General features: G+C 66.0%; 47 protein-coding genes, 3 tRNA genes and 1 other RNA gene (2 of these 51 running past the window's edge). 21 read left to right on the plus strand and 30 right to left on the minus strand.

The window, feature by feature from the left end; translation table 11 throughout:
- Positions 1 to 510: the 3' end of a SurA N-terminal domain-containing protein gene (locus BTJ49_RS06775; RefSeq protein ID WP_113064646.1), read on the plus strand. Its footprint begins 1,401 nt before the window's first position; only the last 510 of its 1,911 coding nucleotides appear in the window; its start codon lies beyond the left edge, outside the window; its stop codon occupies positions 508 to 510.
- Between the two features lie 110 nt (positions 511 to 620).
- Here BTJ49_RS06775 and BTJ49_RS06780 read toward each other — a convergent pair whose 3' ends face one another.
- The 3 genes from BTJ49_RS06780 to gloB form a co-directional block, all read right to left on the minus strand.
- Positions 621 to 1,403 carry an enoyl-ACP reductase gene (locus BTJ49_RS06780; protein WP_113064647.1) on the minus strand — a complete coding sequence of 261 codons (783 nt, stop codon included), beginning with the start codon at positions 1,401 to 1,403 and terminating at the stop codon, positions 621 to 623.
- Positions 1,404 to 1,494: 91 nt separating this feature from the next.
- The gene (locus tag BTJ49_RS06785; protein ID WP_240601761.1) at positions 1,495 to 2,628 is read right to left on the minus strand and encodes a LysM peptidoglycan-binding domain-containing protein; all 1,134 of its coding nucleotides are present in this window, start codon (positions 2,626 to 2,628) and stop codon (positions 1,495 to 1,497) included.
- Entirely contained in the window at positions 2,625 to 3,389 is a 765-nt protein-coding gene (gloB, locus tag BTJ49_RS06795; protein ID WP_113065072.1) for a hydroxyacylglutathione hydrolase, read from the minus strand. The genes BTJ49_RS06785 and gloB overlap by 4 nt, the downstream gene beginning before the upstream one ends.
- A gap of 125 nt (positions 3,390 to 3,514) precedes the next feature.
- On the opposite strand from gloB, the gene BTJ49_RS06800 reads away from it, so the two are divergent.
- From BTJ49_RS06800 to dnaQ, 3 genes are read left to right on the plus strand one after another with little or no spacing between them, the layout of a single operon-like run.
- Positions 3,515 to 4,201, plus strand: a complete 687-nt coding sequence (locus tag BTJ49_RS06800) for a methyltransferase domain-containing protein (RefSeq protein ID WP_113064649.1) — start codon at positions 3,515 to 3,517, stop codon at positions 4,199 to 4,201.
- Positions 4,198 to 4,656, plus strand: coding sequence for a ribonuclease HI (rnhA, locus tag BTJ49_RS06805; protein ID WP_113064650.1), 459 nt, complete (start codon positions 4,198 to 4,200; stop codon positions 4,654 to 4,656). Before BTJ49_RS06800 ends, rnhA begins: the two co-directional genes overlap by 4 nt.
- Before the next feature lie 10 nt (positions 4,657 to 4,666).
- Entirely contained in the window at positions 4,667 to 5,368 is a 702-nt protein-coding gene (dnaQ, locus tag BTJ49_RS06810; RefSeq protein WP_113064651.1) for a DNA polymerase III subunit epsilon, read from the plus strand.
- A 98-nt stretch (positions 5,369 to 5,466) separates the two neighbouring features.
- Here dnaQ and BTJ49_RS06815 read toward each other — a convergent pair whose 3' ends face one another.
- From BTJ49_RS06815 to BTJ49_RS06835, 5 genes are all read right to left on the minus strand, one after another.
- Positions 5,467 to 6,177, minus strand: a complete 711-nt coding sequence (locus BTJ49_RS06815) for a protein phosphatase 2C domain-containing protein (protein ID WP_113064652.1) — start codon at positions 6,175 to 6,177, stop codon at positions 5,467 to 5,469.
- A 136-nt stretch (positions 6,178 to 6,313) separates the two neighbouring features.
- The gene (locus BTJ49_RS06820) at positions 6,314 to 6,541 is read right to left on the minus strand and encodes a hypothetical protein (RefSeq protein ID WP_113064653.1); all 228 of its coding nucleotides are present in this window, start codon (positions 6,539 to 6,541) and stop codon (positions 6,314 to 6,316) included.
- Between the two features lie 261 nt (positions 6,542 to 6,802).
- Positions 6,803 to 6,895: transfer RNA gene (locus BTJ49_RS06825), tRNA-Ser, on the minus strand.
- 86 nt (positions 6,896 to 6,981) lie between these two features.
- Positions 6,982 to 7,740: an MBL fold metallo-hydrolase gene (locus BTJ49_RS06830; RefSeq protein ID WP_113064654.1), complete on the minus strand. Its 759-nt coding sequence runs from the start codon at positions 7,738 to 7,740 to the stop codon at positions 6,982 to 6,984.
- Positions 7,737 to 8,477 carry a 3-deoxy-D-manno-octulosonic acid kinase gene (locus BTJ49_RS06835; RefSeq protein WP_113064655.1) on the minus strand — a complete coding sequence of 247 codons (741 nt, stop codon included), beginning with the start codon at positions 8,475 to 8,477 and terminating at the stop codon, positions 7,737 to 7,739. Before BTJ49_RS06835 ends, BTJ49_RS06830 begins: the two co-directional genes overlap by 4 nt.
- Before the next feature lie 63 nt (positions 8,478 to 8,540).
- Between BTJ49_RS06835 and BTJ49_RS06840 the strand changes: the two genes are divergently transcribed.
- Entirely contained in the window at positions 8,541 to 9,596 is a 1,056-nt protein-coding gene (locus BTJ49_RS06840) for a glycosyltransferase family 9 protein (protein WP_113064656.1), read from the plus strand.
- Positions 9,597 to 9,620: 24 nt separating this feature from the next.
- Here the strand turns inward: BTJ49_RS06840 and BTJ49_RS06845 are convergent, their stop codons facing one another.
- A complete protein-coding gene (locus tag BTJ49_RS06845; RefSeq protein ID WP_113064657.1) occupies positions 9,621 to 10,016 on the minus strand; it encodes a DUF6165 family protein in 396 nt (131 codons plus the stop codon).
- A 125-nt stretch (positions 10,017 to 10,141) separates the two neighbouring features.
- Here BTJ49_RS06845 and BTJ49_RS06850 point away from each other — a divergent pair.
- The 7 genes from BTJ49_RS06850 to BTJ49_RS06880 all read left to right on the plus strand — a co-directional run bounded on the left by BTJ49_RS06850 (position 10,142) and on the right by BTJ49_RS06880 (position 14,057).
- Positions 10,142 to 10,232 (plus strand) — tRNA-Ser (locus BTJ49_RS06850).
- A gap of 85 nt (positions 10,233 to 10,317) precedes the next feature.
- Positions 10,318 to 10,414: signal recognition particle sRNA small type (ffs, locus tag BTJ49_RS06855), an RNA gene on the plus strand.
- Positions 10,415 to 10,517: 103 nt separating this feature from the next.
- On the plus strand, positions 10,518 to 12,209 hold the full coding sequence (dnaX, locus tag BTJ49_RS06860) for a DNA polymerase III subunit gamma/tau (RefSeq protein WP_113064658.1): 1,692 nt from the start codon (positions 10,518 to 10,520) through the stop codon (positions 12,207 to 12,209).
- Positions 12,210 to 12,255: 46 nt separating this feature from the next.
- Entirely contained in the window at positions 12,256 to 12,579 is a 324-nt protein-coding gene (locus BTJ49_RS06865; RefSeq protein ID WP_113064659.1) for a YbaB/EbfC family nucleoid-associated protein, read from the plus strand.
- Between the two features lie 88 nt (positions 12,580 to 12,667).
- The gene (gene recR, locus BTJ49_RS06870) at positions 12,668 to 13,270 is read left to right on the plus strand and encodes a recombination mediator RecR (RefSeq protein ID WP_113064660.1); all 603 of its coding nucleotides are present in this window, start codon (positions 12,668 to 12,670) and stop codon (positions 13,268 to 13,270) included.
- Positions 13,271 to 13,275: 5 nt separating this feature from the next.
- The gene (locus tag BTJ49_RS06875; RefSeq protein ID WP_113064661.1) at positions 13,276 to 13,713 is read left to right on the plus strand and encodes a GNAT family N-acetyltransferase; all 438 of its coding nucleotides are present in this window, start codon (positions 13,276 to 13,278) and stop codon (positions 13,711 to 13,713) included.
- On the plus strand, positions 13,710 to 14,057 hold the full coding sequence (locus BTJ49_RS06880; RefSeq protein WP_113064662.1) for a histidine triad nucleotide-binding protein: 348 nt from the start codon (positions 13,710 to 13,712) through the stop codon (positions 14,055 to 14,057). The genes BTJ49_RS06875 and BTJ49_RS06880 overlap by 4 nt, the downstream gene beginning before the upstream one ends.
- A 21-nt stretch (positions 14,058 to 14,078) precedes the next feature.
- On the opposite strand, the gene BTJ49_RS06885 is transcribed toward BTJ49_RS06880, so the two are convergent.
- Positions 14,079 to 15,167, minus strand: coding sequence for an alkane 1-monooxygenase (locus tag BTJ49_RS06885; RefSeq protein WP_113064663.1), 1,089 nt, complete (start codon positions 15,165 to 15,167; stop codon positions 14,079 to 14,081).
- 146 nt (positions 15,168 to 15,313) lie between these two features.
- Here BTJ49_RS06885 and BTJ49_RS06890 point away from each other — a divergent pair, with 146 nt between their 5' ends.
- Complete coding sequence (locus BTJ49_RS06890) at positions 15,314 to 16,072, plus strand: Bax inhibitor-1/YccA family protein (RefSeq protein WP_113064664.1); 759 nt, start codon at positions 15,314 to 15,316, stop codon at positions 16,070 to 16,072.
- A gap of 22 nt (positions 16,073 to 16,094) precedes the next feature.
- Here BTJ49_RS06890 and BTJ49_RS06895 read toward each other — a convergent pair whose 3' ends face one another.
- From BTJ49_RS06895 to glk, 14 genes are all read right to left on the minus strand, one after another.
- Complete coding sequence (locus BTJ49_RS06895; RefSeq protein WP_113064665.1) at positions 16,095 to 17,885, minus strand: diguanylate cyclase; 1,791 nt, start codon at positions 17,883 to 17,885, stop codon at positions 16,095 to 16,097.
- Between the two features lie 351 nt (positions 17,886 to 18,236).
- On the minus strand, positions 18,237 to 20,936 hold the full coding sequence (locus BTJ49_RS06900; protein ID WP_113064666.1) for a pitrilysin family protein: 2,700 nt from the start codon (positions 20,934 to 20,936) through the stop codon (positions 18,237 to 18,239).
- A 208-nt stretch (positions 20,937 to 21,144) separates the two neighbouring features.
- Entirely contained in the window at positions 21,145 to 26,703 is a 5,559-nt protein-coding gene (locus BTJ49_RS06905) for a GLUG motif-containing protein (protein WP_113064667.1), read from the minus strand.
- A 19-nt stretch (positions 26,704 to 26,722) separates the two neighbouring features.
- A complete protein-coding gene (locus tag BTJ49_RS06910; protein ID WP_113064668.1) occupies positions 26,723 to 28,387 on the minus strand; it encodes a POTRA domain-containing protein in 1,665 nt (554 codons plus the stop codon).
- A 263-nt stretch (positions 28,388 to 28,650) separates the two neighbouring features.
- Positions 28,651 to 29,751 (minus strand): hypothetical protein, encoded by a 1,101-nt coding sequence (locus BTJ49_RS06915; protein ID WP_113064669.1) that lies wholly within the window; start codon positions 29,749 to 29,751, stop codon positions 28,651 to 28,653.
- A 124-nt stretch (positions 29,752 to 29,875) separates the two neighbouring features.
- The gene (gene murB, locus BTJ49_RS06920; RefSeq protein WP_113065073.1) at positions 29,876 to 30,913 is read right to left on the minus strand and encodes a UDP-N-acetylmuramate dehydrogenase; all 1,038 of its coding nucleotides are present in this window, start codon (positions 30,911 to 30,913) and stop codon (positions 29,876 to 29,878) included.
- Positions 30,914 to 30,948: 35 nt separating this feature from the next.
- A complete protein-coding gene (locus BTJ49_RS06925) occupies positions 30,949 to 31,989 on the minus strand; it encodes a quinone-dependent dihydroorotate dehydrogenase (protein ID WP_113064670.1) in 1,041 nt (346 codons plus the stop codon).
- Positions 31,990 to 32,041: 52 nt separating this feature from the next.
- Entirely contained in the window at positions 32,042 to 32,806 is a 765-nt protein-coding gene (locus tag BTJ49_RS06930) for an SDR family NAD(P)-dependent oxidoreductase (RefSeq protein WP_113064671.1), read from the minus strand.
- 121 nt (positions 32,807 to 32,927) lie between these two features.
- Entirely contained in the window at positions 32,928 to 34,460 is a 1,533-nt protein-coding gene (locus BTJ49_RS06935) for an aldehyde dehydrogenase family protein (protein ID WP_113064672.1), read from the minus strand.
- A gap of 88 nt (positions 34,461 to 34,548) precedes the next feature.
- A tRNA-Arg gene (locus BTJ49_RS06940) sits at positions 34,549 to 34,625 on the minus strand.
- 103 nt (positions 34,626 to 34,728) lie between these two features.
- A complete protein-coding gene (locus BTJ49_RS06945; protein ID WP_240601762.1) occupies positions 34,729 to 37,041 on the minus strand; it encodes a family 20 glycosylhydrolase in 2,313 nt (770 codons plus the stop codon).
- An 80-nt stretch (positions 37,042 to 37,121) separates the two neighbouring features.
- Positions 37,122 to 38,195 (minus strand): heparan-alpha-glucosaminide N-acetyltransferase domain-containing protein, encoded by a 1,074-nt coding sequence (locus BTJ49_RS06950; protein ID WP_113065075.1) that lies wholly within the window; start codon positions 38,193 to 38,195, stop codon positions 37,122 to 37,124.
- Positions 38,196 to 38,337: 142 nt separating this feature from the next.
- Positions 38,338 to 41,091 carry a TonB-dependent receptor gene (locus tag BTJ49_RS06955; protein WP_113064673.1) on the minus strand — a complete coding sequence of 918 codons (2,754 nt, stop codon included), beginning with the start codon at positions 41,089 to 41,091 and terminating at the stop codon, positions 38,338 to 38,340.
- Positions 41,092 to 41,185: 94 nt separating this feature from the next.
- Positions 41,186 to 42,211: a glucokinase gene (glk, locus tag BTJ49_RS06960; protein WP_343125522.1), complete on the minus strand. Its 1,026-nt coding sequence runs from the start codon at positions 42,209 to 42,211 to the stop codon at positions 41,186 to 41,188.
- Between the two features lie 361 nt (positions 42,212 to 42,572).
- On the opposite strand from glk, the gene BTJ49_RS06965 reads away from it, so the two are divergent.
- The 3 genes from BTJ49_RS06965 (at position 42,573) to BTJ49_RS06975 (ending at position 45,272) form a co-directional block, all read left to right on the plus strand.
- Entirely contained in the window at positions 42,573 to 43,880 is a 1,308-nt protein-coding gene (locus BTJ49_RS06965; protein ID WP_113065076.1) for a sugar MFS transporter, read from the plus strand.
- Positions 43,881 to 43,944: 64 nt separating this feature from the next.
- Positions 43,945 to 44,973, plus strand: a complete 1,029-nt coding sequence (locus BTJ49_RS06970) for a LacI family DNA-binding transcriptional regulator (protein ID WP_113064675.1) — start codon at positions 43,945 to 43,947, stop codon at positions 44,971 to 44,973.
- 74 nt (positions 44,974 to 45,047) lie between these two features.
- On the plus strand, positions 45,048 to 45,272 hold the full coding sequence (locus BTJ49_RS06975) for a hypothetical protein (protein ID WP_146742292.1): 225 nt from the start codon (positions 45,048 to 45,050) through the stop codon (positions 45,270 to 45,272).
- A 57-nt stretch (positions 45,273 to 45,329) separates the two neighbouring features.
- Here BTJ49_RS06975 and BTJ49_RS06980 read toward each other — a convergent pair whose 3' ends face one another.
- The 4 genes from BTJ49_RS06980 to zwf form a co-directional block, all read right to left on the minus strand.
- Entirely contained in the window at positions 45,330 to 46,007 is a 678-nt protein-coding gene (locus tag BTJ49_RS06980; protein ID WP_343125523.1) for a bifunctional 4-hydroxy-2-oxoglutarate aldolase/2-dehydro-3-deoxy-phosphogluconate aldolase, read from the minus strand.
- Positions 46,007 to 47,851, minus strand: a complete 1,845-nt coding sequence (gene edd, locus BTJ49_RS06985) for a phosphogluconate dehydratase (RefSeq protein ID WP_113064677.1) — start codon at positions 47,849 to 47,851, stop codon at positions 46,007 to 46,009. The genes BTJ49_RS06980 and edd overlap by 1 nt, the downstream gene beginning before the upstream one ends.
- Positions 47,852 to 47,914: 63 nt before the next feature.
- Positions 47,915 to 48,649 (minus strand): 6-phosphogluconolactonase, encoded by a 735-nt coding sequence (gene pgl, locus BTJ49_RS06990; RefSeq protein WP_113064678.1) that lies wholly within the window; start codon positions 48,647 to 48,649, stop codon positions 47,915 to 47,917.
- Between the two features lie 6 nt (positions 48,650 to 48,655).
- Positions 48,656 to 50,137 (minus strand): glucose-6-phosphate dehydrogenase, encoded by a 1,482-nt coding sequence (zwf, locus tag BTJ49_RS06995; protein ID WP_113064679.1) that lies wholly within the window; start codon positions 50,135 to 50,137, stop codon positions 48,656 to 48,658.
- 133 nt (positions 50,138 to 50,270) lie between these two features.
- Between zwf and BTJ49_RS07000 the strand changes: the two genes are divergently transcribed.
- The 3 genes from BTJ49_RS07000 (at position 50,271) to nagA (ending at position 53,344) form a co-directional block, all read left to right on the plus strand.
- Positions 50,271 to 51,017, plus strand: a complete 747-nt coding sequence (locus BTJ49_RS07000) for a GntR family transcriptional regulator (RefSeq protein WP_113064680.1) — start codon at positions 50,271 to 50,273, stop codon at positions 51,015 to 51,017.
- A 100-nt stretch (positions 51,018 to 51,117) separates the two neighbouring features.
- Positions 51,118 to 52,128 carry an SIS domain-containing protein gene (locus tag BTJ49_RS07005; RefSeq protein WP_113065078.1) on the plus strand — a complete coding sequence of 337 codons (1,011 nt, stop codon included), beginning with the start codon at positions 51,118 to 51,120 and terminating at the stop codon, positions 52,126 to 52,128.
- 73 nt (positions 52,129 to 52,201) lie between these two features.
- Positions 52,202 to 53,344: an N-acetylglucosamine-6-phosphate deacetylase gene (gene nagA / locus BTJ49_RS07010; RefSeq protein ID WP_113064681.1), complete on the plus strand. Its 1,143-nt coding sequence runs from the start codon at positions 52,202 to 52,204 to the stop codon at positions 53,342 to 53,344.
- 34 nt (positions 53,345 to 53,378) lie between these two features.
- Here the strand turns inward: nagA and BTJ49_RS07015 are convergent, their stop codons facing one another.
- Positions 53,379 to 53,939, minus strand: a complete 561-nt coding sequence (locus tag BTJ49_RS07015) for a VOC family protein (RefSeq protein ID WP_113064682.1) — start codon at positions 53,937 to 53,939, stop codon at positions 53,379 to 53,381.
- A gap of 182 nt (positions 53,940 to 54,121) precedes the next feature.
- Here BTJ49_RS07015 and BTJ49_RS07020 point away from each other — a divergent pair, with 182 nt between their 5' ends.
- Complete coding sequence (locus tag BTJ49_RS07020) at positions 54,122 to 54,700, plus strand: GNAT family N-acetyltransferase (RefSeq protein ID WP_113064683.1); 579 nt, start codon at positions 54,122 to 54,124, stop codon at positions 54,698 to 54,700.
- Positions 54,701 to 54,711: 11 nt separating this feature from the next.
- Positions 54,712 to 55,596: a universal stress protein gene (locus tag BTJ49_RS07025; RefSeq protein WP_113064684.1), complete on the plus strand. Its 885-nt coding sequence runs from the start codon at positions 54,712 to 54,714 to the stop codon at positions 55,594 to 55,596.
- A gap of 33 nt (positions 55,597 to 55,629) precedes the next feature.
- Here BTJ49_RS07025 and BTJ49_RS07030 read toward each other — a convergent pair whose 3' ends face one another.
- On the minus strand, positions 55,630 to 56,090 hold the 3' portion of the coding sequence (locus BTJ49_RS07030; protein ID WP_113064685.1) for a zinc-dependent alcohol dehydrogenase family protein. 526 nt of this gene lie beyond the right edge of the window; 461 of the gene's 987 nt are visible here — the last part of the coding sequence; its start codon lies beyond the right edge, outside the window — the gene reads right to left on this strand; the stop codon is at positions 55,630 to 55,632.

The raw sequence follows: 56,090 nt of genomic DNA on the forward strand, positions 1-56,090 counted from the left end.
TCCAACCACATGGTTGTCGTGCACGTGCGCAAGCACGAGCCGTCGAAGCTGCAGCCTCTGGACAAGGTGAGCGGGCAGATCCGTGCCGATATTCTGGCTCAGCGCGTAGCCGAGGCCGCCAAGGCGCAGGCTGCCAAGCTGCTGGCTGAGGTGAGCAAGAATCAGGATATGTCCAAGGCGGTATCCGGGCTGGGCGTCGCCGTGCAGCCGCTGAAGGGAGCAGAGCGAACTCAAAAGGGCGTGCCGCAGAAACTTCTGGATGAAGCGTTCCGCATGCCGCACCCGAGCAAGAACGCCTCCAGCTATGCCAGCGTCGATCTCGGCAACGGCAGCTATGCGCTGGTGCGCCTCGATGCGGTGCATCCGGGCGATCCGTCGAAGATTCCCGAGGCGGTCCGGAACATGCTGCGTCAGCGCATGGCGCAGGCGTACGCGACCACGGAAACCAATGCGTTCATCGATGTTCTGCGTAAGAACACCAAGATCGAGACCGTCAAGAGCCGTATGTAAGTCTGGAATAATCTCGGGTTATTCCGGAAGCCTAATCAGCATTTCGGAAGCCAAGAAAAAGGGCCGCACAAGCGGCCCTTTTTCTTGGCTATAGAAGTGGCTAACCGGGTTCAGATGCCGGTCATGCCCAGCGTGCTGTATCCGGCGTCAACGTAGGTGATTTCACCGGTGATGCCCGAAGCCAGATCCGAGCACAGGAAGGCGGCGGCATTGCCGACGTCCTCGGTGGTCACGCTGCGGCGCAGCGGCGCGTTTTCCTCGACGTGGTCGAGCATCTTGCGGAAGTTACCGATGCCGGCCGCGGCCAGCGTCTTGATCGGGCCGGCCGAGATGGCGTTCACGCGCGTGCCCTCGGGGCCGAGGTTGTAGGCCAGGTAGCGCACGTTGGCTTCCAGGCTGGCCTTGGCCAGGCCCATGACGTTGTAGTTGTTCAGCGCGCGCACGGCGCCCAGGTAGCTCAACGTCAGGATCGCGCTGCCACGGTCCTTCATCATCGGACGGGCGGCCTTGGCCAGTGCCGCCAGGCTGTAGCTGGAGATGTCGTGCGCGATGGTGAAGTTCTCGCGCGTGAGGTTGTCCAGATACTGGCCCTGCAGCGCTTCGCGCGGCGCGAAGCCGACCGAATGAACGAGAATGTCGAAACCGTCCCAGTGCTGGCCCAGTTCCTTGAACACATTGTCGATTTGCGCGTCGTCGGCGACGTCGCAGGGCACGACGATGTTGGAGCCGAACTCCTGTGCGGCTTCCTCGACGCGGCTCTTCAGTCGGTCGTTCTGGTAGGTGAAGGCGAGTTGCGCACCCTCGCGATGCATCGCGTTGGCAATGCCCCAGGCGATGGACCGCTGACTGGCGATGCCGACGATCAGGGCACGCTTGCCGTGCAGGAATCCCATGGCTCCTCCGAATACGTTGTTGAGGCCCGTTTGAAACGGACGGGAATGGCAAGTTTAACCGAGGTTGGGGTCCTGAGCGTATCCGTTCGGTTCAGTTCGTGCGGTCGATCATCAGTACCTGTCCAGGTCTGAGTATCCCGCCGTGCAAGTGGTTGAGTTCGCGAAGTCGATGGATGCTGACGCCATGGCGATGTGCGATCTTCCACAGCGAGTCGCCGGCCATGACGGTGTAGGTAGTCGGCTGACGGGGGACGCGACCGTCGGCCACGGCATGGCGCAGACGTTGTGCCGCGGTCGCCGGCAACAGCACGCGCCAGGGGCCGTTGATCGGCATGCGCCCGTGCAGATAGGCCGCATTCAGTGCACGCACGCGTTTGAGCGGGGTGCCGGACGCATGCGCCACGTCCTTCAGAAGGGTCGGTCCGGTCAGCATTACGACACGCAGTTGTTGCGCGGCTGGCAGATCGGGCAACTGCACGTGGAATCTTTGCGGTTCGCGGATCACGCAGGCGATGGCCAGCAACTTGGTCAGGTGTTCGCGGGTGGTACGTGTGACGGCGAGATCCGGAATGACCGGCTCGGCCGGTGCGGGGCCTGCGCTGTGCAGGCGGCGGATGCGGTACTCGCCGGCGTTGTAGGCCATGTCGACCAGTCGCCAGTCCTGCCAGCGCTGGCCGTAGCCGTAGAGCAGCTTCATGACGGCGGCCGGGGTGCGGGTGCGATCAAGCCGGCCGTCGTAGTCGCGCTTGATCGGCAACCCCATCGCACGGGCCGTGATGGGCATGATCTGCCACATGCCGGCCGGGCGGCCGCCGCGGGGTGGGTAGGCCCGGTAGCGACTCTCCACCCATGGCAGCAGACTGAACTCGGCGGGTACCCCGGCTTTGCTTGCGGCCTGGTCGATGTAGGCGATGGTGGGGGTGACCGATTTCAGGTAGCGCTCGAAACGGTGCGGATGGCGTGTGAAACGATGCGCCCAGACGAGGATCTGTGGATCGGCATCGCAGCCCGGCATGGCGAAGCGCCCGCGCATGTGCGACCACAGGGTCGGCGGCGCAGCGGGCGTGAGTGTCTCGGGTGCACGGGTGGGTGATTCTGCCGTTGACGTAGCGGGTGCGGGGCGGGGCGACGGAGAGGGCAACGAGGGTCTGGGAGCCTGCGTGCTGCAGGCCGCGAGCAGCGACAGCAGCACGCAGGCTGCCGACAGGCGCAGGCGGGTATTCATGCAGTGAAGTGATCCTTGGCGCGACGCAGGGCGGCGAAGCGCTGCACGCGGTCGTCGTCGATGCCCTGAGCTTGTGCCCAGGCCTTGATGGACGGCGTATCGCTGCGCAGGAACGGATTGCAGGCACATTCGTCGCGGAGCGGAACAGGAAGCGTCGGCCGCCCTGCCTCGCGCAGACGTTCGACTTCCTCGCTGCGCCGCGCCAGGTCGATATTGTGCGGATCCACGCTGCGGGCGAACGCGGCATTGGCCTGGGTGTATTCGTGCGCACAACAGACCTGTGTCTCGCCGGGCAAGGCGCGTAGGCGGTCCAGGGAGGTCAGCATCTGCGCGGGTGTGCCCTCGAACAGTCGGCCGCATCCCAGGCTGAACAGGGTGTCGCCGCAGAACAGCAGGCCGTGACCGTAATAGGCGACATGGCTGCGGGTATGACCGGGGATTCCGATTACCTCGAAGCACATGTCCAGAGCGGGAATGTTCACCGTGTCGCCGTCTTGCACGTGCTGGCTCGCACAGGCGATGCGTTCATCGTGCGGCGCGTGGACCGGAACCGGCTGCGTGGCGAGAAGCGCTTCGACACCGCCGATGTGATCGGCGTGGTGGTGCGTGAGCAGAATGGCCTGCAGCTTCAGTCCCTCGGCATCCAGTATGCGCTGCACGGGCGGCGCCTCGCCTGGATCGATCACGATGGCCTGGCCAGCTTCGTCGGAGAGCAACCAGATGTAGTTGTCGCGCAGGGCTGGAATGAGGCGTAATGACATGAAAACACGATGGTTCGGGCCGAATGCACGACTATAGCAGTGCGTTCCGATGACGCGCAGGGCGCTTCCATGCGCAGTCATGTCCAGTACACTAGCGGCGATGCATTTGATCGATATGGACCCCGATGCCCGTCCCCGAACAGGTCCTGTACGCCACGACCGCCATGCGCGCCCTGTTGCGGGCGGAAGAGGCTCTGTTGCGTGCATCCGTGCCGGCGCGTGCGGGCAGCTATGGTCTGTATCTGGGCATGCGTGATGGGGGCCGCGTTTGCGCCGAAAGCGCAGCACACTGGGTCCGCCTTCATTGTGACAACGAGCTGTGGCGCGGTTCGCTTCACGCCCGCCGTGACGAGGCGCTGCCGTTCGCGGAAGGAGCGTTCTCGGTAGTGGTCATCAGTCATGCGCAGCAATTCGGCGGTCACTCTCAGGCGCTTCTGCACGAGGCTGCGCGGGTGACGGCGCCGGGCGGAACACTCGCCCTGAGTGGCATGCATCCATTCAGCGCGTGGGCGCCCTGGCTGTCATGGTGCATGCGTGGCGCAAGCCAGTCTCTGCAACTGCGTGCTCCGCTGCACTGGACGCGCTGTGTCGTCGAGCAGGGCTTCAAGGTGCAGGGCATCCACCGTTTCGGACGGATACTCCCGCGCGGCGAGGCGGTGCAGGGCATGGGTTCCGAACAGCTTGGCGGCGGCTACCTCGTGGTCGCCCGCAAACATCCAGCGGCGGCAACGCCCCTCCGATTCGCGCGGTTGCCCGAGCGCGTACGCGGGACAGGATCCTTGGCACCGGGCGCGCATCGGGAGTGCGCATGAGCGGCATGCCGCAAACGCAAGTGGAGATCTTCACGGATGGCGCCTGCCTGGGCAATCCGGGACCGGGTGGATGGGCCGCGCTGCTGCGCAACGGCGAGGTCGAGAAGCTGCTCGATGGCGGCGAGCCTGACACGACGAACAATCGCATGGAGCTGATGGCGGCGATCGCCGGTCTCGAGGCGCTGAAACGCCCCTGCCACGTGACCCTGACCACCGACTCGCGGTATGTCATGCAGGGCATCGAGGAGTGGGTGCCGCGCTGGCGCGCGAACGGCTGGCGCACGGCCGGACGCAAGCCGGTGAAGAATCAGGATCTGTGGCAGCGCCTGGTCGCGGCCAGCGAGCCGCACCGGATCCGCTGGAAATGGGTGCGCGGGCATTCCGGCCATGCCGAGAACGAGCGCGTGGACGATGCCGCACGTCAGCAGGCCGAGGCGCTGAAGGTGCGCGCGTGAGGGAAACGCTATGAGACAGATCGCTCTCGATACCGAAACCACCGGTCTGGAAGTGCAACAGGGGCATCGCGTCATCGAAATCGGCGCGGTGCAGATTCTGGAGCGACGCGTCACGCGGCATACGTTCCACACGTATCTGAACCCCGATCGTGCGATCGACGAAGGGGCGCGCGAAGTCACCGGCATCGCCGATGAATTCCTGCTCGACAAGCCGCGTTTCCACGAAGTGGTGGATGACTTCCTCGCTTTCATCGAGGGGGCCGAACTGATCATCCACAACGCGGCGTTCGACGTCGGCTTCCTGAATGCCGAACTGAAGCGCGCCGGATCGCAGTACGGCAGCATCGCCGATCATGCGCAGGTGCTCGACACGTTGCAGATGGCGCGAGACCGCTATCCGGGGCAGCGCAACAACCTGGATGCCTTGTGTCGCCGTCTGGGCGTGGACAACACACATCGTGATCTGCACGGTGGTCTGCTCGATGCGCAGTTGCTGGCCGATGTCTATCTGGCCATGACTTCGGGGCAGGTGGCGCTGGATCTCGGGTTCGGCGCCAACGATCCGTCATCGAGCGGCCCATCGCTGGACGAGATCGCGCCTTTGCTCAAGCGCCCTCGCGTGCTTCGCGCCACGGCCGATGAACAAGCGGCCCACGAAGCGCGCCTGGATGCGCTCGACAAGAGTGCAGGCGGCAGCGTCTGGCGACGTTAGAGGAGACTCTGAAGCGGCTGCCCGTTTTGTCTTGCCGATCGGCGGAGCAGTCGATCCCGAGCGGGATGGCGCGGAAGTCCTGAAGCTGAGCCGAGGAGTCAGTTGTGCGCGATGCGCACCAGGAGCGCGGTGATGTTGTCGCGGCCTCCCGCCTGCAAGGCGTCCAGAATCAACTGATCGACACATTCCTGGGCCGCGAGGTCCGTGCGCTGCAGGCATTGCGCTAGCTGGTTGTCGTCCAGTTCCTCGGTCAGCCCGTCGCTGCACAGCAGAAAGCTGCCGCTGCCGTGCAGGTCACCGCGGCGCGACTCGATCTGCAGGTCGTCGGGGGCGGTCACGCCGAGCGCCTGGGTCACCACGTTGCGGCGCGGGTCACGACGAGCCTGTTCTTCGTCGATCAGACCCTCGTCGATCTTCTCCTGCACCGCCGAGTGATCATGCGAGAGGCGCTGCAGCAGGCCATCGGCGAACAAGTAGATGCGGCTGTCACCGACCCAGGCCGCATGATAGTTCGCTTTTTCAAGACGCAGCAGCGCAATGGTGGTGCCCATCGGCTGCCCTTCGCTGCAGTATTCGGGATGCGCGATCAGGGTCTTGTCGGCCTGTCGGATCGCATGGTCCGGGTCGGCGTCGTGACGCAGGTCGTCGACGATGGAATCGCGTGCCAGGGCCGCGGCCAGTGCGCCATGGTGGTGGCCGCCCAGCCCGTCCGCGACCAGGAATACGCCGGATGCGGGGTCGGCGTAGTACGTGTCCTCATTGCGCGTGCGACGCAATCCGACGTGCGTGGCGTGTCCGAATTCGATCATGGGCGAATGGCGGCCGAGGGTGGGTGGGCAGGTGATGTTCGCAGCGTGGGTCTGAATGTATCGCATACGAGAGGGACCGGCTTGCGCCGGCCCCCGATCACTTCGTCTCCACGTATCGAGACCGAAGGCGTCTGCTTCAGTCCTTGAACGGAAGCGCGTGCTCGGTCTGTGCGGCGCTTCGTTGCGTGGAGTTGACGCATTGATCGTATTGAAACTCGCAATAACTCGGGCTGTAGCCCGCAGTGAGGCACAGGTTCAGCTGTTCGCCGCACGAGCTCGGCGGTGCGGCGTGCAGTGTCCGTCCCGGCAGAGCCAAAGCCGCCGCAGCCATGAAACCCGTGAGAAGCATAGTGCGCATGTGCATGATTTTCTCCTTAAAAAAAGCACAACCCCCTGCTATTTGATCGTATCAGCGCATGTTTTCCCTGGCCACTGATGGGTGAGTGATGTGCCAGGTGGTCGATGACCCTTCGGCGCTGTGCCGTCGTCTGGACGAAACAGCACGACAGGGATGGAGCGGTGGATTTCGCTCAAGTCGACATCTGCAGCGTCAGCGACGGAGTCGATGGAGTCTTGCCTGCGGCACAAAAAGCGAAACGCCCCGAGCGGGGCGTTTCGAAAGATCTGGCGGAGAGGGAGGGATTCGAACCCTCGATACGGGTATAAGCCGTATACACACTTTCCAGGCGTGCTCCTTAAGCCACTCGGACACCTCTCCGGAACGGCCGTCACAGCGGACGCGCGACGGCCAAGAGGCGGAAGAATACAGGCACTGCGGCTGGCAGACAAGCGACAGCGTGGATTTCAGCCGCTGTCCGGGTGCGGCGAATCGGGCGTCGGAAGTTCGATGACCTGACCGGGCTCGACCACGGCGAAGCCGCGTGCGCGCAATGCCTCGCCGTCCTGCGCCGAACTGTAGTGATAAAGCAGCATCCGTTCGCGCAGATCGGCCGTGTATTCGCGTTCGATGTCGTCCACGCCGGAATGCGAAGGATTGCCGTGCAAGCTGCAATCGTGCGCGATGGGACCGCCATGCGACGCGACACTTTCGAGCACTTCCGGGATCGGCCGGGTATCTCCGGTGAAGGTGAAGCATCCGCGCAGGTGAAGGCCGTACGAGGTGCCCGGGCGGTGGTGACGGGTCGGGAATACGTCGAACCAGAGCCCCTCGTGCCAGAACCCGCGCGAGCAGGGCGTCAGGCGGAAGGCATCCCAGTAGTTGCTGCCGCCCTCTGCGGCGACGTTCGGGTAGTCGGCGACGCGTCCCTGTAGCAGCGGGACCAGTGACGCATGGGTGTAGATGACCGGTTCGGGGAAGCGTTCTTCGCCAAAGCGGATGCGTGTGAAAAGCGCCTCCATGCCGCCGACGTGGTCCATGTGTACGTGCGTGATGTACAGCGCCTCTGGCGCGACGCCGTAGGTTTCCCAGTAGCGTGGCACCACGTCCGGACCGCAGTCGATCAACAGGATCGGCTTGCCGTCGCGCTCGAGTACGGCCGCGGAGCTGCCCAGTGCCGACAATTCGGCCGCACCGGTGCCGAGGAAGCGCAGTGTCCAGTTCATTCGGTCGTCTCCCGTTCCCATGCCGAAGCATAGGCGTGCATGAGCGGCGTCCAGCATTCCTGCTCGAAGGCGGCTTCACCATCCCGTGCCGCGCCCAGTTTCACCAGTGAACGCCGCAGGCGCTGCAGGTTGGACTGCCGCCAGCCCGAAGCGGGACGGCGCAGTTCACCGCGATCGAAGTCGATAAGATACAGCCCTTCGGGCGCGACCAGCACATTGTGCGCATTCAGGTCTGCGTGCCACACGCCGTGGCGGTGGAAGCGCGCGACCAGGCGCCCGGTCTCTGCGGTCAGCGCGGTGTCCAGGCGGCCTTCGGCGAGACAGGCGGCGAGGGTGGTGGCGCCTTCGATCTGCCGCGTGATGAGGTCGGCCGTGTAGTACATGCCGTAGCGCTGGTAGCGCGCGGTGACCGGCTGCGGCACCGGAAGGTCGACCGCGCACAGGTGCACCAGCAGACGGAATTCGGCGAAGCTTCGTGTGCGTTCGCGTCCGTTCCACAGATAGCGGTCGCCGAGCAGCCGGGCGACCATGCCGCCCCGATGGAAATGGCGCAGCACGCAGGGACCGATGGGCGTGTCCACGAAACAGGCCGAAGCGCGACCGCCGCCACGGGCACGCAGACGGCTGGCGCGTTCCCAGGCGTCGGGATCGAACCACGCGTGTCCGACTTGTGGAGCAAGGTCCGCGTCGAACACAATCGTGCCGACGGCGTCGGAATGAATGCGTGCGTCAGTCATGTTCTCGCTTTTCGTACGGCACGATACGTGTCGCCCTGGATACCTGTGCAGTCTATCAACTCGATGACCGATCGCGACGCCATTCGCCACCTCTGCCTGCTCCGTACGTCCGCCATCGGCGATGTCACGCATGTCGTGCCGTTGGTGCATCGCCTGCGCGCACATTTCCCGGGTGCGTCGCTGACATGGATCATCGGCAAGCTGGAACATCGACTCGTCGGCGATCTTTCCGGCGTGGAATTCGTGGTGTTCGACAAGGCGAGAGGCTGGGCCGGCATGCGGGCCGTGCGCAAGGCGTTGGGCGGGCGCCGCTTCGACGCGCTGCTGCACATGCAGGTGGCGCTGCGCTCGAACTTGCTGAGCACGCTGGTGCAGGCCGACCGACGCATCGGATACGACCGCGCGCGTTCGCGCGACCTGCACGGCCTGTTCGTGCATGAACGCATTCCGGCCCGACGCGGCGAACACGCGTTGGATGCGATCGGCAGCTTCGCGGAACCGCTGGGTGTGCCGCGCGGTTCGGTGCAGTGGGACATCCCGGTTCCGGAAGAGGCGCGCGAGTGGGCGCGCGAGCAGATCCCGATCACCGCGCCGACCCTGGTGGTCAGTCCGAGTTCCAGTCACCCGTTGCGCAACTGGCGTGCCGAGCGCTATGCCGCGGTCATCGACCATGCCGCCGCGCGCGGCCTGCGCGTGCTGCTGACGGGCGGTCCGTCGGCAGCGGAGCGGGCGATGGCCGACGCCATCCTCGCCGCCTGCCGCTCGCAGCCGGTCGATCTGACCGGCCGGGACACGCTCAAGCGTGCGCTGGCGCTGTTCTCGCGTGCGGACATGGTGCTGACGCCGGACTCCGGTCCCATGCACATGGCCAACGCCGTGGGCACGCCGGTAATCGGGCTGCATGCGGCCAGCAACCCGGCGCGATCGGGGCCTTACTCGGATCGCCGCTGGTGCGTGGACCGCTATGACGACGCGGCGCGCCACTTCCTGCATAAATCCGCGCGCGAATTGCGTTGGGGCACCAAGATCGAGCGCCCCGGCGTGATGGACCTGATCGGCGTGACCGACGTCATCGAGCGCATGGAGGCGCTGATGAAGCATCTCGGCATCGGTCGCTGAGCGGGCTGAGCGACGTGGAGTGCTTCAGGAGCGATAGTCCTGGTAGGACTTCTCTTCGACCAGCTGCGAACCCAGTTTCAGGTTGATTTCGCGCTTGATGGCCGCGCGTTCGTCGTTGCGGAAGTACACCGAGCGGGCCAGTTCGACGAATTCGTCGTCGAAGGCCTGGGCCTTTTCCTTCACGCGAATCGCGTCCTCGATGTCCCACAGCGCCTCATTGACGGCCTTCAGGCGCGCGCGCTCGTCGCGGATGTCCGTCGCGGAGGCATCGTCGTTGTTCCAGGTGGCCTCCAGCATGTCCAGTTCGGTGCGCACGTTGGCCACCTTGGCCGCATCCGTGATGCGCTCGGACTTGATCTGCAGAATGGTGATCTTGTCGATCAGTTCGCCATGGGAAACCGGTACCTGGATCAGGCTCATGGAAAGGGTCCTGTGCGGGAAATGTCGCAAGGATAGCAGCGCGGTCTTTCATGGTGCTTGCGGGCCATAAGTCGTCAACGTATCATTGCCGGCTCGCGCAGCCCGATGGTTGCGCGGTCGACCGTGGAGAGGTGGCAGAGTGGTCGAATGCGCCGGATTCGAAATCCGGTATACGGGTCTCCCGTATCGAGGGTTCGAATCCCTCCCTCTCCGCCACGTTCGTCGGCTCGAGCCGCGAACGTAACATTCGGAACGTTCGTCTTTGCCTCAGCAAATTCGCCGGTTCCGCCTATGGTGGCCCTGTTGGTCCCCCCGCGACGATACTTCGCAAATCCCGCCAGGTCCGGAAGGAAGCAACGGTAGTGGAGGATTCGGGTGCCGGGGTGTGGCTGGCAGGGTCGCCACCTTTTCAGCCCCCCGAAATGCATCCGTAGCGTTCCCGTGCTGACTTGCGCGGTGCGAGTTGGCACAATCGGTATCTGCTTCCCGACGGTCTCCGGCATGACGTATCAGGTACTGGCCCGCAAGTGGCGTCCACGCCGATTCACCGAACTGGTGGGTCAGGAGCACGTGGTTCGCGCTCTGTCCAACGCGCTCGACACCGGGCGCACGCATCATGCCTATCTGTTCACCGGCACGCGCGGCGTGGGCAAGACCACCATCGCGCGCATCTTCGCCAAGTCGCTGAACTGCGAACAGGGTCAGTCAGCCGATCCATGCGGGCAGTGCGCCATCTGCACCGCCGTCGACGAGGGGCGCTTCGTCGACCTGCTGGAAATCGACGCGGCCAGCAATACCGGTGTCGACGATGTGCGCGAGGTGATCGAGAACGCGCAATACGCGCCGACGCGCGGTCGCTTCAAGGTCTATCTGGTCGATGAGGTGCACATGCTTTCCAAGAGTGCCTTCAACGCCTTGCTGAAGACGCTGGAAGAGCCGCCGCCGCACGTGAAGTTCCTGCTCGCCACCACTGATCCGCAGAAACTCCCGGTGACGGTGTTGTCGCGCTGTCTCAAGTTCAATCTGAAGCGTCTGCTGCCGGACCAGATCAGCGGTCAGATGCAGCACATCCTCGAGGCCGAGGGCGTGGAGCACGATCCCGTATCCATCGGCGAATTGGCGCGTGCCGCCGACGGTTCGATGCGCGACGGCTTGTCGCTGCTCGACCAGGCTCTGGCCTACGGCGGCGGCGTGCTGAAGGCCGACGACGTGCGCGCCATGCTCGGCAGCGTCGAACGCAGTCAGGTGATGGGGCTACTGGAGGCACTGGCCGCCAGCGATGGCGAGGCGTTGATGCGGCAGAGCGCGCAGATTGCCTCGTTCTCGCCTGATTTCGGCGGCGTGCTGAACGATCTGGCCGGCGTGCTGCATCGCATCCAGCTGCGCCAGTTGGTGCCGTCGCTGGAGGCCGATGCCGAAGCCGGCGACGACGATGCGGCACTGGCCACGTTGGCGCAGCAACTCGATCCGCAGGATGTGCAGCTCTATTACCAGTTCGCGACCCAGGGCGGGCGTGAACTGAATCTGGCCCCGGATGCGCGTACGGGGTTCGAGATGGCCCTGTTGCGCATGCTGGCCTTCGGTCCGTCTTCGGAGGGAAATGCCGGACCCGAAGCCGGTGGGACCGGGCGTCGCGCGGCATCGGCGGCACCGCGTTCCGCGCCGTCCACGCCATCTTCCGCTCCGAGGCAAGCCTCGGTCGCACCGTCCGCTGTCCCGGCGCCTGCGCCGCAAGCGCCGCCACCGGCCGTGCGCGAACCCGCGCCGCCGCCCGCCGCCGCTGCGCCGGTCTCGCTCGGTCAGGATGGACTTCCGGACTGGGAACAGCTGATCGAACGCGCCGAGCTGCGCGGTCCGATGCGGGCGCTGGCCATCAACGCGCGCATCCGCAGTTTCGAGAACGACACGCTGGAGCTGCTGCTCGATAGCAATCATGCCGAGCTGGCAGTGGAGCCGATGACCGGGCAGATGGCCGAGCGCATCAGCGATGCGATGGGTCGCCGTATTCGTTTGCGCTTCGTCGGCAGCGCCGAAGGCGTCGGCGACACGCCGGCGACCCGCGCCGAAGCCCAGCGCCGCGAACAGCAGAGCGCCGCCGAGCAGTCCATGCAGGACGATCCGCTGGTGCAGACCCTGAAACGCGAATTCGGCGCCCGCGTGGTGCCGCAGTCGGTGCGCCCGCTGGACGGCTGAAGGCCGCCGCTGCACCGCCCCTTACAACGAACGAGAGGTCCAGAACATGCGAGGACAGATCGGCCAGCTGATGCAGCAGGCCCAGCAGATGCAGGAAAAGATGAAGCGCGCGCAGGAAGAGATCGCGCAGATGGAGGTCACCGGCAGCGCTGGCGGTGGTCTGGTCAACGTGACCATGAGCGGCTCGCATGAAGTGCGCCGTGTGCAGATCGACCGCAAGCTGTTCGCCGACGATCCGGAGATGGCCGAGGATCTGGTCGCCGCAGCGACCAACGATGCCGTCAACAAGGTGTCCGAGCTGAGCAAGGAAAAGATGAGCGGCATGACAGCCGGCATGAATCTTCCGCCGGGCATGAAGCTGCCGTTCTGATGATTCGGATGCCGTTTGCCACCTGCTGCGCGCGGCTTGTGTCGAGCGCTGCGAGTACGGATCGTCTTCCGGCTTTCGGGAGCCGCGCATGAGTGCGAGTTCGCCTCTGCTGGCCGAATTGGTCGACGCGTTGCGCTGCCTGCCCGGCGTGGGCGGCAAGAGCGCGCAGCGCATGGCCATTCAACTGCTCGAGCGCGACCGTTCCGGCGGTCGGCGTCTGGCCTCGGCGCTGGAGCAGGCCATGGAGCACATCGGCAATTGTTCGCGCTGCCGGAATTTCAGCGAGGACGAAGTGTGCGCCGTATGCGCCAACGCGGCGCGCGATCCACACATCCTGTGCGTGGTCGAGTCGCCCAGCGATCTGGCCGCCATTGAACAGGCCACCGGCTATCGCGGGCAGTATTTCGTGCTGTTGGGCCGCCTGTCGCCGCTGGACGGTACGGGACCGGAAGAACTCGGTCTGCACACGCTGGCCGCGCGACTGGAAGAGGGCGAGATCAGCGAAATGGTCATCGCCACGAACCCCACTGTCGAAGGCGAGGCCACCGCGCACTATCTGGGCAAGCTGGCCAGCGCCGCGGGCATCCGGGCCACGCGTCTGGCGCATGGCGTGCCGTTGGGCGGCGAGCTGGAGTACGTCGACCGCAGCACGCTGGCGCATGCCTTCGGCGGCCGTCAGGCCGTGGACTGAAGTTCATGGCGGCGGACGATTTCGACTGGCAGGAAGCGTTCCCGGATGTCGACGAGTATCTGGCGCTCCGCGCCGCGGCAGGACTCAGTCCTTTCACGCACACGGCTGCCGAGCGGGGACTGGCCGGGGCCTGGTGCGCGGTATGCGTGCGCTGGGAAGGGCGCCTGGTCGGCATGGGACGCGTTGTCGGCGATGGCGGCTGTTTCTTCCAGATCGTCGATATCGCGGTGCATCCTTCCTTTCAGCGCCGGGGCCTCGGCGGCGAAATCATGCGGCGCTTGACGGAAACCCTGCGTACCCGCGCGCCGGACGGCGCATTCGTTTCCCTGCTGGCCGATCCGCCGGGCGTGCGTCTGTACGAACGGTTCGGGTTCCGTGCCAGCGCACCCGCTTCGGTCGGTATGTTCCGGCGATTCACCAAGGATTCTGGAGATTTCACATGAGCAACGACACCATCTTCGGCAAGATCATCCGCCGCGAGATTCCCGCGGACATCGTCTACGAGGATGACGAGGTGCTGGGTTTCCGCGATCTCAATCCGCAGGCGCCGGTGCACGTGCTGTTCATCCCCAAGCAGCCGATCGCGACACTGGACGCGGCGCGCACGCAGGATGCCGAGTTGCTCGGCAAGGTATTGCTGGCCGCCGCGAGTTATGCGCGCGAGGAAGGGCTTTCCGAAGACGGCTACCGCACCGTGATCAACTGCAACGAGCACGGCGGACAGACGGTGTATCACCTGCATGTGCATCTGCTGGGCGGCCGCCGCATGCAGTGGCCGCCGGGCTGAGGCTGAGCGCTTCGGCTTCGGTCAGGCTTGCGCAGGCATCGCGCTGCGTGCGTTGAAGTCCCGCACGCGATGATCCATCACCCGTCGCCACAGTGGCGGCACCAGCGCCAGCACGAACATGCCGGCATAGCCGGTCGGCAGCTGCGGGCTGTCGGCATGATGTCGCAGTACCTGATAGCGCCGCCGCGCGTGCGCATGATGATCGGAATGCCGCTGCAACTGGAACAGCAGCCAGTTGGTAAGCCGCTGGCTGGCATTCCATGAATGCAGGTGCGTGACGCGTTCGTAGCGGCCCTGCGCATCGCGGACGCGGCGCAGCCCGTAGTGTTCGACGTAGTTGATCACTTCCAGCGTGGCCGACGCGATGATGCCCTGGGCAATGAAGAACAGGGCGCCCGCCCATCCGGTCCATAGCGTCGCGGCGGCGAGCATCAGCAGCCACAGTAGCGACCAGCGCAGCATCTCGTTGTGCCAGGACAGGGGCGGCAGGCCGCGCCGCTGCAGTCGTTCGACTTCCAGCCGCCAGGCTGCGCGCGGGTTGTGGATCAGCGCGCGAAGCACGAATGGATACACCGGTTCGCCGAGGCGTGCGCTGGATACATCCTCGGGGGTGGCGACGCGGACATGGTGGCCACGCAGATGTTCGATCTTGAAGCCGAAATAACCCACGCTGGTCAGCGCGATGCCGCCCAGCAGGGGCTCCAGGCGACCGGCCTTGTGGATGAGTTCGTGGGCGACATTGATGGCCAGCACGCCGCCGATAGTGCCGGTCGAGAGCAGCCAGCCGAGTTGACCGATCGGACCGAGCGGAAGCGTCGTGATCTGCTTCATGCAGAAAACCAGCAGTGCCAGCCATATCGGCACGCAGAGCCAGGTCAGCACGCGGAACCAGCGTTGCGCGTCCAGACGTTGTGCCTGGGCTTCGTCGACCGGGTTGCTGCGGTCGCGGCCGAGCAGCACGTCCAGCAGCGGGACCAGACCGTAGATGACCGCCAGCGGCATCCAGGCGGCCAGATCCGGTGCCACGCCGCCACGCATCAGCCACCAGGCTTCGAGCGGCAGAGCAGCGGTGAGAAATACGGCGAGGTATCCAAGGTCACGAACGCGCATGCCGGGCACTTCCGTCCGATTCGATGGTCCAAGCCTACACCGACCGAAGGCCGCCGGCATCCTGTCGTGGAGCCGGGCAAGCGGGTACCATGTCGGCAGGATTCACGGTCGCTCAGGCGGCCTTTTTGATGCCCAGGAGCAGAGGAATGCGTACGAACAATCCGGTGTTGCGCGACAAGACTTTCCAGGGGCTGTTCGCCGACGGCGAACGCATGACCATGAACGGCACCGTGGCCAAGACGGCCTTGTTGCTGGCGCTGAGCCTGGTCTCGGCGTTCTGGACGTGGAATCGTTTCGACGCCGCGCTGGCCGGGGGCCAGGTTGAGGCCGCCGTCGCCAGCATCACACCGTTCATGTGGGGCGGTTTCCTCGTCGGCTTCGTGCTGGCCATGATTACGGTGTTCAAGCAGTCTTGGGCCGGCGTCACCGCGCCCTTGTATGCCATCGCCGAAGGCTTTGCCCTGGGCGGCATCTCGGCCTTCTTCGAGATGAGCTATCACGGCATCGTGTTCCAGGCGGTCGGGCTGACGTTCGGCGTGCTGGCGGTGATGCTCGTGGCGTACCGTGCTGGCTGGATCCGCGTCACGGACAAATTTCGCATGGGCGTGGTCGGTGCGACCGGCGCGATCGCGCTGCTCTACCTGGTCGACATCGGTCTGCGTGCCTTTACCGGGATGCAGGGCATCGGGTTCATTCATGAATCCGGCGCGCTGGGCATCGGTTTCAGCCTTCTGGTGGTCGGACTCGCCGCACTGAACCTGGTGCTGGACTTCGACATGATCGATCAGGCGAGCACACGGGGTGCGCCGAAGTACATGGAGTGGTACGGCGCCTTCGCGCTGATGGTCACGCTGGTCTGGCTGTATCTGGAGATCCTGCGTTTGCTGTCGAAGGCGCGGCGCTAAGCGGGCAGCGATGACGTTCGATTCAGACGGACTGTTCGCTGCGCCGGGGCGGGTCGGTGTCGGTCATGTCCGGCGCCGCCCGCGACGGACGCAGCACGGGACGCCGCGCGGTTTCCACCTGACGTTCGTCGACCACGCGGTTGCGTCCGCGTGATTTGGCGGTGTACATGGCTGCGTCCGCGCGTTCGACCAGGCTCGACAGGGTGTCGTTGGGTCGCCGCGTGGCCAGCCCGATGCTGACAGTCAGCAGATTGCCCCGATGATCCAGCGGAATCTCCAGTCGGTGCAGGCGCCGACATAGCCGCTGTGCGACGAGCAGGGCATTGTTGCTGTCGGTGCCGCTGAGCAGCGCGACGAACTCTTCGCCGCCGAATCGGCCGAGCAGGTCCTGCGGGCGTAATTCGGTGGCCAGGTTGCCGGCCATGGCGATCAGCGCCTGGTCGCCCGCGCCGTGGCCGAGTTCGTCGTTGAGCGTCTTGAAATGGTCCAGGTCCATGAACAGGATGGCGTGGGTCTGTTGCGTGTCCTGCATGTGCTTCTGCGCGGCGTCGATCCAGCCGCGGCGGTTCAGCACGCCGGTCAGCGGATCCTTGTCGGCCAGTTCGCGGGCGATGTGGTGATCGCGACGCATGGTCAGCGAGCGATCGGCCAGGCCGATGGCCAGCACCAGCGCTTCGATGGCGCCGGCCGCCAGACTGGCCTCGTTGAGCCATTCGACATGAGCGAGTCCGCCGCTGACCTGGATGCTGGTCAGCGCCGTAAGCACAAGCAGAGGCAGCCAGCCGAACAGGAAGAACAGGGCCGGGCGCGAACCGCGCAGCAGCGCCACGGAACCGGCCAGCACCATCAGCCCGGAGCACAGCGCGAGCAGCGGGTTGAACAGTGCGTGCATGATCTCGCGGGTGATCGGGAGATCGAAGACCTGGAGCGTGGCCAGCATCGTCATCATGCCGGCCAGGGCCAGCAGTAGTCTGCGCAGCCACGGCGCGTGCTGGCGCAGATCGCAGAAGCGGACCATGAACAGCACCGCGCTGATCATCGCGATGGCGGTCAGCGCCGAGCCAATCGAGAGCGCGATCGGCTGGATGAAGGCCAGATGCAGCGGCTGGAACACGAAGCCGGTCTGCACCGCCTGCAGGCCGGCATAACTGCATACATAGGCGGCATACCAGGCGAAAGTGGTGTCGCCGAGCATGCTGGAAAAGCACAGCGCCACCAGTCCCATCGCCAGCATGACGGCAAGGCTCGCACTGGCCATGACGATCCACAGGGTGTCCACGCGGCGGAATTCGGCGCGTGTCGCCAGAACAAAACGCACTGGCGTGTTGAGGTTGTCCGTGTGCTCGAACTTCAACAGGATCGGAGCCGTGCTGGACCATGCTTGCGGCAGGGCGAAGGCGATCCGTCCGTGGGCCTTCAGGTCCGGATCGAGCGTGGTCGGCGAGGTCGTGCTCAGTGGTCCGTCGCGGTCATACAGCGTGACGGACCCGAAAGGCGGTGACGGTATGCTCAGCACGCGCGCACCCTGCAGACCGGGCGCGCGGGGCTGAAGCAGCACCCAGGTGCCCAGGGCGCCGCGCGGGATGGTTTCCAGGCGTTGCGTATCGAAGACGTGAAACCGGCCGCTTTCGGCTTCCCGCATCACACCTGCCGGTGTATCGCCCGGCTGGGCTGCAAGCCAAGCGCCGTGCAGAAGCGCGGGGGGATCGGATGCGTGAACGCGCTTCGTGCAGGCAATCGCCACTGCGCCGATCGCCATGAAGACAAACAGCCAGTGCAGGCGGAGCAGTGCGATGCGTGCCGGTTTCGCCATCGAAGCGTCGGCGACGGAAGAAGCTTCCGATGTTGCATCAGAAGCGGCCGCCGGCGCCTACACCCCCTGTGTAGCGTGACTCAGGGCTTTGATTGTGCCGGCTTTTCAGGTGGATGTCGCCTGTCGAAAGGTCTAGGGACTCTCCGGATCGGCCTATGCGGACGGCTCGCTTTCCAGTGCAGTCAGCTGCGTGCGATGCGTCGTGCGCAGCCAGGATTCGGCTGCACGGAAAGGTCGCTACACCCTGGCCCCCGGTCGGGGAGTGATGGGGGAAGCCTTCCGAGTTGCTCGGAGGACTTCGTCGGGACGGCAGCCGCGCACATGGCGGGCTGCCGTCGGGAACGCATCCGATCAGTGCTTCTTGGGCGCGGGTCCCAGCACCACCTGCACCAGACGGTCGGGATGCAGGTACTTGCGGAATGCTGCACGGATCTGTTCGGCATCCAGCTTCAGGTAATGTCCGGCGGCGATCATTGGCTGATTCAGCGGTTCGCCGTGGATGCTCCAGGTCGCCAGCGAACGGGCGATGCGGTTGACGCTGGACACCTGCAGCGGGATCGAGCGGATCTCGTACTGGCGGGCGTTGGTAAGCTCGTCCTCGCTGACCGGCGTGTCGCGCATGGCGGCCAGGTTCTGGTGGATCAGGCCGTCCACCTTGGACACCTTCTCCGGGTCGCTGCCGTAGTACACGTAGAACATGCTGCGCGAGCGGCCGATGTCGAGTCCGGAACTGGCGCCGTAGGCGTAGCCGTGGCGCACGCGCACGTCGACCATCAGGCGCGAGGCGAAGCCGTTGCCGCCGAGCACGTCATTGCCCAGGTCCAGCGCGTAGCGGTCGGCATTGTGCAGATCCATGTCCAGGTTCTGCGCCATCAGGACGGTGTCCTGCGAGGCGTACGGGTTGTCCACGACCTCGTAGTGCGCCTTGTTCAGCGGCACCTTGTGCGGCACCACGTCCGGCTTGTTGCCGTGTGCCTTCCATGCGCCGAAGTACTTCTCGACTGCGGCCTTGGCCTGCTGTGGCGTCACGTCGCCGACCACCACGATGGTGGTCATGTCGGGACGGTAGGTGCGGGCGTAGTAGTTCTTCACGTCGCCCAGGGTCAGTTTCATGACGTTCTGCGGCGTGGCTTCGCGTAGCGATGCGTCACCGGCGGGGAACAGCGCGCGCTTGAGCGCCTGGTTCATCTTGTAGCGCGGCGACTGCATGCGTCCGGCCAGTTCTCGGGCGATGGACTGCTGCTTGATGGCGAATGCCTTGGCCGGCAAGGCGGGGTGCAGCTCGTTGTCGGCCAGCAGTTGCATGCCGCGGTCGAAGTCGGCGCTGGGGACGGCCAGCGAGAAGCTGGGTCCTGCCGAGGCGCGTGCGGCGATATCGTCCAGCGCCTTGTGGAACGCGTCGCGATCGAGCGAGCGAGTGCCGTAGTCGAACAGCGAGGCCAGCACCTGGCCGACACCCTTCTGTCCCTTGGGTGCCTGCATGTTCTCGTTCTGGTCGATGCGGCCGTAGACGGTGACGGTCTTGCTGATCTTCTCCGGCTGCACGATGAGCGTGATGCCGTTGTCCAGCTTCATCTGCGTCGGGTTCAGCGTCCAGTGTGGCATTTCCAGCTTGTTCAGCGCCTTCTCGGCCCAGCTCGGCAGCGGCACGTCCAGCTTGTCGTTGCTGGCGAAGCTCTCGGTGCCGCCGAAACCGGCGCTCTGCGGCGGACGCTTGCCGTCGGGGTTGGGCGTGAGCACGACGGTCACGCGCTGATCCGGCTTCAGGTACGCGCGCAGCACGCGGTCGACGTCGGCGACTGTGACTTTGCGGATCTGATCCTCAGCCTGCTTGGGCGAATCCAGTCCCTGCCACGCCAGGGCCTGCGACCACGCACTGGCCAGACTCACGGCGCTGTTCTTGTTGAACTCGGCGTCGGCCAGCTCGGAGCGCTTGGCTGCGGCAACCAGGTCAGCCGGGGCGCCGTGCTTGCGCAGTGCATTGAGCACGCCGTCCATGTCCTTGCGCGCCTGGTCGGCGTTGCCGCCCTTGGGCACGCTGACTTGGACCACGCCGATGCCGCCGCGGGTGAAGGTCTGCGTGCCGGCGCCGGCGTCGAGCACTTTGCCGTCCGCGGCCAGCTTGGACAGCGGGCTGCGCGCGTTGTTGAGCACATCCATCAGCACCTGTGCGGCCGCGGCATCCTTGGTCTTGAGGCCGGGCATGCGGTACATGAACTGCACCGAGCCGGTGGCGTCGGGCGTGGTCTTGGTGATGGTGCGCGGCTTGAACGGCTTCAGTACGACGGGGCGACGCTTCGGCGTGGCGCGTTCGGGAATGTCGCCGAACAGCTGCTTCACCTTGGTCAGCGTGGTCTGCGGGTCGACGTCGCCGACGATGACGAAGATGGCGTTGTTGGGCACGTACCAGTGGCGGTAGAAACTGCGCAGGACTTTCGAGTCGGTCTTGTCGAAGGTCGGGCGCGATCCCAGCGCGTCCTCGGCGTAGCCGGTGCCGGCATACAGCGTGCGCTCGGCTTCCTGGAACGCCAGATAACCCGGGTCGGAGATGTCGCGCGAGACCTCCTGCTCGATCGCACCGCGCTCCAGCTGCCAGTCCTTTTCGGTCAGCAGCGCGCCGTTCATGCGTGCGGCCTCGATGTGCAGCAGCACGTTCAGATAGGCCGACGGCGCCACAAAGTAGTACTGGGTGGCGTCCATGGTGGTGAAGGCGTTGTTCTGCCCGCCCATCTTGCCGGTCATCTCGTTGAGCTGTGCGCCGGTCAGGCCCTTGCTGTCGCGGAACATCATGTGTTCCAGTGCGTGCGCGGTGCCGGGGAAGTCCTTCGGCGTCTCGTAGCCGCCCGCCAGATAGGTGATCTGGGTGGTGACCATGGGCGAGAGGGTGTCGCGCACGATGACTACGCGCAGACCGTTCTTCAGCGTGGCGCGCAGCACCTGTTCGTGCGCAGCGGTGGCAGCCGGCTTGGCCTGGGCGGGGTGGGGGGCGGCAACGAAGCCGAAACCGAGCAGAACGCAGGCCAGCATGGGCCGCAGCGAGCGGATGGGCATGAAACACTCCCTGTGAAGGACGAAAAGACGAGAGCGCGGGCGACGGCCGTTCGGCGGGCGTCCTGGACGGACGCCGTTCGGCATATCCATCGCCGCATCCGGCCATCCTACGGCGCGGCTGCGGTCCCGCCAAGTCAACCGATGGCAGGGGTGGTCCGGTAACGCTTGAGTCTGGCGAGCGTGTCTGGTCCGCTCGCCGGGTCTGTCGTCAATGCTTCATGCAGCTGCCGCTTGCAGCTTTGGCGAAAGGATCCATCGACTGATTCAGGCAGCGCCGGGCCTCGCTGGGCGTCTCCGACGACGGCTGCACGGTCAGATGCACCGTGGTGGGTTTGCCCGGCGCGTAAATGCTGTTCTGCAGCAGCGGGTTCAGGGGCAGTGCAAAGCTGTTGATACCGACGCGACCGTAGGAAGCGCTCGACGCGAACGAGATCGAGGATGCGCCGCCCGGCACGCTCGACATGAGGATCGCGCCGGTTCCCTTGGCCAGGGTGGGCAGGATGTAGTTGCCAAGCAGAGTGCCGCTGTCGGCCAGGAAATCGGTCGAAGCGAGTGTGGCCGATACGCCGATGCCGCTGCCGGGTCCGGCATCGGCATAGGTGCCGGTCGTCTGATTCACGGTCGCGCCCTGGCCGGACACGAAACCGCTGAGCAGGAAGTTCGACGCATTCAGGCGTGCACTCGTCGTGCCGTCGAATGACTTGGTCGGGTTTCCGGTGAGCGTCACGGTGAGCGGACGAGCCGTGATGTCGGCGGTAGTGACGATGCCGGTCACGGTGTAGTCGGCGGCGGAGCTGCCCGACAGAGACAAGCCCGAGATCGTGACGGACTTTCCGGTCCCGGCATTGGCGTCAGCGAAGTTCGCCGTGCCGCCGCTGGTCACCAGATTGACGGAATCGCCGGCGACGACGCCGGAAAGCGAGCCGAAGCTGCCGATGGTCGCGGCGGCGGTGCCGTCGTAGACCTTGTTGTCGACGGTCAGACCGGAGAGCGTCAGCGCTTTGGGATCGATGGTCAGCGCGCCGCCGACGTACGTGATGCGGTAGCCCTGCTGGTCGGACCACAAATCCGGATTGTAGCTGCCGACATGGACCGCGCCGGCGTACGCATCGCCGAGGCCGAACAGATGACCGGAGGTGTCCGCGCCCGTCACTGAGTAGGTCGGGTTGAGCAGACCGAAGGTGCCGCCGGTGTAGGTCTGGTGCTGATCCGGAGCGGTCACCGTGAGCGGGGTGAGGAACACGTTGAGCAGCGGCATGGTGTGGCCGTCATAGATCACCCACACCGGCGACGAGCTGAAGTCGAATCCGGTGAAGCTGGCTTGCTGCAGTATCTGTGCGCCGGTCAGTCCGGTGGTGCCACTGGTGGTGGCGCCCGAATAGGCGGCACCGATACCGGCGGTAGCGCCGGAGGTGTCGGTGTCCCAGTAACTGGTGCTGACTGTGCCGGAATTCTGTCCCACCAGCGCACCGACGTCGCCGGCGCCGCTGACGCTGCCGGTGGCGTAGCTGTTGCTCGTGGTGCTGCCGATCAGCATCGAGCCGACCAGTCCACCGATGGCGGTGGAGGCGACGCCACTGTTCAGGCCGGCCACGCTGTCGGTGGCGTAGCTGTCCTTGATGGTGCCGCTGCTCTGTCCCACCAGTCCGCCGGCGCCGTGCTGGGCCACGGCCACGCTGCCGCCAATGGCGTAGTCATATTCCACTGTGCCGTCACTGCGACCGACCAGCGCGCCGGCCAAGCCCAAGCCGTTGATGCTGCTGTTCAGCAGACCGACATCCCGCAAGGTGCCGCTGGAGTAGCCGAACAGACCCACGTAGTAGGTGCCTGGCCGGTTGACGGTGAGGCTGGAGATGGAGTGCCCCAATCCGTCGAAAATGCCGGTGAAGTGCGTAGTGGAATCACCAATAGGCACGAAGCCCGCGCCATTGTTCCAGGTGGAAGTGCCCGAGGCGTCGATATTGTTGCCCAGCACGTAGTCGAGGCCCAGCCCGGTGCTGTTCATGTTCTGCAGCTGGGCGAGGCCGGTAATCACCTTGTACTGCGCGGGCGTGGCGCTGGTGTCCGTACCCAGGATCACCGAACCGCTGTAGGTGTCGAAACTTGCGTTGCTCAGCAGGTAAGGCGTGGTCTGGTTGCCGGCGTTGGCCCACATGCTGCTGTTGAAGCCCGAGGGTAGTGCGGCAGACAACTGCGCGGTCGTCAGGCCGCCACCGCCGGTGACGGTGGCGGCGTTGTTGCCGATACCGGTGGCGAGGCCGGTGCTGGTGTCCCAGTAGCCGTTGGTGATGACCGCGCCGTTCGAATTGCTTCCGACCAGCCTGCCGAAGTGGTTGGTGCCGCTGACGCTGCCGGTGGCATAGGCGTTAGTGATCGTGGAGTCCGCTGTATTGGAACCCACCAGTCCACCGACCTCATGGGTGCCGACGACGTTGCCGGTGGCGTAGACATCGCTGATCGTGGAGCTATTGGAATTGAGTCCGACCAGCCCGCCGATCTGCCACTTGCCGGTGACGTTGCCGGTGGCATAGGCGTTGTTGATCGCGCCATTGGAGTTGTAGCCGACCAGCCCGCCAATGTCCTGTTCGTAGTTGCCGGAGCCGGTGACGTTGCCGGTGGCATAGACGTTGCTGATCGAGCCATTGGTGTTCAAGCCGACCAGACCGCCCACAAGGGAATTGCCGGTGACGCTGCTGGTCGCGTAGGCATCGGTGATGGTGCCGAGATTGGCGCCGGCCAGTGCGCCCACACAGTAGGAGCCGGTGACACTGCCACCGGTGACACCGATATTGCGTACCACGCCGCCGCTGCCCACCACGCCGAACAGGCCTACATAGCTGGCGGACGGCCGGTTGATGGCGAGGTTGCTGACGGTGAAGCCCAGGCCTTCGAACACGCCTGTGAACGCATTGGTGAAGTAGTTGTTGCCGAACGGCACGAAGCCGGCGCCGCCGTTCCAATTTGCCGTGGCCGAGGCATCGATGTTGTTGCCCAGCAGGTAGTTCAGCCCCAGCCCGGTGCTGTTGATGTTCTGCAGCTGAGTGAGGTTGACGATGACGTTGTAGTAGGTCGGCGTGGCGCTGGTGTCCGTGCCGAGGGCCACGTGGCCGCTGACGCTGGGCAGGCTGGTGTTGGCCAGCAGATACGGCGTGGTCTGGTTGCCGGCGTTGTCCCAGTTGCTGGAGGCGAAGCCCGAGGGCAGGGCGGCGGCGAGCTGTGCGGTGGTCAGCCCACCGCCGCCCGTCACTGTGCCAGTGAGGTACCCGTAGCCGGCATTGGTGCCCTTGCCGGTGGTGGTGGTGTCCCAGTAGCCGTTGGTGATGGTGCCGAAAAGAGCGTCTTTTCTTCCGACCAGCCCGCCGACGTCGCTGCTGCCGCTGACCTTGCCGGTAGCGTAGACATTGCTCACCGTGCTGGCATACACGTATCCCAGCAGCCCGCCGACGATGGATCCGCCGCTGACGTCGCCGGTGGCGTAGGCGTTGCTGATCGACCCATTGCTGCTGTATCCGATCAGGCCACCGATTCGGATGCCGTTGCCGTTGCCGCTGACGTTGCCGCTGGCGTAGACGTTGCTGATCTTGGAGCTGGATCCAAGGTTGAGTCCGATCAGGCCGCCGACTTCAGAGTCGCCAACGACGTTGCCGGTGGCATAGGCATTGCTGATCGTGCCGGTGTTCTGGCCGACCAGCCCGCCGGTGTTGGTAGTGCCGTTGACGTTGCCGGTGGCGTAAGCGTTGCTAATGGTGCCGCTGTTGACGCCGACCAGTCCGCCGGCGCTGTCGTTGGTGGACGTTGTGCTCACCGTGCCGGTGGCGTAGGCGTTGTCGATGGTTCCGCCGATGGCGTACCCGACCAGTCCGCCGGCATAGCGGATGCCGGTGACGTTGGCGTTCACCATGCCGATGTTGCGGATGGTGCTGTTGCTGGTGTAGCCGAACAGGCTCGCCGCAAACGCGAAGCGGGCGACCGTGGTCAGGTTGCTGACGGTGTGGCCCAAGCCGTCGAACCGGCCGGTGAAGGTGGAGCCGCCGCTGCCATCGCCGATGGGGTCGAAGCCGTAGTAGCCGCCAAAGCCATCGGGGTTCCAGTTTGCCGTGGTCGAGGCATCGATGTCGGCGCCCAGGACATAGTTGGCGCTCATGCTGCCGCCGGTCACCCCTTGCAGGGTCATGGTGCTGGGCGTGGTGCTGGCATCGCCCGCGGTGCCCAGGCTGGTGATGATGGTGTAGCCGATCGTGCTGCCAGACGTACCCATCTTGATGGAGAAGCTGCCCGTGTTGGCCAGGTTGATCGGCGCATGGACGATGTAGTCGGATGCCACGCTGTTGATGACGCCGCTGGCCGAGCCCTGGCCGTACTCCAGCGCCAGTCCGGCGGTGCCCGAGCCGTTCATCGCGGTGTTGACGACGATGTCGCGGTAGGCGTTCAGGGTGAGTGTGTTGGCGCTCCAGGCAACCGTGTCGTTGACGAAGATGTCGCCGTTGCCGGCGGTGCCGCCGGTGGTGGACTGGATGGTGACGTTGCCGCCGCCCAGCGCGGTCGATAGCGCCGCGCCGGTCATGTCGCCGCCGGATGCGGCGATGGTGAAGTCCTGCGGGTCGATCAGCCAGTGGCCGTCGGCGCCGGATGCGGCGTGGGAGGTGACGGTGGCGTCGCCGGCGATCTTGACGTGGGTGCCGGAGGTCTCGATGAATCCGCCGTCGCCTCCATTCGGGGCGGAGGCATCCAGAGTGCCTCCGACCTGCACGGTACCGCTGTCACCGCCCAGCAGTTCGATGGTGCCGTCGTGATCGGCCACCGTCTGTGCCTGGATCTGCCCGCTGTTGTTCACCACCGTCTGCAGCAGTGCGTCCCGCGCCTTGGCGCTCAGGATCACTTTGCCGCCGTCGGCGCGGATCAGGCCGCCGTTGTGGGCCAGTGCATTCAGTGCCGCGCCGCTGACTTCGAAGTTCAGCAGGTGGTTGCCCGTTAGGGTCAGCGAGACGCGATCGCCGGCACCGAGCGCCGCAGCGCCACCCGGCGTGACGATGCTGCCGTGGTTGCTGACGTTAGCGCCGAGCAGGGCGACATAGCCGCCGTCGTGGGCGCGAAGACGGCCGTCATTGCGCACGCCAGCCGTGCTGGCGCCCGTGAAGTGGTAGTTGCCCGAGAGGAAATCCTGATTGGCGATGTCCAGCGTGGACGCCACGATGCCGCCCACGTCGACGCTTGTACCGGGAGCGAAATAGATGCCATTGGGATTGACCAGGAATACCTGGCCGTTGGCGTCGAGGTGTCCGTAGATCGCACTCGGGTCGCTGCCGAGCACGCGGTTCAGCGCGACGCTGGAGCTGCCCGGTTGATCGAAGCGGACGGTGTAGCCCGACCCGATGTCGAAGGATTGCCAGTCGATAATGGCGTTCTGGCTGGTTTGGTGGACGGTGAGGGTGTCGCTGTTCTGTGTGATTGCCGCCTGTCCGCCGACGACCTGTCCGCCGACGGGCAGCGGCGTGGCGGGTGCTGCAAGGGCCGGTTGAGTCGCGGGCGTTGTGCTCGGCGACGTGCTGCTCAGGTTCGGGAGAAGCTGTTGGGACAGCGGTGGCCGCGCCAAGGACAGCGCCGGGGCAAGCCCGAGGGCCGCCAGCAGGGCGGCGCGGAGCGGGCGGATGCGCACGCGCCGTTCGCCGCGTCGCACGATACCTCCGTGCTTGCCGCGGGCGATTTCACTCACCGCGACCAGCATGCCGAGGGTGTGATTCCAGACCAGTCGATAGATGTGATTCATGGATCGTTGCCTCGGATGTCTACAGGTCGATGCTCACGCGGCCCCAGAACTCGCCATCGGCACGGGTGCCGTCCGGGGTGCGTGTGTTGCCCAGGCCGTGGACGTAGGTCAGGCTGGCCTGGACGCGGCGTTCGAAGCGGTAATCCAGCCCCAGGCCGGCACCGCTCAGATGCGTGGACTGCGGTGAGCCGGAGGCCGAGCCGCGACGCCAGGCCCTGCCGGACTGCAACAGGAAGCTTCCACTCAGGTGCTGTGCGCCGACATCGAGCAGGGCGTGGGCCAGTCGCACGTCGAGCAGCACGCCGGCATCGCCGCCACCGGCGCTGACCGGTGCGCTCATGACGGCATACGGCCCGCCCAGGTAGAACTGCTGGCTGCCATCGAGCGGGTGGCTGGCCAGCTGGGCTTCGATGCCCGCGTTCAGCGTCCAGTGGGCCGGCAACTTCTGACTGCGCAGCGCTTGCAACTGGGCAACCCAGAAGGCGCCACCGGCTTGCGGTCCGGAGCTGTCGGTCAGGCGGGCATCGGCGTTGTCCAGAGACAGATTGCCGTGGCTGATACTCAGGCCGCCGGAGGTGTTGCCGTGGGCATCGGCGCGCAGGCCGCTCAGGCTCAGGCGGGCCATGCGGATGTGCGAGTGGCCGAGAGTGGATGCGGTGGCGTTGTTCTGGTCGAAACCGTTGCGAAGCAGGTCCAGTCGAACCTGCAGCAGGTGTCCGGGGCGAAGGATCAGCGGGTAGTCCAGATCCACGCCAGCCTGATTGACGCGTCCGCGGATGCCGAGTGCGGCAAAGTCGCCGCCCAGGCGATACAGCGTGCGCGAGCCGTAGACGCCGGCGCGCAGACCGTTGCGCAGATCGGGCGAAGTGAAGTTGAAGCCCCCGGCATGCAGCAAGCCGCCAGCGGAGGTCAGCGCATTGAAGGCGAGCTGCGCGCCGTGTCCGAAGGGATTGTCCAGATTCAGGTTGACGCCGCCGCGTGCGCGACCGGTGCTGGCGTTGCCGTAGTTGTCGGCGAACAGCTGGGTATGCAGGACCGGGGTGCTGTCCAGCTTGACTTGCAGGCTGCTGGTGGCCGGCTGCGCGCCGGGCACCAGGGTGCCGGCCACACGCACGCCGGGCGTGCGGTTGAGCAGCAGCAGACCGCGGTCGAGGTTGTTGTCGGTGATGGTCTGTCCGGAACGCAGGTCGAGCGTGCGGCGCGCCTGCGGCGAGGACAGGCGGGATGCATTGTCGATGCGGATGCGATCGAAGCGTGGCTCGATCACAACCACGCGCACGACACCGTTGCGGATGCTCTGGGCTGGCACGTAGGCATGTGCCAGCGGATACCCGCGCGCGCGATACAGATCGGTGATGCGCTGTGCGGCCTGCTGCAGATCGCCAAGGGTGACGGTGCGGCCATCGAGACTGCGCACCAGCGGTTGCAGGTCAGGAGTGGCAATGAGGGTATTGCCCTGGATCTGCACCAGATGGACCGGGATCGGCGTGGCGGAAGCCGCGCTCTGCTGTGCGGGCGCGGGCAGCTCGATCACCGACTGCGGTGCAGTGGGAAGCGAAGGCGGTGGAGTGGTCTGCTTGAGCACGGTGCCCGCGGGTGGCGCGGTCTGTGCCTGGAGAGCCGTGCTCATGCTCAGGGCCAGCAGTGTGGGCACAAGCAGGCCGGTCAAACGGGTGGTGGTCATCTTCGATGGTCCCTGTTCCAGAGCAGGCGCTGGAAGGGACCGTGTTGTCAGGTCCGGACACACGCATAGGCCGCCTGCACCGGACGGAGCCGATGAAAGCGCATGGTGAGTCCGTTATCCACCCCTTCCTCGAAGTGAAGAGGATAGCAAAACGCATGTGCGCCGTTGCAGGCTTCTTCGCCCCGGTCGTTCGTGGTCTGCCCGCAGCGGGAAAACGCACTGACTCACGACGCGGCGATGGAGGACTCGAATAGTGGCGCAGGTCAGCGCAGCGACAACTTCGGAAATGGCAGGCCGAGCGACGCCCAGGCCCGGGCCACGGCGTCCACTGCGGCATCGCCTCTGGCGATCCAGTCCGGGTGTTGCGCGGCCTTGTCGTGGACATGTACGGGTTCAGGGGCGCCGCCGTCGCTGCTCCATGCCGCACGGTAGTCACGCACCACCGTCTCCAGCTCGGATTTGCCGTACGGCACGATGCGTATTTCATTGCGGTCGCCGAGGAACAGCCCGGAACCGGCCATGCGCAGGTGGAACTGGCTCCAGCTGGTCAAGACGGCATCGATGTAGGGCATTCGGGCGATTTCCTGCGCGCTGTGGCCCAGGTGCATGAGGTCGTTGATGACCCAGTGCTCGATGGCGCTGCGCGGCGCGGCCATCGGGAACAGGCCATCCGCGGGGAGTTCGCCGCCCTTTTCGTAGATGGAGATACAGGCCGGAACCGGGTGACGCACCGTCATGATGTAGTCGGCGCGCCCCTGGCCCAGCAGCATCTTGAAGCTGCCGGCCCAGGCAACCATCTTGTGCATCTTCTTCGGGACCAGCCAGAGACCGTCCTCGCGCTTTGCGGTCCGACGCTGGTAATACAGATGCGCAATCACCAGGAATTCGGCGACCTCGAAGACCGAGTGCTGCAGATGGTAGTAGGGGCGGTCGCCGGCCCAGTCGTACCAGGTTTCACGAAGGTCCGGGAAACCGTCGTGCGCGAGCGCTTCGGAGACATGGGTGTGTTCCAGTCCGATCGTGCGCAGCAGCTCCTTGGTCAGGTAACTGCCGCCGCTGCGCGGGTAGCCGATGACGAAGGCGAATCGGGTGTCCTTGAGGTAGTCACGCACTAGCGGGTAGTTGCCCGACAGCAGGGCGATGGCGATCTGCAGCGTGTCGTTAACGGCGCGCTTGCTCAGTGGCGTCTGCAGCAGGGACTCGTCGAAATCCGGCAGTGCAGCGGGGGTGGCCAGGAAATCCTCGGTCTGATTGGCCCAGTCGTAGGAGCCGTCGGTCCAGTCGGCGTAGCGCTCGTTCATGTCCGCCAGGATGCCGATGAAGGCGGGCGAGGGCTGGAAGCGCAGCTGGATATCGAAGTGCATGGGCGGGTTCCGGCGGGATAGGAGCAGCGTTGTGCATCGGTCATGACGTGTCGGGTACACATGCCGCCACGCATGCTACCCGAGCCGGCGCGTCCGCATCAGCCCAATCCCCGGGCCTGGATGGTCATGTGTCGATGGATGCGCCGATGACCTTCGGCTCGGGATGCAGCAGGATGCCGAAGCGTTCCTCCACGCCACGGCGGACCTTCTGCGCCAGCGCCCACAGCTGATCGCCGCGCGCGCGGCCATGGTTGACGAGCACCAGGGCATGCCGGTTCGAGATGCCCGCATCTTCTTCGCGCAAGCCCTTGAAACCGCAGGATTCAATCAGCCATGCGGCCGACAGCTTCACGGCGTCGTCGGCAATCGGCCACTGCGGCATGTCGGGATGGTCACGCTTGAGCGCCGCGGCGGTTTCGGTATCCACCTGCGGGTTCTTGAAGAAGCTGCCGGCGTTGCCGATGACGGCCGGGTCGGGCAGCTTGCGGGTGCGCAGATGCACCACCGCTTCGGCGACGTGGAACGGCGTGGGCGTGACGATGCCCATGCGCTTGAGCTGATCGCCGATGCCGGCGTAGTCGAGTCGCAGTTCGCGCTTGCGCGGCAGGGCGAAGCGGACGGCGGTGACGATGTAGCGGTCCGGCTCGCGTTTGAACAGCGAGTCGCGATAGGCGAAGGCGCAGGCGGTCCGGTCCAGCGACACGACCTTCCGGGTGGTGCGGTCCCAGGCTTCCACGGCTTCGATGAATTCGGCTACTTCGACGCCGTAGGCGCCGATGTTCTGGATCGGCGCGGCGCCGACCGTGCCCGGGATCAGGATCAGGTTCTCCAGCCCGGCGAAGCCCTGGCTCAGCGACCAGCGCACGAAGTCGTCCCAGCGCTCGCCGGCGGCGACCGCGATGCGCGCGACGTCGCCGTCTTCCTCCACGTGCACGCCGCGCGTGGCCATCGCCAGCACCGCGCCGTGGAAATCGTCCGCGAACAGGATGTTGCTGCCTTCGCCGAGCGCCAGCAGTGGCGTCGAGGCGATGGCGGGCAGCGCCAGCACGTCGGGCAGGCGCGCGGCATCGGTCAGTTCCAGCAGCCAGTCGGCGCGCACGTCCACGCGCAGCGTGTTGCGCGATGCCAGCGAAGCGTTCTCGGTGACGCGGTAGCCGCCCATGTCGACGGCGGGGTTCATGCTATGCATGGGTGTCCTTATTCGGTGTCGGCGTGGTGCTGGCGGCGGATTTCCTCGACGCATTCGCCGAGCAGCCCCGGGCCGCGGTAGATCATGCCGGAGTAGATCTGCACCAGGGCCGCACCCGCACTGATCTTGCCAGCCGCAGCGTCGCCGTCGAGGATGCCGCCGACGCCGATCAGTGGGATGCGTTCGGGCAGCCGTGCACGCATGCCCTGAAGCACGCGGTCGGCGGCGGCCCGCAGTGGGCGACCGGACAGACCGCCCGCTTCGTCGGCATGCGGCGCGCCCTGCACACCGCTGCGATCCAGCGTGGTGTTGGTGCAGATGACGCCGTCGATGCCGCTCTTCTCGAGCACGGCGGCCATGGCGTCGAGTTCCTTGTCGTCCAGATCCGGCGCAATCTTCAGCAGCATCGGCTTGCGCGCGTCGTGCTGGCTGCCCAGCAGCTCCTGCTCTTCGCGCAGGCGGCCGATGAAGGCTTCCAGCTGGGTGTCCTTTTGCAGATCGCGCAGGCCCTTGGTGTTGGGCGAGGAGATGTTGACCGTGATGTACGACGCCAGACCGTAGGCGCGGCGCAGGCCGTGCAGGTAGTCGTTCACCGCCTGCTCGTTGGGCGTGTCGCGGTTCTTGCCGATATTGATGCCGAGTACGCCGTCGTACCGGGACTGCTCGACATTGCGCACCAGCGCGTCGATGCCGGCGTTGTTAAAGCCCATCCGGTTGATGATCGCCTCGTGTTCCGGCAGGCGGAACAGCCGCGGTTTCGGGTTACCGGCCTGGGCACGTGGCGTCACCGTGCCGACCTCGATAGAACCGAAGCCCAACGCACCCAGGGCATCGAGGTGTTCGGCATTCTTGTCCAGACCCGCGGCCAAGCCGACCGGATTGGGAAAGTCGATGCCGAATGCACGTACCGGCAGGTCTTTCGGCGGCGGCGCGATGCGGTGCGCGAAGCCGCTGCGCTGCGCCACGCCAAGCGCATACAAACCCAGGCCGTGCGCGGCTTCCGGGTTCAGCGCGAACAGCAGCGGGCGGAACAGTTCGTACGGATTCATGGTTTCGGTCCGGTCCGGGTTCGGGGCAGCTTAGCGGGTCGTCGTCACGGCTTCAGCCGTTCAGCGACTGGCCGCCGTCCACGGCGAGGATCTGGCCGGTGATCCAGGCGGCCATCGGCGAGGCCAGGAATAGGGCCGCCTGCGCGATATCTTCGGGACGGCCGTAGGCGCCGAACGGAATGCGCGCCAGCGTCGCGGCGTAGCGTTCGGGATCGTTGCGGCGCACGTCGTCCCACAGGCCGCCCGGGAACTCGATCGAGCCGGGCGCGATGGCGTTGACCCGGATGCGCTCGGGCGCCAGCGCCTTGGCTTGCGAGGTCGTGTAATGACTGACGGCCGCCTTCAGCGCCGCGTAGCACGCGCCCTTGGGGCGCGGGTTCATCGCCGCGATGGAACTGGTGTGCAGGATGCAAGGGTGTTCCGACTTGCGCAGGAAAGGCAGCGCGTGGCGCGAGGCGCGCACGGCGGCCATCAGGTCGATGCGGAAGTCGGCTTCCCAACTGGCGTCGTCGTCGTCGTCGAAGCCGTAGCCGCTGGCGTTGTTGACCAGCACGTCGATGCCGCCGAGCGTCTGCGCGGCATTCTCGATCCAGCCCTGCACGGCCTGGGCGTCGCCGAGGTCGCAGGATTCGGTATGCACCGTGCCGCCGTGGGCGCTGAGCGCGCCGTCGACCTCGGCCAGCGCCTGTTCGCCGCGCGCACAGACCGACACCGCCGCGCCCGCCTGGGCGAAGGCCAGGGCGATGCTGCGGCCGATGCCCTTGCTGCCGCCAGCCACCAGCACGCGGTAGCCGGAAAAGTTGAACGTGGTGCGCATGGGAACTCCGGGGCCTTTCTTTTCGAGTCGGCCATTGTAGGACGGCTGCATGGCGAAGGCATGAAAAAGGGGAGCCGGACGCGTGTCCGACTCCCCTCGGTGCCGTGCATGGACGGTTCGATCAGATCTCGAACTTGATGCCCTGCGCCAGCGGCAGTTCCGACGACCAGTTGATGGTGTTGGTCTGACGGCGCATGTAGGCGCGCCACGCGTCGGAGCCCGACTCGCGGCCGCCGCCGGTTTCCTTCTCGCCGCCGAACGCGCCGCCGATCTCGGCGCCGGAGGTGCCGATGTTGACGTTGGCGATGCCGCAGTCCGAGCCGGTCGCCGACAGGAAGCGCTCGGCATTGCGCATGTTCAGCGTGAAGAATGCGCTGGACAGGCCCTGCGGCACGCTGTTCTGCAGCGCGATGGCGTCGTCCAGGTCGCTGTACGGGATCACGTACAGGATCGGGGCGAAGGTCTCGGTGCGCACGATTTCGGCGTCGCCGGGCAGGCCGGTGACGATGGCCGGGGTCACGAAGTTGCCCGGACGATCCAGTTTCTCGCCGCCTGTGGCGACGGTGCCGCCGGCCGCCTTGGCCGCGTCCAGTGCCTTGGTGAAGCGCTCGACCGAGGCCTGGTCGATCAGCGGACCCATCAGCGTGGCGGGATCGGTCGGATCGCCGATCTTGCTCTCGATCTGCTTGTAGGCCTTGACCAGCTTCTCGGTGACTTCCTGGGCGATGGATTCGTGCACGATCAGGCGGCGCGTGCTGGTGCAGCGCTGACCCGCGGTGCCGACGGCGCCGAAGGCGATGGCCGGGATGGCCAGCTTCAGGTCGGCGGTCTCGTCCACGATCATGGCGTTGTTGCCGCCCAGTTCCAGCAGCGAGCGACCCATGCGCTCGGCCACGCGCACACCGACCTTGCGGCCGACCGCGCACGAACCGGTGAAGCTGACCAGGTCGATGCGCTTGTCGTCGACGAAAGTCTGCGCCAGCTCGTTGCTGCCGTCATTGAACAGGTAGAAGATTTCCGGGAAGCCGCCGGCCTTGAGCGCCTCGTTGCAGATCTTCATGGTGGCGATGGCGGTCAGCGGGGTCTTCGGCGACGGCTTCCAGATGCAGATGTCGCCGCAGGCGGCGGCCAGCATGGCGTTCCACGCCCACACCGCGACCGGGAAGTTGAAGGCCGAGATGATCCCGACCACGCCCAGCGGATGCCACTGCTCGTACATGCGGTGACCCGGACGCTCCGAATGCATGGTCAGGCCGTACATCATGCGGCTCTGGCCGACAGCGAAGTCGGCGATGTCGATCATCTCCTGCACTTCGCCGTCGCCCTCGGGCTTGATCTTGCCGTTCTCCAGGCTGACCAGCGAACCGAGTTCGTCCTTGTACTTACGCAGAGCCTCGCCGCACAGGCGCACGGCTTCGCCGCGCTGCGGGGCGGGTGTGGTGCGCCAGGTCTGGAAGGCTTCGCGGGCGCGCTCGACGATGGTCTCGTAGTCGGCGGCGCTGGTGCCGTGCACTTTGGCGATGACCTCGCCGGTCGAGGGGTTGGTCACCTCGATCAGACCGGCGCTGGTATCCGTCGACCACTCGCCGTTGCCCAGGTAGGTGCCTGAATTGACGTCGGAAAGGCCGAGGGCCTTCAGAATCTCGTGCGACATACGTGCTCCTGCGTCGTTGACGGCGGGGATGCCCCGCGCAAAACGAACATTCTATCAGAAGCGTGCAAACGCGCCCGGCAGGCGGACGTGGCGACCCCGGCAGGATTCGAACCTGCGACCTTTCGCTTAGGAGGCGAATGCTCTATCCAGCTGAGCTACGGGGCCTCGTGCGGATCGCGGGCATTCTAGCGGCCCGAGCGCGCAAAACGGAAACGGTGATGCAGTGAAGCGTGGCAACGGGTTCGACCGCTGCCGCGCGTGCGGTCGTTCAGGGAGACAGTTTCACGTTGCCGATGGCCCACAGTCCCTGTGTCGGGTCGCCGGTGGCGATGAAACAAAGGTCGTGCGCGCCGGTCAGGGGCGGCAGTTCGGCATGCAGGGTGGTTTGCAGTTTGGTCCGGGCGGCCGCGGTCAGCGGCATGCGTGCGATGCGCGGGCCGTCGCAGGTGTCGCGGTGTACTTCGAGCGCGCCGTGAGGTGCCGCGGTCGGGCGCTTGATCACGCCGGCGGCGTCCTTCCACAGCGCGTAGTTCCACGGCAGGTTGCCGACGGTCACGGTCAGGTGGCGCATGCCGGCGGTCGGAGCCTGTTTCCAGATCCAGCACATGTCGTTGATGTCCATCTGGTAGAACGGACGCGGGCCGTGCAGCGGGCGGTCGTCCTCGATACGCAGCACGATCTTGTGGGTGCAGGTGTCGAGTTGGTCGCTGCGGCGGGTGTGCAGGGCGGTTTCGTCGATCCGCCGGGTACGCGGCGCGGCGAGGCGGAAGCCGTCGTCGGCGAAGGTGGCGGCGCGCAGCGTAGTGGCGGCGTGCCCGGGCAGCGACAGCGGTGCGTCGTAGCGCGGCGATTTCGCCGTCGGTGCGCGGCCGTCCGTGGTGTAGTGGATCGCGCCCTGGCCGGTCTGGTTGGACAGGGCGACATCGATGGTCCCGTCGCGTCCGGCGGAGAGTGCGAAGCGCGGCGCCCAGGCGCTGTCGGCGTAGTCGATACCCAGCGCGTGGTAGCGGGCCAGTTGTGCCGGCATGCGGTGCAGGAAGTCGCTCCAGTCGTGGCTGTCGGCGGGTGACCAGACGACTTCGGCCAGCGCCGCCAGGCGCGGGAAGATCGCGTGCTGGTCGCGGGCGAAGGTCGGCATGTACTCGGTCCACAGGTCGAGCTGCGCGCCAAGCACGTGGCGCGCCTGCGACGCGTCGATGGCGTCCGGGATCGGGTTGAAGTCGTAGATGTTCTTCAGGCTTTCGACCTGCGGGCGGCCGGCGGGTTCGTCGGGCGCGTCGCTCTGCAAGTGATCGAGGTACAGCACGGGCGAGGGCGACAACACCACGTCGTGGCCGGCGTGGGCGGCTTCGATGGCGCCCTTCACGCCGCGCCAGGACATCACCGTGGCGTCGGCGGGCACGCCGCCTTCGAGAATCTCGTCCCAGCCGATCAGGCGGCGGTGGTGCGCGTCGAGGTAGGCGCCGATCTTTCCGATCATCCAGCCCTGCAGGGCGTTCTCGTCCTTCAGGCCGAGTTTCTTCATCTGTGCCTGCACCGCGGGCGAGGCCTGCCACTGGTCCTTGGCCGCCTCGTCGCCGCCGACGTGGATGTATTTGGATGGGAACAGCGGCATCACCTCGTCCAGTACGTTCTCGAGGAATTTCAGGCTGTGCTGGTTCGGTGCGTACAGCCAGGTGTTGATGCCCCAGTCGGTGGACACGGGCGGACGCTGGCCGGTGACGCCCAGTTCCGGGTAGCTGGCGATGGCCGCCTGCGCGTGGCCGGGGATCTCGATCTCGGGAACGATGGTGACGAAGCGCTGCTGCGCGTAGCGAACGAGGTCGCGCACCTGGGCCTGGGTGTAGAAGCCGCAGTAGGGCTTGTCCGGACTGCCGGTGAGCGCGGCGTCGGGGCCGACCGCCTTGCGGCAGGCGCCGATGCGGGTCAGTTCGGGATAACGCTTGATCTGCAGGCGCCAGCCCTGGTCGTCGGTCAGGTGCCAGTGCAGCACGTCGAGCTTGTGCAGCGCCATCCAGTCGATCAGCTTCTTGATGTCGGCGACGGACTGGAAGTGACGCGCCGAATCCAGCATCAGGCCGCGCCAAGCGAAGCGCGGATGGTCGGTGATGACGCCGTCGGTGAGTATCGCGGGGCCGCGCGCGCCGGGCGTCTGCGTGAGCAGTTGCCACAGCGTCACGCTGCCGTAAAACAGTCCCTGCGGCGCGCGCGCCTGGATGTGTACGCGGTTGTCGCCGATGCGCAGGCGATAACCGGCGTCGCCGGTGATGGCATCGTCGGCGCCGAGCTTCAGTGCGATGACGGCGTGCGGGTCGTCGTGTGCGGCCAAGCACAGATGCAGCCCGCGGGCGTGTGCGATCAGGGCGATGAATTGCCGCGCGACCGAGCGCGTGGCGGCGGTATCGGGCGTTACCGCAATCGTCGCACCGTCGGCGATGCGCGTGTGGCCATGCGCGGCCAGCTGCATCTGCGCCGGGCGCGGGATGATCGACCAGGGCGACGCCGCGGGTGGCGCGGCCGCCTGGGCGGCGCAGGTCAGTAGCAGTGCGGCGAGCAGGGACAGGTGGATTCCACGCATCATCAGTCGGATTCTCCCGGCGCGCAGCGCCATGCGGTTACGGACCGTGCGGTCGCCATCATGCGGCAGGCCGCGCGGTCGGTTCAAAGTTTCAGGTACAGCTTGCGGCGGTCCATGGTCCACACGATCAGCCACCACAGTGCCGTGAACGCCACGGCGAACGCGAGCGAGGCCATGCGCGGTCCGGCGAGTGGCGCGATCCAGTCGGCGAAACCGTATCGGTAGATCGGCGTCTGCCAGCCCAGCGCCGGCAGCAGGATCTGCATCAGTTCGGAACCGGCGTAGGCGGCGATGGCGTTGACGCCGAAGCGTCGTCCCCACGCCGGCCAGCCGCGCGTGTCGATGGCGAGGTGAAACCCAAGCAGGGCCAGCGTCGCCCAGCCCGCCGTCCACAGCGTGAAGGATGGCGTCCACAGATTCTTGTTGAACGGCAGCCACCACGATGCCAGCCAGCCCAGTGTCAGGCAGGCGATGGCCAGCACAAGCAGCGGACGGATGCGTCGTGCACGCAGCCAGGCACCCGCAGACAAACCGAACAGGCTGGTGGCGAAGGCGGGCAGGGTACTGAGCAAGCCTTCGGGGTCGTGGCCGCGGCCGGTCGCCGGGTCGATGCTCCACACGTAGTGTCCGAACACGGCGCTGTCGGTGCGGCTGACGATGTTGATCCACGGAGCCAGCGAACCGCCGAGTATGAGCAGCGCCGCATAGCCGATCAGCAACGCCGCGATGACGCACCACCATGCGCGCGGACGTGCGTACAGCGCCAGCAGCGCGGTACCGGCGAAGCACACGCCGATGCGTTGCAGCACGCCGGGCCAGCGCATGTCGCGGTGCGGCATCAGCCATGCGGCCAGCGCGTTGATCGCCAGTCCGAGCAGCACGATGCGCAGCGCGCGCCAGAGCGCCGCGTTGCGCAGAGCCGCGGGTGCATCGCCGCGCTCCAGGCGAGGCAGGAGCGCCAGGGCCACGGACACGCCCATGACGAACAGGAAGAAGGGAAAGATCAGATCGGTCGGTGTGCAGCCGTTCCAGGCAGCGTGTTCGAGCGGTGCGAACACATGGCTCCAGTCGCCGGGATCGTTGACCAGCAGCATCGCGGCCACGGTGCAGCCGCGCAGCGCGTCGACAGAGGCGAGTCGTGGCGGTTTCGGCGGCATGACGTCACTCCCGGTCAGGCGTTCGCGATCGTGCATCGCATGGCGGGCACTGGAATGGCCGGCGGCGTGAACGGCCGCCGGCACTGAAGAAAAAGACGGGCCCGGCATGCATGTCCGGGCCCGCGGGGGAGGTCACGATGCCTCAGAACTTGAAACGGAGGTTGAGGTAGTACTGGCGACCGTTGACGTAGAACGCGTACGGCTGCTTCCCGTAGGCGTCGTTGACGGTGTAGTACTTCAGCTTCGGGTTGTTCAGGTTCATCGCATCCAGCGATAGCGACAGCCACTGGTTGATGGTGTACCCGAGCGAGGCCGAAAGCGTGCCTACGCCGCTCTGGTAGTAGGCGTCGGTGCGGCTGACGCCGTCATAGAACGACGAACGGTAGGTGTAGCTCAGGCGCGCATTGAAGACGTCGTTCTCGAAGTAGCCCGACACGTTGGCGGTGTTCTTCGAGGTGCCCTGCAGCGGCTTGCCGTTGCCGGTGTGGGCCGCCGCGTAGGTGTAGTTGGCGGCGAAGCCGAAGTACTTGCCGATTGGCTGCTGGTAATTGAGTTCGACGCCCTTCACGTTGCCGTCGACGTTGTGCGGCACGCTGACCAGGTAGGTGCTGTAGACATCCTGTCCGGCGGTGTTGCTCGCCAGCATGTCCTTGTACGTGCGCGACTCGGTGCCGAAGTTCACGTAGTTCTTGAGCGACATGTTGTACACGCCGGCCGACAGCAGGCCGCGCGGCGCGAAGTACCACTCCAGCGCGGCGTCGAAGTTGGTCGAGATCAACGGCTTCAGATGCGGGTTGCCGCCGCTGCCGGTGTGGGTCAGGTCGTCGAGCGAGACGAAACCGGCCAGCGCTGAATAGTCAGGACGGGTCATGGTCTGCGATACGGCGAAGCGCGCCAGCAGATTGTCGGTCATGTTGAACTTCAGGTTGGCGCTGGGCAGGAACTTGTTGTAGCTGCCCTTGTACGTGTTCCAGTAGTAGTCGCCGAACAGCGAGCCGGTGATCGGCCCGGTGACGTCCGCTTCCTGCGGGCTGGTGCTGCTGTAGCTGATGTTCTCCTTGGTGTGCACGTAGCGCACGCCGACATTGCCGCTCCAGCGGTCACCCTGGAAGTTGGCCTGCAGATAGGCCGCGCCGTCCTTCTCGTTGACCTTGTAGATGTCGTTGAAATAGAAGCGGGCGACCGGATCGCGGTTGGCGTACTTGGCGTCGAACGCGGCCAGCTGCGCCGGCGAGTAGAACCAGATGTTGTTCGGATGGATGCCGCCCAGGTCACTGCCGAAGTCGCTCGGATAGTTGGACCACGAGGTTGGATAGTTGGCCAGATTCTGCCAATCGCCCTTCGGTCCCTGGGCGATGCTGCGCAGGTTCTCGCGGGTGTGGTCGGCATAGCGCACGCCGAAGTCCAGCGAGGACAGGGTGCCGTCGTCGAAGTACAGGGAGCCGTCGATCTGGCCCCAATTCTCCTTGTCCTTGGCGTTGATGCCGTTCTCACCGAAGATCCAGCCAGCCGAGGGCAGGATGCCGGAAGGCGAGCTGTTGTCGCCACCGAGTGTCCAGTTGATCGGCTTGCCTAGTCCCTGCATACCCCAGGCGGCGCCGGCGCCGGCCTGCGTGCCCAGTTCGATCACGTCCTGGGTCGGGCTGGAACCTTCGCCGTGGGTGGTGCCGACCTGGCCCTTGAAGGTCAGGTTCTCGCTGGCTTTCCAGGTGGCGTCCAGGGTCAGGTAGTTCGACTTCGAGGATGCACCGGGACGCGAGATCTGGTCGTAGACGCCGTACGGCACCGTGCTGCCGGTCGGTCCGAAGTAGGCCTGCTGCAGCACGTTGTTCTTGACCACGTAGCCGTTGGCCAGTCCTGCGCCGCTGGGCACGAACTGGCTGGCCCACATCATGTAGTTGCGGTTGTAGTTGTCGGCTTTGAGCTTGGTATAGAAGCCGTTGAGGTTGAAGCTCAGGTTGTCGCTGGCCTTCCACTCGATGTCGATGCTGCCGCCCTTGCGCTGGCGCTTCTGCGTGAACAGCACGGCGCCGATCAGGTTCGGGTAGTACACGCCGGCGAGGTCGGGATGGTCCATGGCGACCTGCGAATCGGGCGCGATCTGGCTATAGCCGCCGACCACTTCCTGTCCCTGGCGTTCCAGACTGCGTTCCTCGTAGAACGCCTGCGCCATGATGCCGAAGGTGTTGTCGCTGTTCTTCCAGTTGAACAGGCCGTTGAACTGCGGCTTGGTCTTGCCCGGCAGGTCCGAATACACGCCGCCGACGGACGCCTGCACGGTGACCGGCTTGTCGAACAGCAGCGGCGTGCGGGTGATGATGTTGACCGTGCCGGCGCTGCCGCCTTCCTGCAGTTTGGCCTCGGAGCTCTTGTGCACCACGACTTCGCTGACGATTTCGGCCGGCAGCAGGCTGTAGCTGACGCTGCGGCCGACGGTCTGGGTCTGGCTCAGCACGAACCAGTCGCCGGTACCGACGGTATGGCCGTTGACCAGCGTCTGGGTCATGCTCGGGTTGGTGCCGCGCAGGCTGACGCGATCATTCTCGTCGAAGCCGCCCTCGCTGGCGCTGGCCGAGCTGATGTTCACGCCGGGTAGGCGCTGCAGCGTGTCGGCGACGTTCTTCGCCGGCAGCTTGCCGATGTCCTCGGCGGTGACCACGTCGACGTGGGAGACGGCATCGCGCTTCAGGTTCAGCGACTCGGCTTCCGAATCGCGGATACCGACGACCGTGACGGCCTGCAGCTCCTGGATGTGCTTCTTGGCTTTCTGCTGCGCACTCTGGCTCGATGCATCGGTCTGCGCCCCCTGCGCACCGCTGTTCTGGGCCAGGGCGGGTCCGGACAGCAGCAGCGCCGTCAGGATGCTCGCCGATAGGATGGTCTTGCGCTGGTTCATGATCTCCCCTCCAAGTGGTTTTTTTGCTGCTTTGTCGGACCCCCGCGACGGCTGTCTCCGCGGCCGGTCCCAATCAAGTGGACGAACCCGGTGCTCAGCCCCCGTCCTGGTGATCGAGATACCAGCCGGCGGCACCGATGACGCCGAGCTGGCCGTGCTCCATCAAACGAATCGGCACGCGTTGCAGGAACGCGCGCATGCGGCCCTTGTCGAGAAAGCGTTCAACGAAGGTGCTGCGTGCCAGATAACTGCGGATCTGCGGCAGGATGCCGCCGGCCAGCCAGATGCCGCCGCTGGCGCCGTAGAGCATGGCGAGGTCGCCGACGAAGCTGCCGAGCAGGGCGCAGAACACGTCCAGCGTCTGCCTTGCTTCGTCATCGCTGCCTTGCAGCGCCGCCTCGGTGATCTGTTCGGGCCGTTCCAGTCTGCAGGGCATCGCGCGCAGCGTGCACAGCGCCTGATAGAGGCGCAACAGGCCGGGGCCGGACAGCACATGTTCGTAGGAGACGTGGCGATACCGGCTTTCCATCACGCCGAGGATCCCGATCTCCAGTTCTCCGCGCGGCGCCAGAGCAATCTGGCCGGCCTCCGTGGGCAGCACCAGCGGCTGGGGCTGCATCGGAAGGATGGCGGCCGAGCCCAGTCCGGTGCCCGGCCCCACGACGACTTGCGGGCCGGTTTTTTCGGGCAGCGGCGCGTCGGTCAGGGCCAGCGTCGCCGATGGCTCGATGTACTGCGTGGCGTAGGCGACGGCTTCGAAATCGTTGATCAGCGAGAGGTCGGCGAGGCCCAGCGCATCGCGCAGTTCATTCACTTCGACTCGCCACGGCAGGTTGTCGTTGACCACGACGCCGTCGATGGCGTAGCCGGCGCAGGCGAGGGCGCCGTGCGTGATCGCCGCATCCTCATGGCGCGACAGGAAGTCGCGCAGGATGGCGTCGAGACTCTCGTGCTCGGCGCAGACGTACTTGCGGTAGTCCAGTACGGCGACACGGCCGCTTTCGCTGCCGCCGCGCACCAGGCCGATGCGTGCATGGGTGCCGCCGACGTCTGCCGCGATGAAGGCCCGGGCGGCGTTGTCCACCGCTGGCATGACCGGCTGGCTTGCAAATTGCCCCACGCGATGTCCTCCCCGTGACTCTTTGCGTGTGCCGCGTATCGCTGATGATGCGCGGAGTGGGCCGAGTGTTGCGGAATGATGACAACGTTGTCAAGCATGTGCTTCGAGAGTCATGAAGTCGGGCTTCCCAGCGGGATGATGCGTATCATTCGGTTTCGCTCAGCAGACTGGTTTCGCTCTGGATCAGGCTCGCTTTGCCGGTCATGGCCAGTCATGAAAGGGTTTTCGTGGCATGTCGGGTTCGACGGAGTGATCCGCTCTTCGCGTTCGAAGGGCGAAAGCACTTGACGGCGCACGATGACAACGTTAATCCTGATGCGGCTAGATCGGACATTCCGATCGTGGGAGGGGAGTGCATTTCATGACGGGCAATGTCCAGGGCGGCCGCGGCAGCCATTACGCGATGTCGATGTTCATCATCGGCGTGCTGTTCTTCATCTTCGGTTTCGTCACCTGGCTCAACGGGCCGCTGACGATCTTCGTGAAGCTGGCTTTCAATCTGGACGACGTCAGCGCGTTCCTGATTCCGGTGGCGTTCTACGTGTCGTATTTCGTCTGGGCGCTGCCCGGCGCGGCGGTGCTCAAGCGCACTGGCATGAAGCGGGGCATGGCGCTCGGGCTGTTCGTGATGGCGATCGGCGCGGTGCTGTTCGGTCAGTTCATCGACTGGCGCATGTATCCGGGTGCGCTGGTGGGGTTGTTCGTGATCGGCGCGGGCCTGTCCCTGCTGCAGACCGCTTCCAATCCCTACGTCAGCATTCTCGGCCCTATCGACAGCGCGGCGCAGCGCGTGGCGATCATGGGCATCTGCAACAAGGTCGCGGGCGCGCTCGCGCCGCTGGTGTTTGGTGCGCTCGTGCTCAGTGGCATCGGTGACTTCGAAGCCAAGGTGAAGGCCGCGCCGACGCCGCAGGATGCCGCACGGATGCTTGATGCGTTCGTGTCGCGCGTGTACTGGCCGTACATGGTGATGGCTGCGATCATGGCCGTGCTGGCGATCTGGGTGGTGCGTTCGTCGCTACCGGAGATCAAGCCATCCGGCGACAACCGCGAGGACGCGGCGCATGCCGGCCGCAGCATCTTCAGCTTCCCGCATCTGTGGTTGGGCGTGCTGTGCCTGTTCATTTACGTCGGCATGGAGGTGATGGCCGGCGACGCCATTGGCATCTACGGACAGGCGCTGGGGCTGCCGCTGGATGCGGTCAAGCACTTCACCTCGTTCACCATGCTGGCGATGCTGGTCGGCTACGTGGCCGGACTGGTGCTGATCCCGCGCTTCATCTCGCAGCAGAGCTATCTGGCCGTGTCGGCGGTGCTGGGCGTGCTGTTCGCCTTCGGCGCCTATGCGACGCAGGGCTATGCGTCGGTGGCTTTCGTCGCCGCGCTGGGCTTCGCCAACGCGATGATGTGGCCGGCGATCTTCCCGCTGGCGATCAAGCGGCTGGGCAGCCACACCGAGTTCGGCTCGGCGCTGCTCATCATGGGCATCATGGGCGGCGCGCTGATTCCGCAGGTCTTCGTGCATCTGAAGGAGCACATCGACTTCCAGTTGGCATTCCTGCTGGTGATGGTGCCGGGGTATCTGTACATCCTGTTCTACGGCCTGCGCGGGCATCGCGTCGGCCAGCAGGAGACGGCCTCCGTGTTGGCCGCGGACACCATGCAGTAAACTGCGTCTGGCACTGTTCCGACCTCGGGGGCAGTGTTCCGATCACCATCGATAAGGAGTCCGGGTGCCAGCCACCATCAAAGACGTTGCCGAACGCGCCGGGGTCTCGCTGAAGACGGTTTCGCGCGTGATCAACCACGAAGCGTCGGTCCAGGACGACACGCGGGCGCGCGTGCAAAAGGCCATCGAGGAGCTGAACTATCAGCCGGACCTGTCCGCGCGCAGCCTTCGCGGTGCGCGCAACTTCGCGTTGGGGCTGGTCTACGACAACCCGAATCCGTACTACATCATCGCGGTGCAGAACGGCGCGTTGTCGGTGTGTCGCGAGATGGGTTTCGGCCTGCAGATTCATCCCTGCGACTCCACCGCGCCGAAGCTGGCGCAGGAACTGACGGATTTGGCGCATCGCTCGCGCCTGGCGGGGCTGGTGCTGGCGCCGCCGATGTCGGAAGACCCGAAACTGATTCGCCATCTGGCCAAGGCTGGGGTGCACTTCGTGCGCATTCTGTCGGCCGCCGAAGATCCGGACGATGGCTATCCGTGCGTGTTCATCGACGACCGCGATGCGGCCTACGACATTACCGAACATCTGATCCAGCTCGGGCACACCCGCATCGGCTTCCTCTGGGGTGGCGAGGAGCATCGTTCCAGTCCGGAGCGCTACAAGGGCTACGCCGATGCGCTGAAGGACTACGGCATCGAGCAGGACAGAAAGCTGGTCGTGAAGGGCGACTATTCCTTCGACGACGGTTTCCGCGGCGCGCGCAAGCTGCTGGCGCTGAAGGAGCCGCCGACGGCGATCTTCGGTTCCAACGACGAGATCGCGGCCGGTGTGCTGGCGGCGGCGAAGTCGGCGGGCATGGACGTGCCCTACGATCTGTCGATTGCGGGCTTCGAGGACAGTCCGTTTTCCAAGCAGTCCTGGCCGGCGCTGACCACGGCGCGGCAGGCCACCGACGAGATCGCGCAGCACGCCACGCGTCTGCTGATCGCGCAGTTGCAGAAGAACGGCCGCTTCGAGGTGCACAATGAGGGCTTCAGTCCCGAGCTGGTGGTACGTGGCTCCACGGCGCCGCCGCGGCCGCGCAAGTAATCCCGTTTCGCATTGATCACGCAGCAGCAGGCAGAGGCATGATCAATCGTCGGGATGATCCCGTTGCGTGGGCCATGTTTCTGTACGAACTGACGGATGCACATGAGCATCTCGGTGAGCTCATCAAGGAGATTTCTTCGGACCCCGAGTACGGCGAGTCCGAGCTGCGCATCGACCTGGGGCACGTGTACGCACAACTGAACCGGGCATGGCGTCGGCGGCTGAAGAGCAGCGATTTTGCGGGCAGCGAATGGGAGGCGGGTCGAGCGTTTCCCGACGATCTCGAGCCGCTGGTCTGACGTCTTCTTCGGGCCGGGGCGCCGCTACGCGACGCGCCCGAACTCAGGCGTTGTGGGTCACGCGCGCAGCGCGGTGGCTTCGCGCGCCAGCTGCTCGATGGCGTTCCAGTCGCCGGCGGCGACGAGGCCGCGTGGGGTCAGCCAGGAGCCGCCGACACAGATCACGTTGGACAGCGACAGGTAGTCGCGGGCGTTCTTCGTGCTGACGCCGCCGGTGGGGCAGAAGCGGATGCCCGGCAGCGGGCCGCCGAGCGAGCGCAGCATCGCCGTGCCGCCGGCGGCTTCGGCGGGGAAGAATTTCTGCAGTGTGTAGCCGCGTTCGAGAAGAATCATCGCCTCGCTGGCGCTGGCGGCGCCGGGGAGCAGGGGGACGGACTGCTCCTCGGCGGCATCGAGCAACGCGGGTGTGCTGCCGGGCGAGACGATGAAAGTGGCGCCGGCTTGGACGGCGTTGTCCAGGTCAGCGGGATTCAGGATGGTGCCGGCGCCGACGTGCGCGCCTTCGACTTCGGCGGCGATGGCGCGGATGGCGTCGAGCGCCGCCGGCGTGCGCAGTGTGACTTCGATGGCCGGTGCGCCGCCGGCGACCAGTGCGCGCGCCAGCGGCACGGCTTGGGCGGCGTCCTCGATCACCACTACTGGCACCACGGGGCCGAGGGTGAGGGTGGCTTCGAGCTGGGCGATGCGGTTGTTCATGGTCATGGCGTCGTGTCGTGTCGAAATCGGAATGGGCATCAGGCGTCGGCGGCGTGATGCGCATCGGGCGCGCCGAACACGCCTGCGCCGGCGTCGGCCGAGCCGACGGCGTTGCGCATTAGTGCGAACAGCTCGCGGCCGAGGCCGCTGTGGCTGGTCGACAGGTCGGCATGCGCGAAGTCGCGCGCGTTCCACTCGTCGGCGTCGACCAGCGCGTCGAGCGTGCCGGCGTCGGCGTCGAGGCGAATCATGTCGCCGTCGCGTACCTTGCCCAGCGGGCCGGCGTCGACCGCTTCCGGGCTGACATGGATGGCGGCCGGAATCTTGCCCGACGCACCGGACATGCGCCCGTCCGTGACCAGCGCCACGCGGTGGCCGCGGCCCTGCAGCACGCCCAGCGTCGGCGTCAGCTTGTGCAGTTCCGGCATGCCGATGGCGCGCGGACCCTGGAAGCGGACCACGGCGACGAAGTCGCGGTCCAGCTCGCCGCGCTCGAAGGCGGCGCGCACGTCGTTCTGGTCGTGGAAGATCACTGCCGGCGCCTCGATCACGTGGCGGTCCTCGGGCACCGAGGACACCTTGATGACCGAGCGTCCGAGATTGCCCTGCAGCACACGCAGCCCGCCGTCGGCCTGGAACGGCTCGCTGGCCGGGCGCAGGATGTTGGCGTTGCCGCTCTGGCCCGGATCGACCCAGTTCAGCTCGCCGTCGGCGTCGAGCTGCGGCATCTTGCGGTAGGCCTGCATGCCGCCGCCCCAGACGGTGGTGACGTCCTCGTGCAGCAGGCCGGCGTCGAGCAGCGAGCCGATCAGGAATGGCATGCCGCCGGCGCTGTGGAAGTGATTCACGTCGGCGTAGCCGTTCGGGTACACGCGCGCCAGCAGCGGCGTGACGCGCGAGATGGCGTCGAAGTCTTCCAGTGTCAACGTGATGCCGGCGGCCGCGGCGATGGCGACCAGGTGCAGCAGGTGGTTGGTCGAACCGCCCGTCGCGTTGAGGCCGATGATGCCGTTGACGATGCTGCGCTCGTCGATGACGCGGCCGGCGGGCGTGTAGTCCTCGCCCAGCGCGCTGATGGCAACGGCGCGCTGCACGGTGGCGGCGGTCAGAGCATCGCGCAGCGGCGTGTCCGGATTGACGAAGCTGGAGCCGGGCAGGTGCAGGCCCATCATCTCCATCAGCATCTGGTTGGAATTGGCGGTGCCGTAGAAGGTGCAGGTGCCGGGCGAATGGTAGGACTTCGCCTCGGCCTCCAGTAGCTGCTCGCGCGTGGCTTTGCCCTCGGCGAACTGCTGGCGGACCTTGGATTTCTCCTCGTTGGGCAGGCCGCTGGGCATCGGGCCGGACGGCACGAAGATCGCCGGCAAGTGGCCGAAGCTCAATGCGGCGATCAGCAGGCCGGGCACGATCTTGTCGCAGATGCCCAGGTACAGGCCGGCGTCGAACATGTCGTGCGAAAGCGCCACCGCGGCGGAGAGCGCGATCACGTCGCGCGAGAACAGGCTCAACTCCATGCCGGCCTGGCCCTGGGTGATGCCGTCGCACATGGCCGGCACGCCGCCGGCGACCTGTGCGGTGGCGCCGGCTTCGCGCGCCAAGCGGCGGATCAGTTCGGGATAGCGCTCGTACGGCTGATGCGCCGACAGCATGTCGTTGTAGGCGGTAACGATGCCGATGTTGGGCGAGGCGTCGCCGCGCAGCGCGTCCTTGTCCTGCGTGCCGCAGGCGGCGAAACCGTGGGCGAGATTGCCGCAGGAAAGGTGGCGGCGTTTCGGGCCGTTGTCGCGCGCGGCGTCGATACGTGCCAGGTAGGCGGCGCGGCCGGGACGGCTGCGTTCGGCGATGCGTTCAGTGACTTCTTGAAGAACGGGATGCAGGTTCATGGCGTGTCTCATTTCATGCGTGTCGCGCAGCGTCGGCGGTGCGGCGCGCGGTTCGGTATCGGGTCAGGGGCACCAGTAGGTCTGCAGGTCGGGCGCGTGCTGCAGCACAGCGCCGATCGGCAGCTCCGCGTCATCCATGGCCTGTTCCAGCACGCGGCGCTTGGCGTCGCCCTCGATCAGCAGGTAGAGGGCGCGCGCCTGGACCAGGACGGGCAGGCTCAGAGTGATGCGCGGTTCGTCTGCGCCGGGTGCACGCATGGGCAGCACCCGCGCGGAGCCGTTCGGGTCCAGCGCCTGGCGCAGGTGATCGCCTTCGGGGAAGAAGGAGGCGGTATGGCCGTCCTCGCCCATGCCGAGCACGACCACGTCCAGCGGCAGGTCCAGCGCGTCGAGGCGAGTCGCCACGCGCGGCAGGCCGTTCTCCGGCGTCGGTGCGTGTGCATACAGCGGCACGAACTGCGCCTGGGCCGCCGGTCCGTGCAGCAGGTGCTTGCGCAGCAGGCCGGCATTGGAGCGCGGATGTTCCGGCGGCACCCAGCGTTCGTCGACCAGGGTCACGACGACCTTGCTCCAATCCAGCGCGCAGCGCGCGAGCTGCTCCATGAAGCGTTTCGGCGTGCTGCCGCCAGACAGCGCCATGCCGGCTTGGCCGCGCGCGTCGATGGCGACGCGCAGGTCACGCGCCACGGTTTCGGCCAGCGCCTGGGCCAGCTGTTCGGCATGCTCGCTGGTGTGCCACGACAGGGCAGCGCTCCCCTCAGGGGGCGTGGCATCCGGTGTCGGCGAGTGTGTGTTCATCGCGGTCTACTGTCCGTCTCCGTCGTGCCAGGTGCGTCCGTCGCGCTCGATCAGGGCGACCGATGCGCTCGGTCCCCAGGTGCCGGCGGCGTACGGACGCGGCGAATTGTTGCTGTTTTCCCAGGCCGCCAGGATCGGGTCGATCCAGCGCCATGCGGCCTCGACCTCGTCGCGGCGCATGAACAGGGTCAGATTGCCGCGTACCACGTCCAGCAGCAGGCGCTCATACGCGTCCGGCTGCTGCACGCCGAAGGCCTCGGCGAAGCTCATGTCCAGCGGCACCGCCTGCAGACGCAGGCCGCCGGGGCCGGGGTACTTGGCCATCAGCCACAGCTTCACGCCTTCGTCCGGCTGCAGGCGTAGCACCAGCTTGTTGGCTCGGATCGCCCCGCTGCCGGCTTCGAAGATGGAGTAGGGGATGTCGCGGAAATGGATGACAATCTCCGACACGCGGTCGGGCATGCGCTTGCCCGTGCGCAGGTAGAACGGCACGCCGGCCCAGCGCCAGTTGCAGACCTGGGCCTTCAGCGCGACGAAGGTCTCGGTGTCGGAGGATGGCTGGCCCAGGTCCTCGAGGTAGCCCGGCGCCGAGCCGCCGTTGGCTGCGCCGGCGCGGTACTGGCCGCGGACGGTGGTCTGGGCGGCGTTCTCCGCATTGATCGGTTTCAGTGTGTGCAGGACCTTGAGCTTCTCGTCGCGCACCGCATCCGAATCCAGCGAGGCGGGCGGCTCCATGGCTACCATGCACAGCAGCTGCAGCAAGTGGTTCTGCACCATGTCGCGCAGTGCGCCGGCGGTGTCGTAGTACGGGCCGCGCTGCTCGACGCCGACGGTCTCGGCCACGGTGATCTGCACATGGTCGATGTGCGCGGCATTCCACAGCGGCTCGAACAAGACATTGGCGAAGCGCAGCGCCAGCAGGTTCTGCACCGTTTCCTTGCCCAGGTAGTGGTCGATGCGGAAGATCTGGTTCTCCGCGAACACGGCGCCGACGGCATCGTTGATCTCGGTCGCGCTGGCGAGATCGTGGCCGATCGGCTTCTCGATGACCACGCGTGCGCCATCGCCGTTCAGGCCGTGCTGGCGCAGGCGTTCGCAGATGTCGACGAAGATGCGCGGACTGGTGGACAGGTAGAACACCCGCACGTGGTCGTCGATGCGGGTCAGCTCGCGTGCGAAGTCGTCCCAGCCGTCGTCGCTGGTGGCGTCCAGCGGGTGGTAGCTGACCAGTTCCAGGAAGTCGTCGATCTTCGCGCCGAGGGCGTCGTCGCCGCCGACCGCTTTCTCCAGCGCCTCGCGCACGCGGTCGCGATATTCGCCGTCGGCCTGGTCCTCGCGGGCCACGCCGAGGATGCGACTCTGCAGGGGAATCTGCTCGTCGGCAAAGCGGCGGAACAGGGCGGGCAGCAGCTTGCGCATGGCCAGATCGCCGGTTCCACCGAAGATCACCAGGTCGAAGGCCGCAACGGGCTTGGCATGGGTGCTCACGAAGTCGCCTCGTGGGAAGAATGCATGCGATTAGCATACCACTACAAAACCACTTTGATGCAAGTTACGGATTGGTTACGGTTACATGCCGTACCAGTTGCTTGATTGGTATTGCACTGGTATTTTGGTTGGCATGGAAAGCGCTCTGCTCGATGAATACCGGCGTCAGGCCGAGGACACGCACGCCCCGGCGTATCTGCGCCTGCGCCGTGCGATTCGCACCAGTGTCGAACGCGGTGCGCTCGGCCCCGGCCACGCGTTGCCGAGCGAGCGTGAATTGGCGCGTCAGTTGGAACTGTCCCGTGTCACCGTGCGCAAGGCGTTGGCCGGACTGGTCGAGGATGGTGTGCTGACTCAGCGCCACGGCGCGGGCACGTTCGTCGCCGAGCGCATCGTCAAGCCGCTGTCGAAACTGACCAGCTTCACCGGCGATCTTCGCGCGCGCGGGTTGAATCCGCGTTCGGTGTTCATGGAGCGCGAGGTCGGCGAGGTCACGCCGGAAGAGGCCATGGCGCTCAATCTCTCGCCGGGCGCGCTGGTGGTGCGGCTGTACCGCCTGCGCTACGGCTCGGACGAACCGCTGGCGGTGGAGCGTAGCGCCATTCCGCACGACATCGTCAACGATCCCGAGATGATCGAGGACTCGCTCTACGAAGTGCTCGAGAAACTCGGCTGCCGTCCGGTGCGCGCGCTGCAGCGCCTGCGCGCGGTGAATTTCAACGCCGAACAGGCGCGTCTGCTGGATGTGCCCGAAGGCAGCGCCGGTCTGGCGCTGGAACGACGCACCTTCATTGCCGACGGCCGCTTGGTCGAGTACACGCGCTCCTGGTACCGCGGCGATGCCTACGACTTCGTCGCCGAACTGCAGGGCGAATCATGAATCCGTCGACGCCCGCCTGCGTCGCCGCGCGCATCTGCGCGCCCGAATCGAGGACATCGATGCCGTGAACGAGCAAGCCGCGAATCCGCAACAGACTTTGATGCACCAGGAAGCCGCCGAGGCGCCGCGCGTGATCGAGCGCCAGCTGGCCGAGAATGACGCCGTGGTGCGCGAACTGGCGACGCGCCTACGCGCTGCGCCGCCGCGCTTCATCGTGACCTGTGCGCGGGGCAGCTCCGATCATGCAGCAACCTTCGCCAAGTACGCGTTCGAGACGCGGCTCGGTCTGGTTACCGCGTCGGCCTCGCCCTCGGTCGAGTCGGTATACGCTGCACCGCAGCAGCTTCGCGATGCGCTGTTCGTGGCCATCTCGCAATCGGGCAAGAGCCCGGACCTGCTGCGCAACGCCGAGGCGGCGCGTTCGGCCGGCGCGCACGTGGTCGCGCTGGTCAACGTCGAGGACTCGCCGTTGGCGGAGATCGCCGACACGGTGATTCCCCTGCGCGCCGGTCCCGAACGCAGCGTCGCCGCGACCAAGAGCTATCTGGGCACGCTATCCGCGATCCTCCACATCACCGCGCACTGGAGCGCCAACGCGGCCCTGCACGATGCACTGACTGCGCTGCCCGATGCCATGGGCAGGGCGTTCCGGCAGGACTGGTCGCCGCTGGTCGAAGGACTGCGCGATGCCCGCAATCTGTTCGTGCTCGGGCGCGGCTACGGCTACGGCGCGGCGCAGGAATCGGCCTTGAAGTTCAAGGAGACCTGCTGCCTGCATGCCGAGGCCTTCAGCACCGCCGAGGTCAAGCACGGTCCGATGGCGCTGGTCGGCGCCGATTTCCCGATGCTCATGCTGGCGCAGGACGACGGCACGCTACGCGGCGCGCTGGACGTGGCGCGTGAATTCCGCGAGCGCGGCGCGCGGGTCTGGACCGCCGCGCCGGGCGACCGCCACGACGATGCCTTGCCGATCGTGCCCGCTGCCGATCCGCTGTGCGCGCCGCTGCTGGCGGTGCAGAGCTTCTATCGCGCGGCCAATGCGTTGTCCATGGCGCGCGGGTACGACCCGGACGTGCCGCCGTACCTCAACAAGGTCACCGAAACCGTCTGATCGGTCGGCGCATCCCCGGCGCCGGCCCGCATCCGTCCCTCCCCACACCGTTCCAGTTCGAGATCCACGCCTCATGACCACCGCTTTCATCAACGGACGCATCCTTACCAATCACGGCCTGCAGAGCGGTTGTGCCGTGCTGGTCGAGGACGATCGCATCGCCGGCCTGGCGTTGCCATCCGACCCCCGCGTACGCGCCGCCGAACGTCACGATCTGGAAGGACGCTATCTGCTGCCGGGCTTCATCGATTGCCAGGTCAACGGCGGCGGCGGCGTGCTGTTCAACGAAGCGCCCACGGTCGAGGGCATCCGCGCCATCGGCGAGGCGCACCAGCGTTTCGGTACCACCGGCTTTCTGCCGACCCTGATCAGCGACGACGTCGACGTGATGCGCAAGGCCATCGCCGCCGTCGACGAGGCCATCGAAACGGGTGTTCCGGGCGTGCTCGGCATCCACATCGAGGGTCCGTACCTGGCGCCCGCGCGCAAGGGCGTCCACGACGCCGACAAGTTCCGCATTCCCGACGAAGAGGAATTGGCGCTGGTCAGCTCGCTCAAGCGGGGCGTGACCGTGCTGACCCTGGCCCCGGACCAGGTGCCAGTCGAGAAGATCCGTCGCCTGGTCGAGGCCGGCGTGATCGTCGCCGGCGGCCACACGGCTGCCGACTACGCGACCACGCGCGCGGCGCTCGACAACGGCGTGCGCGGATTCACCCACCTGTTCAACGCCATGACGCCGTTCACCAGCCGCGAGCCCGGCGTGGTCGGCGCGGCGCTGGAAGACCCGGACAGCTGGTGCGGCCTGATCGTCGACGGTCACCATGTGCATCCGGCCAGCCTGCGTGTGGCCATCGCTGCCAAGGCTGCCGGCAAGATGTTCCTGGTCACCGATGCCATGCCGCCGGTCGGCGCGGACGATCCGCACTTCGTGCTCAACGGCGAGACCATCACCGCCGAGGACGGCATCTGCCGCACCGCCGACGGCGTGCTGGCCGGTTCTGCGCTGGACATGGCCAGCGCCATCCGCAATTGCGTGCAGCAGCTCGACCTGCCGGTCGCCGAAGCGGCCCGGATGGCCGCCACGTATCCCGCCGATTTCCTCGGCTTCGAACGCACCCACGGCCATATCAGCGCTGGCTACCGCGCCGACTTCGCCGTGCTCGACGAGCATTTTTCCCTGCAGGAAACCTGGATCGGCGGTCGACGCCTTATCTGACAGGAGGATATTGGCGCACCGTCGGTCGCTCCGGTCATCGGCGCGAAGAGCGGCCCCGTTCGGGCAGTATGCGCATGGCTTTCTTTTCCGGTGACTGGTTCCACTCCGGATGCTGCTCTGCAGCTTCCGCTAACGCCCGTCGCCAGGCCAGGTACTGCGAGGGAGACGGCAACAGCGGTGTGTGTGCGAGCTCCCAGTGGATGCCGTTGATCGGGTCGTCGAAGAACACCGCGTAGTAGCCGGGCGAGTAGATCGGGTAGGCCTGTGGAGCGTCCGTCACGGGTATCGCGTTCGGCAGCAGGAAGTCGCGATGAAAGGCATCTACTTCGCTTCGGCGTTTGGCCCATAGTGCGATGTGGTGGATGCCGACAGCGCGTTCGGCATGCTCCAGTCGATGCCCCGATTCCGCCGGTTGCACGCCAATGTAGCTGTGCGGGAACGGGAATCGCGCCATGTAGTAGGTCGAGCGGTAACCGAGGTCGAGCGTCCAGAAACTGCGGTAGCCGAGCCAGCCGAACATCCGGTCGTAGAAGCGGACCGAATTCTCATAATCGAGTACCGAGAATTCGACGTGATGTATACCGCGCCATCGCATGGCTGCCGCCTCCTATACATGTCGATCAAATGTTCATCCTGACTCGAATCATCGTATGCGACGCCGATATGCGCATGGATTGATCTTGGTCAAGATCTGCCCCCTTCTGCCAGCGTAGGCTGATTCCGTTACTCGCATTAGACGGTTCGCCGCGTTCCGAGGCGATCCAGGAGGCATGCAACATGTCCGACTTGAAAACTGGGCCAACGCCCGATCATGGCAAGACGCCGTTTCCGCCCGCGTTGTTGAGCGGTGATCACTGGATCGAGGAACTTCATGACGGCCATCATGTGCTGATCCGTCCGATTCGCGCCGAAGACCGCGAGCGCGAGCGCGTCTTTATCGAACGGCTGTCACCAGCGGCCAAGCACTATCGCTTTCTTGGTGAGATGCGCACGCCGGACGAGCGTCTGCTGGATCTGATGCTCAACGTCGACTACACGAACACGATGGCCTTCATCGCCCTGGTGCACGACGACGGTGAGTTGCGCGAAGTCGGCGTCAGCCGTTATGCCGCATCCGGCGATTCGCGCCATTGCGAGTGCGCGGTGACCGTGGCCGAGGACTGGCAGCATCGAGGGCTCGGCGTGGCGTTGATGCGCCATCTCATCGACATGGCGCGCCGCAACGGATTCAAGCAGATGTTTTCCGTGGATGCTGCCGACAACGAGCCGATGCGCGAGTTGGCCGAATTCCTCGGGTTCCGCCGCAGCACGGACCCGGATGACGCTTCGCAAGTCATCTACACGCGGGATCTCTGAAGGCCGACGGAATGCATCGTGCACAGTCGCAGGCGCGGGTCGAAGCGTGTCGGGAGCCGTCTCCGGATGGCGTCGTCGGGAGCGATATCCTCGCGGTGGTCACGACGACCGCGCCGTGGAGTGCGGCCGCCGAGGTGGCCGTCGCACTGGCGGCGCGTACTGGCGGCGAACTGACCGGCTGCCGTATCGATCCGGAGTGGCGCGAGCTTGATGCTGCGGAGTCCATGTCGATACCGGTGCTGGGTTCGGGCGCGTGGGACGACGGCGCGCAGCAGCGCGATGATTGCGCGTTCACGGAGTTCGCCCGTGAACGCGGTGTGGAAGATGCGGCGTGGTGCACGGCGCAGGCCGGTATCGCACAGACGTTGCGGCAGCTTGGCGCGTGGCATGACCTGGCCGTGTTGGAGCGTGACATGGTCACGCCTGAACGCGTGCCCGACGTACTCGGTGAAGCCATGCTGGGATGCGGGGTGCCGTGCCTGTTGCTGCCGGATGGCAGGCGGCTTCCATCATGGCCGTTCGCGCGGGTGGTGATCGGCTGGAACGGCAGCATGGAAGCCATCCGCGCACTGCATGCAGCCCGCGGACTGTTGATGGCGGCCGATGCCGTGCATGTGCTGGATGGTGCGGTGGTCGAGGACGAAGTCGGTCGCGGACTGCCTCGTTTCGATCCGTGTCGCTATCTCGCGCGGCATGGCATCACGGCGTCCCGCAGTCGTGTATCGACCGACGTGGGTTCGGCGGGAGAGGTCCTGCTGGACGCTTCCGTGCGGCTGCATGCCGACCTGCTGGTGATGGGAGCCTACGGGCGTTCTCATCTACGTGAGCGGGTGGTGGGTGGAGCCTCGCGCTACGTGCTGGAGCATGCCGAAATTCCGCTGCTGATGCGGCACTGAGCACAGGGTGCGCAGGCAAGATCCGCGCAGAGGTCATTCATTGACCAGCACGGCGGCCCCTCGGAAGCGGCCGTGACGGAGGTCATCGAGTGCGCGGTTGGCTTCGGTCATCGGATAGCGGGTGACATGCGTGCGGATTCCGGCTTCGGCGGCCATGGCCAGGAATTCCACGCCATCTTCGCGCGTGAGGTTGGCGACGGAGACCAGTTCGCGCTCTTCCCACAGCAGGTCGTAGGAAAACGCCGGAATCTCGCTCATGTGGATGCCGGCGCAGACCACGCGTCCGCCCTTGTGCACGGCTTTCAGGGCGGCAGGAATCAGGGCGCCGATCGGCGCGTAGATCAACGCCGCATCGAGCGGCTCGGGCGGCGTTTCGTCCGAGCCGCCGGCCCAGACCGCACCCAGGCGATTGGCGAATGCCTGCGTGTCCGTATCGCCTGGACGGGTGAACGCGAAGACCGAACGGCCTTGCCAGACCGCCACCTGGGCGATGA

Source organism: Oleiagrimonas sp. MCCC 1A03011, assembly GCF_003267965.1.
GTDB lineage: Bacteria > Pseudomonadota > Gammaproteobacteria > Xanthomonadales > Rhodanobacteraceae > Oleiagrimonas > Oleiagrimonas citrea.

What these genes read in the sequence shown, in the direction of transcription:
- BTJ49_RS06780 (WP_113064647.1), bottom strand. Translation starts at nt 1,403, where the DNA reads ATGGGATTCCTGCACGGCAAGCGTGCCCTGATCGTCGGCATCGCCAGT.
- BTJ49_RS06785 (WP_240601761.1), bottom strand. Translation starts at nt 2,628, where the DNA reads ATGAATACCCGCCTGCGCCTGTCGGCAGCCTGCGTGCTGCTGTCGCTG.
- gloB (WP_113065072.1), bottom strand. Translation starts at nt 3,389, where the DNA reads ATGTCATTACGCCTCATTCCAGCCCTGCGCGACAACTACATCTGGTTG.
- BTJ49_RS06800 (WP_113064649.1), top strand. Translation starts at nt 3,515, where the DNA reads ATGCCCGTCCCCGAACAGGTCCTGTACGCCACGACCGCCATGCGCGCC.
- rnhA (WP_113064650.1), top strand. Translation starts at nt 4,198, where the DNA reads ATGAGCGGCATGCCGCAAACGCAAGTGGAGATCTTCACGGATGGCGCC.
- dnaQ (WP_113064651.1), top strand. Translation starts at nt 4,667, where the DNA reads ATGAGACAGATCGCTCTCGATACCGAAACCACCGGTCTGGAAGTGCAA.
- BTJ49_RS06815 (WP_113064652.1), bottom strand. Translation starts at nt 6,177, where the DNA reads ATGATCGAATTCGGACACGCCACGCACGTCGGATTGCGTCGCACGCGC.
- BTJ49_RS06820 (WP_113064653.1), bottom strand. Translation starts at nt 6,541, where the DNA reads ATGCACATGCGCACTATGCTTCTCACGGGTTTCATGGCTGCGGCGGCT.
- BTJ49_RS06830 (WP_113064654.1), bottom strand. Translation starts at nt 7,740, where the DNA reads ATGAACTGGACACTGCGCTTCCTCGGCACCGGTGCGGCCGAATTGTCG.
- BTJ49_RS06835 (WP_113064655.1), bottom strand. Translation starts at nt 8,477, where the DNA reads ATGACTGACGCACGCATTCATTCCGACGCCGTCGGCACGATTGTGTTC.
- BTJ49_RS06840 (WP_113064656.1), top strand. Translation starts at nt 8,541, where the DNA reads ATGACCGATCGCGACGCCATTCGCCACCTCTGCCTGCTCCGTACGTCC.
- BTJ49_RS06845 (WP_113064657.1), bottom strand. Translation starts at nt 10,016, where the DNA reads ATGAGCCTGATCCAGGTACCGGTTTCCCATGGCGAACTGATCGACAAG.
- dnaX (WP_113064658.1), top strand. Translation starts at nt 10,518, where the DNA reads ATGACGTATCAGGTACTGGCCCGCAAGTGGCGTCCACGCCGATTCACC.
- BTJ49_RS06865 (WP_113064659.1), top strand. Translation starts at nt 12,256, where the DNA reads ATGCGAGGACAGATCGGCCAGCTGATGCAGCAGGCCCAGCAGATGCAG.
- recR (WP_113064660.1), top strand. Translation starts at nt 12,668, where the DNA reads ATGAGTGCGAGTTCGCCTCTGCTGGCCGAATTGGTCGACGCGTTGCGC.
- BTJ49_RS06875 (WP_113064661.1), top strand. Translation starts at nt 13,276, where the DNA reads ATGGCGGCGGACGATTTCGACTGGCAGGAAGCGTTCCCGGATGTCGAC.
- BTJ49_RS06880 (WP_113064662.1), top strand. Translation starts at nt 13,710, where the DNA reads ATGAGCAACGACACCATCTTCGGCAAGATCATCCGCCGCGAGATTCCC.
- BTJ49_RS06885 (WP_113064663.1), bottom strand. Translation starts at nt 15,167, where the DNA reads ATGCGCGTTCGTGACCTTGGATACCTCGCCGTATTTCTCACCGCTGCT.
- BTJ49_RS06890 (WP_113064664.1), top strand. Translation starts at nt 15,314, where the DNA reads ATGCGTACGAACAATCCGGTGTTGCGCGACAAGACTTTCCAGGGGCTG.
- BTJ49_RS06895 (WP_113064665.1), bottom strand. Translation starts at nt 17,885, where the DNA reads ATGGCGAAACCGGCACGCATCGCACTGCTCCGCCTGCACTGGCTGTTT.
- BTJ49_RS06900 (WP_113064666.1), bottom strand. Translation starts at nt 20,936, where the DNA reads ATGCCCATCCGCTCGCTGCGGCCCATGCTGGCCTGCGTTCTGCTCGGT.
- BTJ49_RS06905 (WP_113064667.1), bottom strand. Translation starts at nt 26,703, where the DNA reads ATGAATCACATCTATCGACTGGTCTGGAATCACACCCTCGGCATGCTG.
- BTJ49_RS06910 (WP_113064668.1), bottom strand. Translation starts at nt 28,387, where the DNA reads ATGACCACCACCCGTTTGACCGGCCTGCTTGTGCCCACACTGCTGGCC.
- BTJ49_RS06915 (WP_113064669.1), bottom strand. Translation starts at nt 29,751, where the DNA reads ATGCACTTCGATATCCAGCTGCGCTTCCAGCCCTCGCCCGCCTTCATC.
- murB (WP_113065073.1), bottom strand. Translation starts at nt 30,913, where the DNA reads ATGGGCGGCTACCGCGTCACCGAGAACGCTTCGCTGGCATCGCGCAAC.
- BTJ49_RS06925 (WP_113064670.1), bottom strand. Translation starts at nt 31,989, where the DNA reads ATGAATCCGTACGAACTGTTCCGCCCGCTGCTGTTCGCGCTGAACCCG.
- BTJ49_RS06930 (WP_113064671.1), bottom strand. Translation starts at nt 32,806, where the DNA reads ATGCGCACCACGTTCAACTTTTCCGGCTACCGCGTGCTGGTGGCTGGC.
- BTJ49_RS06935 (WP_113064672.1), bottom strand. Translation starts at nt 34,460, where the DNA reads ATGTCGCACGAGATTCTGAAGGCCCTCGGCCTTTCCGACGTCAATTCA.
- BTJ49_RS06945 (WP_240601762.1), bottom strand. Translation starts at nt 37,041, where the DNA reads ATGATGCGTGGAATCCACCTGTCCCTGCTCGCCGCACTGCTACTGACC.
- BTJ49_RS06950 (WP_113065075.1), bottom strand. Translation starts at nt 38,195, where the DNA reads ATGCCGCCGAAACCGCCACGACTCGCCTCTGTCGACGCGCTGCGCGGC.
- BTJ49_RS06955 (WP_113064673.1), bottom strand. Translation starts at nt 41,091, where the DNA reads ATGAACCAGCGCAAGACCATCCTATCGGCGAGCATCCTGACGGCGCTG.
- BTJ49_RS06965 (WP_113065076.1), top strand. Translation starts at nt 42,573, where the DNA reads ATGACGGGCAATGTCCAGGGCGGCCGCGGCAGCCATTACGCGATGTCG.
- BTJ49_RS06975 (WP_146742292.1), top strand. Translation starts at nt 45,048, where the DNA reads ATGTTTCTGTACGAACTGACGGATGCACATGAGCATCTCGGTGAGCTC.
- BTJ49_RS06980 (WP_343125523.1), bottom strand. Translation starts at nt 46,007, where the DNA reads ATGCCCATTCCGATTTCGACACGACACGACGCCATGACCATGAACAAC.
- edd (WP_113064677.1), bottom strand. Translation starts at nt 47,851, where the DNA reads ATGAACCTGCATCCCGTTCTTCAAGAAGTCACTGAACGCATCGCCGAA.
- pgl (WP_113064678.1), bottom strand. Translation starts at nt 48,649, where the DNA reads ATGAACACACACTCGCCGACACCGGATGCCACGCCCCCTGAGGGGAGC.
- BTJ49_RS07000 (WP_113064680.1), top strand. Translation starts at nt 50,271, where the DNA reads ATGGAAAGCGCTCTGCTCGATGAATACCGGCGTCAGGCCGAGGACACG.
- BTJ49_RS07005 (WP_113065078.1), top strand. Translation starts at nt 51,118, where the DNA reads ATGCACCAGGAAGCCGCCGAGGCGCCGCGCGTGATCGAGCGCCAGCTG.
- nagA (WP_113064681.1), top strand. Translation starts at nt 52,202, where the DNA reads ATGACCACCGCTTTCATCAACGGACGCATCCTTACCAATCACGGCCTG.
- BTJ49_RS07015 (WP_113064682.1), bottom strand. Translation starts at nt 53,939, where the DNA reads ATGCGATGGCGCGGTATACATCACGTCGAATTCTCGGTACTCGATTAT.
- BTJ49_RS07020 (WP_113064683.1), top strand. Translation starts at nt 54,122, where the DNA reads ATGTCCGACTTGAAAACTGGGCCAACGCCCGATCATGGCAAGACGCCG.
- BTJ49_RS07025 (WP_113064684.1), top strand. Translation starts at nt 54,712, where the DNA reads ATGCATCGTGCACAGTCGCAGGCGCGGGTCGAAGCGTGTCGGGAGCCG.